Raw genomic sequence first — 56732 nt, forward strand, 5'->3', positions numbered from 1 at the left:
GACCGCTCACGAAGGGCCGACCGCTCACGAAGGGCCGACCGCTCACGAAGGGCCGACCGCTCACGAAGGGCCGACCGCTCACGAAGGGCCGACCGCTCACGAAGGGCCGACCGCCCCCGGGCGGGCCGGTGCCGCGTCGACCCGGATCGCCCGCATCGGGCACACCCGTGCCGCCGCGCGCACCTGCGGCGCCTGGTCGGCGTCCGGGTTGCGGGCGTAGCGCAGCCGCCCGTCGTCCAGCACCCGGAACACCTTGGGCGCCTGGGCCTGGCACAGCGCGTAGTGCCGGCACCGCTCGTGGTCCACGGCGACCCGGACACCCGTCGGACCCTCCGGCGCCGGCGGCGGGTCGGCCTCGATCACGCCCATCCGCACGAGCACGCGCGGCGGCAGGAACCGGAGCACGGTCAACGTGATCGCGGGCATCAGCACGGTGATGCCACCCATCCACACCACGGCGACGTGTCCGCTCGCGGAGGCGCCCAGCCAGGCGTGCATCGCGCCCAGCCACACGCCCACGTACGCGAGCCGGTGCAGGCGCAACCAGTTGCGGTAGAACACCGTGTTCTGCAACGCGGCCGTCACCGCGGCGGCGAGCATGAGCTCCAGGCCGACCACGCCGAGCGCGTGCCGCACCTCGCCACCGCCCACCAGCGGCAGCACGAGCTGGTAGGCGGCCAGGGAACCGTTGTCCAGCAACAGGAACGCCACCGCGTGCACCACGGCCGCGGCCATGGCGAACGTACCCAGGGCCTGGTGGGTGGTGCGCAGCGCCGACCGCCCGGTGATCTTGCGGACCCAGCCGGTCGCGGTGAGCACCCCCCAACACGCGGCCAGGCACATCGCCACGTACGCCATCCGCCCGGACAGCGTGGCGACGTCCCACACCCCGGCGTCGTGTTCCGAGACCGCGACCACCACGTGCGCACCCCCTGTTAAAGACCTGATCCACCCTCTGATGAGGAACTACGAACGTCGTGTGCGGCGGTTCGACAGAAGGTTCAATTAAGATATGTGATCTACATCACAGGTGAAGTCGAGAACCGTCCGGACGGCCAACACGATGTGTCCCCTAGAACGCACAGTAATGACGTCCGCGGCTGTCCGATAGTGGTGGATCGTGGCCTTGTGTTGTAGTACGTTCGCGACAGTCGCATTCGCCCCGCCGCGCGCGAACTCCAGGAGGTCGGTTACTCCATGAATTCACTGGGCGGTGTCCGGGTGACCGGCGGGCGGTCCGGGGAAGAACTCGTGACCACGCTGTACGAGCAGTTCAAGGGCGCGTTGCACGCCCATGTGCTCGGCTTGACCAACTATGACCGGCAGTGGACCGAGGACGTGGTCCAGGAAACTTTGATCCGTGCGTGGCAGAACGCCGAGACGCTGGTCCGCGACCCGCGGATGCTGCGCGGCTGGCTGCTCACCGTGGCCAGGAGGATCGTCATCGACGGGTGGCGCACGAGGCGAGCCAGGCCTCAGGAAGTAGAGCTGACCAGCCCGGACGCGGCGCAGGTCCCGGACGACACCGAACAGCGGCTGTCCATCATGGTGATCAACGACGTGATCGGCAGGCTCGGCGAGGAGCACCGCGCCGTGATTTACGAGACCTACGTGCGCGGTCGCACCGTGCGCGAGGCGGCGCTGGTGCTCGGCATTCCGGAGGGCACCGTCAAGTCCCGCGTCTACAACGCGATGAAGATCTTGCGCCGCGCCTTGCGCGAGTGGAATTGAGAAAGCACGGGCCTGGGCGACGCGGAGAAATTGCCGATCGACCACGCGTATTTTCCCGCAAGTCCGGCGAATCAGGTCGCGGCAGTGAGGCCTCGATTCTGGCCGAAGACCGGCGAGGCGTCTCTACGGTGGGTACCGAAGGAAATCCGACCGCCGCGATGGCGATCCTTCGGTACCCGGGGGACTGGACAGGTGTCCTACCGTGGTGGTTCCGATCCACCGCCCGGGCTGCGCCGCAGCAGATCGGAGCTTTCCGGTGACCGCACCGAACCCGACATTGTCCGGCCGGGACGGCGAACTGCGCGCCGCCCGTGCGCTGCTGCACGGCGTGCTGGCGGGCCGGGCCACCACCCTGCTGGTCACCGGCGAGATCGGGATCGGCAAGTCGACCCTGCTGGCGGCGATCGCGCGGGACGCGCGCGGTCTGGGCTTCACGGTGGCGGCCGCGGCCGGGGCGCGACTGGAGAGCGACCTGCGCGGCGGCGTGATCGGCAGGCTCGCCGAAGGGCTGGACGGCGGGTCGGCCGAGTCGCTGGACTGGTTCTACCGCGTGGTCCGGGCGGCGCTGGGCCGCGGACCGCTGCTGCTGGCCGTGGACGACGTGGACCTGTCCGACAGCTGGTCCCTGCGCTGCCTGGCCTACGTGCTGCGCCGGGTGACCGACCGGCCCCTGGCGGTCGTGCTGGCCGCCACCACCGGTCAGGCGCCGGTCGGCGAGGTGACGCTGCCGGAACTGGTGGGCGCGCACCACGAGCACGTGGAACTGGCCGGGTTGGACGTGGCGGCGGTGGCCGAGCTGGTCGGCGACGCGCCCGCGGCGGCCTGCCGCGAGGTGACCAGGGGCAACCCCAAGCTCCTGGCCGCGTTGGCGGACCAGCTGCGCGACCGCCCGGACGTGAACGCGGCCGACGTGCACGCGCTCGCCTCGCCCGACATCGGCGCGGCGCTGCGGGCGCGGCTGCGCCGGCACGAAGGCGCGGCGGAGCTGGTCCGCGCCGCTGCGGTGCTGGGGGAGGACGCGACCGTGGACCGCCTGGCCGCGATGGCCGACGTCGAACCCCGGCGCGCGCTGCGGCTCATCGACGGCCTCGTGCGGCTGCACGTGTTCCGCGACGACTACCCCCTCGGCTTCAGCCACACCTACCTGCGCAACGCCGTGCTGGCCGACCTCCCCGTCGCCACCAGGGCAGCCGACCACACGCGCGCCGCCGTGCTGCTGCGGGCCGCGGGCGCGCCCGACGACCGGATCGCCGAACACCTCCGTGAGGCGCGCGGCGTCCCTCTCGCCTGGGGCGTGGAAGTCCTGCGCCGCGCCGCCCGCAAAGCGACCCACGACGACCGGCTGGACGCCGCACAGGACTACCTGGAGCGCGCGCTGGAGGAACGCCTGTCGTCCGACGACCGGCTGGCCGTGCAGCTCGAACTCGTGCACATCACGTTCCTGGTCGACCAGGCCGCGGGCATGGACCGGCTCCGGGACGCGCTCGCCCACGCCGACGACGCGCGTTCCGCCGCCGGGCAGGCGGTCACGATGCTGCTGCGGCTGTGCAGCGGCCCGGAGGCCCGCCTCGCGGTGTCCATCGGCCTGCAACTGGTGTCCCGCCTCACCTCCCAGGAGCACGACGAGTCGTGGGAGCTGCGGGTGATGTCGTACCTGGCCAGCGCGGGCAACGACGTGGCCCTGGCGTTGCGCGCCAGCATGTTCACCGACGAGCTGGAGTCGGAGGTGCCGCACCCGCCTCGGCTGCGGCAGGTCCACTCCGCCTTGCTGTCACTCGGGCACGCGTTGCGCGGCGAGTCGGCCGAGGACGCCCTGCGCCACGCCGCCGAGGCGTTGGAGGGCGAGCGGGTCGACGTGTTCGTGCAACCGTTCGTGTTCACCGTCAGCACGTGCTTCATGGCCGACGCGCCCGACTTGTCCGAGCGGTTCCGCCGCATGATCGGCAGCGAGGCCGAGCCGCACGACTACCACCTGCGCAAGGGCACCGTCGTCTCGATGGCGCACGGCATGGACTTCCTGGCCCGCGGCGACCTGGTGCGCGCCAAGACGTTCCTGAAGTGGCAGCTGCGGCTGTTCGACGAACTGGACGCGGTCGCGGTGTGCCCCATGGCGATCCTGTGCGCGGCCCGGTTGGCGGAGGTGCTGGTCGACCTCGGCCGGTTCGAGGAGGCGCGGGAGCTGCTGGCGCGCCACGGTTTCGCAGGCGAGCTGCCGGAGCTGTTCCAGCACAACGTGACGCTGTTCGCGCGGGGCAAGCTCAAGCTCGCCACCGACGACCCGGTCGGCGCGCTGGCGGACCTGCTCGAATGCGGGCGAAGACTCACCGCGTCCAAAGTGGACAGCCCGGCGATCCTGCCGTGGCGGTCGCTGGCGGTGCGGGCGCACCTCGCGCTGGGACGCCGTGAGGCCGCCGCCGGACTGGCCGTCGAAGACCTCGCCCGCGCCAAGCGCTGGGGCACCCCGCGGGCCATGGGCACCGCGTTGATCTCCGTCGGCCTCACCACCGACGACGAAGCCGCGACCCGGGCGTTGCTCAAGGCGGTCGAGTACGTGACCGACTCCGTCGCACGCCTCCTGCACGCCGAGGCCCTGCTGGAACTGGGCGCGCGACTGCGCCGCCGCGGTCAGGCGGAACGCGCCATCCCGCACCTGAGGCAGGCCGTCGAGATCAGCGCCCGGTGCGAGTCCAAGCCGCTGATCCGCCGTGCCGCCGAGGAACTGCGCGCGTGCGAGCCGGTCACCGCGCACGGCACCGTGCACGGGTTGACCAAGCAGGAGACCCGCGTGGCGGGCATGGCCGCGCAGGGCCTGACCAACCGGCAGATCGCCGAAGCCCTGTTCCTCACCCGCCGCACGGTCGAGCTGCACCTGTCCGGCGCGTACCGCAAGCTCGGCATCACCGGCCGCGCGGACCTGGCCGGGGCGCTGCGCCGCCACCAGGACCAGTACTCGGCCTGACTACTCCCGAACCGCGGCCAGGGCGTCGACCAAGCCGTGCCCGTAGAAGCCGTTGTACTCGGAGTACCCCGTGCAGTACGCGTCCTGCACACCCGTGCCGTTGAGGTCGTAGTCCGCCGGGCACGGCACCGTCTCGGCCCGCGCGTTGAGCATCCGGGTCAGGTCGTCCGCGGAGGCCCCCGGGTGCCTGGACGCCAGCAGCGCCGCCACCCCCGTCACGTGCGGCGTGGCCATCGACGTGCCGCACGAGTAGTCGTAGCCGGCGGCGGGCACCGTCGACAGCACGCACCCGCTCCGCCCGTCGTCGGGCACCTGCCTGCGGTCACCGCCCGGCGCGGTCACGTCCACCGCGCCCAGCCCGTAGGAGCTGTACCCGGCCTTGACCTTGTCCGCCCCCACCGACGACACCGCCACCACGTTGCGCAGCTGCGCGGGCAGCACCAGGCACGTGTTGTCCACCGCGCGCGGCTGGACGTCCTCCGGCGAGGCGTTGGTCGGGCTCAGCACGTCCCGGCCCGGCTTGGTCAGGTCGGCCGCCGCGTTGCCCGCCGCCGCCACCGCCAGCACGCCGCGCCCGGAGGCGTGCTCGACCGCCCGCCGCACCGCCTCGAAGACCACGGACTGGCCCTGCTTGTTCTGGCAGGTGAAGACCCACGGGTCGATGAAGTAGCTGTTGTTGGTGATGGTCATGCCCTGCTCGGCGGCCCACATGAACCCGCACACCGCGTACTCGGGGTAGATGAACCCGGCGTCGTCCACGACCTTCACCGACGCGATCCGCACGCCCGGCGCCACACCCGTCGTGCCCAGGCCGTCGTCGGCCGCCGCGATCGTGCCGGCCACGTGCGTGCCGTGGCCGGACGTGGTGGGCGTCCACGCGGCGGGCGACGGGTCCGCCACACCGGTCGTGCAGCCCGCCGAGAGCGCCGGGTCGAGCGCGCCGACCAGGTCGGGGTGCGCGGGGTCGATGCCCGAGTCGAGCACGCCCACCACCACGTCCCGGCTGCCGGTGCTCACCGCGTGCGCCTCGGCCGCCCGGATCAGGTCCATGTCCCACTGCTCGGCCGTGCGGTCGGTCGTGCCCGCCCAAGCGCGCGCTCCGGTGGCCTCGTCGTCCTTCTTCTTCTGCCGGGCGGGCGCGCCGGTGCGCTTGGACAGGCCGTCGAGCTGGGCGCTGTAGGCCCGGTGGACGCCGATCCGCTGCCCGAACCGGGGGTCCGGCGACACGGCCACCGCCACGGCGATCTGCGGGTAGTAGCGGGCGGTGCCGCCGCACGCGGCCGCGATCTCCGCCTCGGCCAGCGGCGCGCTGGTGCCGGGGGCGAACACGACCAGGTAGCGCAGCGTCGGACCGGGCTGGACGCAGTCCACCGCGGCCACCGGCTCCTCGGGCTCGGCCGCGGCCGCCGGGATCACCGAGAGGCAGCCGGTCGCGAGCAGCGCCGCGCTGACCGCGACCGCTTGGACGCGGCGGTGCAGAGGCACGGGGGACCTCCAGGGCTGGACCGGGTCGGGGCGTTGCCGGACGGTAGCCAGACGGCGCGGACCAGACAAGCGCAACGGTGCCGAACAGGTCCAAGGTACCGTCCTGGTGCAGTAGGAGCGTGGACCGTCGGGGGTGCTCACCCCTTCGCGGGCCCACCCGGCACCCAAGGGGAGTAGCACTGAGCCGCCAGCAGCAGCCCAACCCGTCGGCCGCACCTGTGCAGAAGCTCCGGCTGCGCTACGCGAAGCGCGGTCGACTGCGGTTCACGTCACACCGTGACATCGCACGCACGTTCGAGCGTGCGCTGCGTCGGGCGGGTGTCCCCATGGCCTACTCCCAGGGTTTCAGCCCTCACCCGAAGGTGTCATGGGTCGGGGCGGCGCCCACCGGGGTGGCCAGCGAGGCCGAGTACGTCGAGGTCCAGGTCGTCGACCGGGTCGATCCCGAGGCGCTGCGGACCGCGTTGGACGCCGTGCTGCCACCCGGTCTGGACGTGCTGGAAGTCGTCCAGTCGGCGGGCGGCACGCTGCCCGAGCGGATCGAGGCCAGTGCCTGGCAGGTCGAACTGCCCGGCGTGTCGCCCGAAGTTCTGACCGAAGCCGTGACCAGGTTGATGGCCGCGGCATCGGTCGAGGTCGAGCGCCTGACCAAGGACGGGAAGAAGATCGTGGACGTCCGGCCGGCGATCGTGTCGGCCTCGGTGCGGCCCCGGGTAGGGGTGCATTCGAGCGACGCGGGACACGATGGACGAGATTTGTCACAGCCGTGTGGGATACTCATGACGGTCGTACGGCAGACAACCCCTACCGTGAGACCCGACGACGTGCTGAGTGCGCTCCGAGTCGTCGCCGACCTGGTTCCGCCGGTCCCCGCGAAGGCGACCCGGATGGCGCAGGGGCGGCTGGACGATGAAGGCGGCCTGGTCGACCCGCTTGCCCTGGACAGGGCAGCGGAGGTCTGACCGGGCTGTGATCGGAGCGGCGCTGACGGCGTCGTCGAACAGTGTTATGGGACCTGCTGTGCCGCGTGCCCCCACGGGTGTGCGCGCCACGGCGCAAGGCAAGGATTCCCGCCGCCAGCCGCGGCGGTGAGTGGACACGGAGAGGCCCCTGCGCGGCCGCGTCGGTTGGGACGCGCCCGGGGGCGGAGGAGCTGCATTGTCGAACAAGGAAAAGCCCGCCGGCGCCGCCGGCGGGGGTAGCACCACATCCGCACACCCGGAACTGGCGGATCTGCCCGCCAAGCTGCGGGTGCACGCGCTGGCCAAGCTGCTCGGCGCGAGCAGCAAGGACGTGGTGGCCGCCCTCGCCGACCTCGGTGAGACGGTGAAGGGCGTGCAGTCGAGCGTGAGCCGCGATGTCGCGCTCAAGGTCGCCGAGAGCCTGCTGAACTGGGACGACATCGTCACCGGCGAAGTGGACGAGCAGACCGAGGAACCGGTGGCGGTGGCCCGTGAGGTCGCGCCGCTGGTGCCGCTGTTCGCCCCGCCGTCGGCGGTGTTCCTGCCGCCGACTCCGGTGGCCAAGCAAGCGCCGCCGGTGAGCCGGGACGACGACCTCGACGACACCGAGGACGACTCCGACGACCACGCGGCCGCCGACGACGCCGGTGACGAGGGCGAAGGCCGCCGCCGCCGTCGTCGTGGCCGGCGTGGCCGCGGTCGCGGCAAGGGCGTCGAGGACAACGGCGACGACGAGCACGGCGAAGAGCAGGCCGAGGTCGCCGAGGCCGAGACCGAGGCGGAGACCGCCGACGAGACCTCGGCCGACGAGGACGGCGCGGGCAGCCGCCGCCGTCGGCGTCGCCGCCGCCGCAAGACCGGCGCCGAGGAAGAGGCCGCGCCGAGCGAGGACGACCCGCCGAACACGGTCGTCCACGTCCGCGAGCCCAGCCGCGACGCGCGTGACGACAAGGCCGACTCCGAGGCCGCGCAGAGCGAGGTGCGCAGCGTCCGCGGGTCGACCCGGCTGGAGGCCAAGCGCCAGCGCCGCCGTGACGGCCGCGAGGCCGGTCGCCGCCGTGCCCCCGTGCTGTCCGAGTCCGAGTTCCTGGCCCGTCGCGAGGCCGTCGAGCGCACGATGGTGGTGCGCGAGCGAGGCGACCGCACGCAGATCGGCGTGCTGGAGGACGGCGTCCTGGTGGAGCACTTCGTGACCTCGTCGGGCAGCGGTTCGCTGGTCGGCAACGTCTACCTCGGCCGGGTGCAGAACGTGCTGCCCTCGATGGAGGCGGCGTTCATCGACATCGGCCGCGGCCGCAACGCGGTGCTCTACGCGGGCGAGGTCGACTGGGACGCGGCAGGTCTTGAGGGCAAGGCCCGCAAGATCGAGCAGGCCCTGTCCTCCGGCGACAGCGTGCTGGTCCAGGTCACCAAGGACCCGGTCGGCCACAAGGGCGCCCGGTTGACCACCCAGATCAGCCTGCCCGGCCGCTTCCTGGTCTACGTGCCCGGTGGCGGCGCGACCGGCATCAGCCGCAAGCTGCCCGACAACGAGCGCAAGCGCCTCAAGGACATCCTCAAGCGCGTCGTCCCCGAGGACGCGGGCGTCATCATCCGCACCGCCTCGGAGGGCATCGCCGAGGAGGAGCTGGCCCGCGACGTCACCCGCCTGCAGGCCCAGTGGCAGGTCATCAAGGACAAGGCCGACACGCCGAAGGCCCAGTCGCCGCAGCTGCTGTACGAAGAGCCGGACCTGCTGGTGAAGGTCGTGCGCGACCTGTTCACCGAGGACTTCGCCGCGCTCGTCGTCCAGGGCGCGGACGCGTGGGAGACCATCGACGGCTACGTCCGGCACGTCGCGCCCGACCTGCAGGAACGGCTGCGCAAGCACATCGGCAACAGCGACGCGTTCACCGAGTACCGCATCGACGAGCAGCTGCTCAAGGCGCTGGACCGCAAGGTCTGGCTGCCGTCGGGCGGCTACCTGGTCATCGACCGCACCGAAGCGATGACGGTCATCGACGTCAACACCGGCAAGTTCACCGGATCGGGTGGAAACCTCGAAGAGACGGTGACCCGGAACAACCTGGAGGCGGCCGAGGAGATCGTCCGCCAGCTCAGGTTGCGCGACATCGGCGGCATCATCGTGATCGACTTCATCGACATGGTGCTGGAGTCGAACCGCGACCTGGTGCTGCGCCGGCTGACCGAGTGCCTCGGCCGCGACCGCACCCGCCACCAGGTGGCGGAGGTGACGTCGCTGGGTCTGGTGCAGATGACGCGCAAGCGGGTCGGCACCGGGTTGCTGGAGGCGTTCTCGACGACCTGCGAGCACTGCCGCGGGCGTGGCCTGGTCGTGACGACCGAGGTCGCGCACGCGCACGGCAACGGCAACGGCGGTGGCCAGCCCCAGCAGCAGCAACCGCAGCAGCAGGGCGGTGGCCGCAAGTCGCGTCGCGCCAAGCAGGCGGACGCCCCGGAGCCGGTGGCCGAGCTGACCGTGGAGCCGACCGAGGAGCCCGAGGCGATCGCCGAGCAGTCCACGTCGGACGAGCCGTTGGCCGCTTTGGTCGAGGAGGAGGCCGCGCCGGAGACCCCGAAGCGCGACCGCCGCCAACGCCGCCGGGCCCGCCGCGAGGCAGGCGCCGTCATCAAGCACGGCGACGAGGAAGCCGTGCCGTCGGCGGCGCCCACCGAGCAGTCCGTGCCCGAGGAGCCCGAGCAGCCCGCTGCCCGGCAGCCCGCTGTCCGGCAACCCGTTGCCCGGCAGGCCGCTGCCGAGCAGCCCGTCGCCGAGCAGCCCGTCGCCGAGCAGCCGGTCGCCGAGCAGGCCGCGCACGCGCCGGCCGGCCCTGTCGCAGCCGCGGACACGGCCGAGCAGCCCGTCGAGACCCCGTCGGCGCCCGTCGCCGAGCCCGTCAAGACCGGGCGGACCCGCCGGCGGGTGACCAAGCCCGCCATGGTGCCCGAGCCCGTCACCCCGCCCGTCGCGGTGGCGCCGGTGGAGGTCCCGCCCGTCACCCGGACGAGTGTCTCGCCCCCGGCTCAGGTCGCCGAGCAGCCGCTCAACGGCCACGCCGAGCCGAACGCGCCCGCGGTGACCACGCGTCGCCGTCCGGCCCGCCGTGCCGCGTCCCGGCCCGCCGGGCCGCCGCTGGACGGGGTCAAGGAGAGCTGATCCACGTACCGCCGGAACCGCTGCCCAGCCCGTCTGAGCAGCGGTTCCGGCGTGTCGGGACCGGTACGCCCACCCCGGTTTGACCACGCCGTCCACCGCCACGTAACCTGATACGCGGCCCGCCGTCCGGTGGGCCCTGTCGCGTGAAGCCCAGCTTGCTCTTTACCAGTGCAGCCGTGGCGCGCGCGATCCCGTCCCGTCGAGCAGCAGGAGACTTCCGTCCCGATGTACGCGATCGTCAAGACCGGCGGCAAGCAGTACAAGGTGGCTGTCGGCGACGTCATCGAGGTCGAGAAGCTCGAAGGCGAGCCGGACACCGAGATCACCTTCGCGGCGCCGCTCCTCGTTGTGGACGGCGATGACGTCACCTCCGCGGCGGACGCCCTGGCGAAGTTCTCGGTGACCGGCAAGGTCGTCGAGCAGACCAAGGGCCCCAAGATCCGCATCCACAAGTTCAAGAACAAGACCGGCTACCACAAGCGCCAGGGTCATCGCCAGAAGTTGACCCGCGTCGAGGTCACCGGCATCACCGGTAAGTGAGGATCTGACTAGCCATGGCACACAAGAAGGGTGCATCCAGCTCCCGCAACGGCCGTGACTCGAACCCCCAGTACCTCGGGGTCAAGCGGTTCGGCGGTCAGGTCGTCAAGGCCGGCGAGATCCTGATCCGCCAGCGCGGCACCAAGTTCCACCCCGGCGTCAACGTCGGCCGCGGCAAGGACGACACGCTGTTCGCGTTGGCTCCGGGTGCGGTCGAGTTCGGCAGCAAGCGCGGTCGCAAGACCGTGAACATCGTCCCGGTCGAGGCTGCTGCCTAAGCAGCTCGGCGAGACGGAACGACCTCAAGACGAGGGGCGGGACCGGTGAAATCCGGCTCCCGCCCCTCGTCGCTTCTGCTAGAGAGGAAATCCCCGTGTCCCGCTTTGTCGACCGGGTCGTCATCCACGTCGCCGCAGGTGACGGGGGCAACGGGGTCGCCTCCGTGCACCGCGAGAAGTTCAAGCCGCTCGGCGGCCCCGACGGTGGCAACGGCGGCAAGGGCGGCGATGTCGTGCTCGTGGTCGACTCGCAGGTCCACACGCTCCTCGACTTCCACTTCCGCCCCAACGCCAGCGCCGGCAGCGGCAAGGGCGGCCAGGGCGGCAACCGCGACGGTGCGCACGGAGCGGACCTCGAACTGCGCGTGCCCGACGGCACGGTGGTGATGACGCCCGACGGCGAGGTGGTCGCGGACCTCGTCGGCGAGGGCACCCGCCTGATCGCCGCCCAGGGCGGCCGCGGCGGCCTCGGCAACGCCTCGCTGGCGTCCAAGGCCCGCAAGGCCCCCGGGTTCGCCCTGCTGGGTGAACCGGGCGAGGAGCACGACCTGGTGCTGGAGCTGAAGTCCGTCGCGGACGTCGGCCTGCTGGGCTTCCCGTCGGCGGGCAAGTCGTCGCTGATCTCGGTGCTGTCCGCGGCCAAGCCGAAGATCGCCGACTACCCCTTCACCACGCTGGTGCCGAACCTGGGCGTGATCACCGGCGGCGAGACGATCTTCACCATGGCCGACGTGCCCGGCCTGATCCCCGGTGCGTCCGAGGGCAAGGGCCTCGGGCTGGACTTCCTGCGGCACATCGAGCGCTGCGCGGTGCTGGTGCACGTGGTGGACTGCGCGACCTACGAGCAGGACCGCGACCCGCTGTCGGACATCGACGCGCTGGAGGAGGAGTTGGCGAAGTACACCCCCTCCCTGGCCGACGACCTGGCCGAACGGCCGCGCGTCGTGGTGCTGAACAAGATCGACATTCCGGAGGCCCGGGACCTGGCGGAGATGGTGCGCCCGGACATCGAGGCGCGCGGCCTGCCGGTGTTCGAGGTGTCCACGGCCAGCCGCGAGGGCCTGCGCGAGCTGACGTTCGCGTTGGCGCGCGTGGTGGAGGAGTACCGGGCGTCGCGGCCGAAGCAGGAGTCGACCCGGATCGTGCTGCGGCCCAGGGCCGTGGACGACCAGGGCTTCACCGTGGTGGAGGACTCGCAGACCGAGGGCGGCTTCATCGTGCGCGGCGAGCGGCCCGAGCGGTGGATCCGGCAGACCGACTTCAGCAACGACGAGGCCGTCGGCTACCTGGCCGACCGGCTCGCCCGCCTCGGGGTCGAGGACGCGCTGGTAAAGATGGGTGCCGAGCCGGGCTGCCAGGTCACCATCGGCGACCTGGTGTTCGACTGGGAGCCGACGACGCCCTCGGGCATCGCGATGACCATGAGCGGTCGCGGCACGGACGCGCGGCTGGAGGTCGGCAACCGGATCGGCGCCTCCGAGCGGCTGGCGGCCAAGAAGGCCCGCCGCATCCCCGGCCAGTTCGACGAGGCCGACGACTCCGAGGACCGGTTCGAAGAGGACGACGACGAGTGATCGGTTCGGTGGCGGCGTCGCAGGCCCGGCAATCGGTGTCCGCGGCGTCCCGGGTCGTGGTGAAGGTCGGGTCGTCGTCGTTGACCACCGCCGAGGGCGGCCTGGACCGGTCGCGGCTGGACGCGCTGGTGGACGCGGTCGCGGCGCGGTGCGCGGCGGGCAGCCAGGTGGTGCTGGTGTCGTCGGGTGCGATCGCGGCCGGTCTCGCGCCGCTGGGCGTGACGCGCCGGCCCCGTGACCTGGCCACGCAGCAGGCGGCGGCGAGCGTGGGGCAGCTGGCGCTGGCGCACGCGTACGCGAACTCGTTCGGGCGGTTCTCGTTGACGGTCGGGCAGGTGCTGCTCACCGCCGACGACGTGGTGCGGCGGTCGCACTACCGCAACGCGCAGCGCACGTTCTCCCGGCTGCTGGCGTTGGGCGCGGTGCCGGTGGTGAACGAGAACGACACGGTGGCGACCGAGGAGATCCGGTTCGGCGACAACGACCGGTTGGCCGCGCTGGTGGCCCACCTGGTCGGCGCGGACGCGTTGGTGCTGCTCTCCGACGTCGACGCGCTCTACGACGGTGATCCCCGCCGGCCGGGTGCTCGGCGCATCACCGAGGTGGCCGGCGCGTCCGACGTGGACGGTGTGCGGGCGGGTTCGGTCGGCGCGTCGGGGCTGGGCACGGGCGGCATGGCGTCGAAGCTGGCCGCGGCACGGCTGGCCGCGTCGGCGGGCATCCCCGTGCTGCTGGCGGGCGCGGCGGACGCGGCGCGGGCGTTGAGCGCGGCCGACGTCGGCACGGCGTTCGCGGTGACCGGCACCAGGCTGTCCGCCCGCCGCTTCTGGCTCGGGCACGCGGCCGACGCGACCGGCAGGCTGGTGCTGGACGACGGCGCGGTGGCCGCGGTCGTAGGCCGCAGGCGTTCGCTGCTGGCGGCGGGCATCACCGGCGTCGAGGGCGCGTTCGAGGCCGGTGACGTGGTGGAGCTGGTCGACCTGTCGGGGCACGTGGTGGCCCGTGGCGTGGTCGGTTTCGACGCCGCCGAACTGCCCGCGTTGATCGGCCGGTCGAGCCACGACCTCCCGGCCGAGCAGCGCCGCGAGGTCGTGCACGCCGACGACCTGGTGCCGTTGCGGCCCTAGCCGCGGTCGCGCAGCCAACGCCCGGCCGTCCGCCAGACGACGTGCGGGTCGACGTCCTCGGCCTGCCACGTGGTGGCGCGCGTGACGCCGAGCTCCCGGCACTTCCGCATGATCGCGACGTGCGCGGGCAGGCCGACGAAGCGGAGGGGCGCAAGCGGTTGCGTGCCGCCCGTGCCGCGATCCGGTGCAGGGAGGACGACTTCCTGGCCGAGCTGCCGTCGGCCCGGCGCGCCACCCTGCTGACGGCCCTGCGCAACCTGTCCGCGGAGCCGTTGGCCCGGTTGACCGCCGCACCCTGAGCGCTACCGCAGTTCACTGCCCTTCGTCTCGGGCATCGTGAGGACCACGGAGAACGCGATGGCGGCGCCGACCGCGACGTAGACGAAGAACGTCGTGCCCGGCAACGCCTGGATCACCAGCGGCGCGGTGCCGCCGAACAGCGCCACGGTCAGGTTGTACCAGGAGCCGATGCCCGTGGCGCGCAGCTCGGTCGGGAACAGCTCGCTCATCACCGCGGGCGCGATCGACGTCATGGCCGTGTAGAGGCCGAGGCCGACGCAGAACACCACGAGCAGGTTGCCCACGCCCGGTCCGATGAGCGTGGACAGCGGCACCACCAGCACCGCCGTCGCGGCCGACCAGGCCAGCAGCTGCGGCTTGCGGCCGAACCGGTCCGACAGGGCGCCCATCGGGTACTGGAGGGCGACGAACAGGGCAGTGGCGATCGACAGGGCGAGGAACACGTCCACCGCGTCGGCGCCGCGCTTGGACACCGCGAACGGGGTCAACGCGCTGAAGAACGTGTAGTAGCAGAGCGTCGAGAGCATGGTGAAGCCGACGAGCCGCCCGACCGCCCCGGGGTGCTCGCGCAGGGTCGTCAGCAGCGGGCGCTTGAGCTGTTGCGCCTTCGCCTTGTTGTGCTCGAACTGCTCGGTCTCCTCCAGGTTGCGCCGCAACCACAGGCCGACCAGGCCGAGCACACCGCCGATCAGGAACGGGATCCGCCAGCCGTAGGACGCGAGCTGGGCGGCGTCGAGCGTGCGGGCCAGGGTGAACCCGAGCAGTGACGCGATGAGCACCGCGGCGCCGGTGGAGATGTAGAAGAACGCCGAGTACCGCCCCCGGCGTTCCGGCGGCGCGATCTCCGCCAGGTACGCCGAGGCGTTGGACACCTCGCCGCCCAGCGACAGGCCCTGTGCGACGCGGGCCAGCAGGAGCAGGACCGGCGCCAGCCATCCGACCTGCGCGTAGGTGGGCAGGATGCCGATGGCCAACGACCCGCCCGCCATCAGGACGATGGTCAGCAACATCGCCGTCCGCCGCCCGCGCAGGTCGGCGAACCGCCCGAGCAGGTACCCGCCCAGCGGGCGGAAGAAGAACGCGATCGCGTACGTCGCGAGCGTGTTGATTAGCGCGAGCCGCGGGTTGTCCTTGGGGAAGACCTGGGTGGCGAAGTAGATGCTGAAGGTGACGAAAATGGTCCAGTCGTACCACTCTATGGCGTTTCCCAGAGACGCGGCGACCAGCTTCTTGACGGGGAGCCTGTGTCGTTGCTGATTGATAGTTGTATCGGACATCAACCGACCTCTTCTGTTCTTACGGCGACTCGACCGCCGCATCTATCTGCTACAGTGGTGTCGAGAGAGCGAGGTCCCTCAGACGCTTGAGAGTCGGTGTGGTAAGCCGCCCCTTGTAGGGGATCGCAGCACTGCTCAAGGTCACGACGGCCGGTCCTCCGTGTGCCAACGACTGTCGCTGCAACGGCGGTCATCCGAAGGTTGGCGCACCTGGTTTTGATCTTCGCGAGACGTGCTGCCTCATACTGCACTGTCACCACCTGCCAAGGTGGCTAGGCACTTCGGGACTGGTTGCCGGACAGGTGAGTTGCGGTGTCGTCCCAGTTCGTTGAGCTGATCATCAAAGATGGCCCTTGGGTCGCGCTAGCAGCGCTCGCTTTGTGCCTTCTCTGGGTCTTGTACCTTGTCCATTTGGTGCTTATGAAGGCTGGTGCGCCTTCTGGGCGGGACGTGTCGGTAAAGATTCGCCCATTCCCTTGGCCGCGAGTAGAGATCGATGTGAGGTCGACACCTCGGGATGGGATCGGGCAAGAGGCTGCGATCGGAGTTGAAGCTACGGTCGATGATGCGGGCCAAGTGTGATCACGGTGGCGATCATGTAGCCAAAGCGTCCAGTCGTACCACTCGATGGCGTTGCCGAGGTTCGCCGCGACGAGCTTGCGGACCGGTAGGCGGTGTCGGGTGTCGGTCTCCACGGCAGCCATGCGTTGGACAAAACCACAAAGTCGCCGAAGTCGGTAGATCCTTCACCGATCCATGTCGGGCTCACCCCGGCGAGCCCGTCGCGGCGCGCCACTCCTCGGCCAGCAGGCCGAACAGCAGGTCGTCGGTCCACTCGCCCTTGATCCAGGTGGCCTGCACCCGGTGACCCTCCTGCCGGAACCCGAGGCGGGCCAGCAGGCGCGCGGACCGCGTGTTGCGGGCGTCGCACTCGGCGGACACCCGGTGCACACCGCGCACCTCGAACAGGTACGCCAGCACCCGCCGCACGGCTTCCGCCGCGTAACCGCGCCCCTGGTGCGCGGTCGCCAGCGTGTAGCCGATCTCAGCCTGCATCCGGTTCTCGTGCAGACCCACCCCGACGTCACCGACGAGCACCCCGTCCGCCTCGACCGCGAACTGGTACCAGCCCGGCGCGGTCGGGTCCGCCGCCGCGACGTCCCGCACGAACTCCTCGGCCTGCGCCAAGGAGAACGGCGCCTGCCATCCCTGGTACCTGGCCACCTCCGGGTCCGACCGGTACGCGGCGAACGCCGTCGCGTCGGCCGCCCCGAAAGGCCGCAGCACCAACCGTTCAGTCGTCAGCCTCACCCTGTCACCCCCACCTCCTCGTCGTCACGCCGTCACCGCCAACGCGAACGGCAGCACCGCCGACGCGCCCGCCCGCCGCAGCAGTCGCGCGGCGACCGTCATCGTCCACCCGGTGTCGACCTGGTCGTCCACCAGCAGCACCGGACCGTCCACACCGGACAGGTCCGGCACGTCGGTCTCCCGCACCAGTCCCGCCAACCGCTGCGCGCTGTTGGCCCGGCGCACCGACTCGCCCAACCACACCTGCCCGAGCTGCGGCAGCCGGCCCACCGCCGAGATCCGCTGCCCGAAGCTGCCCACCAGCGCGGGCCTGGTCCGCGACCCGACCGTCACCACGCCCACCGGCCGCTCCGCCCAACCCCACGCGGACAGCACCTTCACGCACGCGGCGAACACGTCCTCGGGCATCTCCTGGTCGTCCGCGGCGAACAGCGACCGCAACCGGTTGCCCCAGCCGATGTCGGTCAACCGTCCCAGCGCCCGCCCCGTCGCGGCCACCTCGCCCGGCGGGATCTTCCCGGACAACGACACCCCGGCCGACGCCATCCCGGTCGGCCACATCTTGCGCGGCTCCACGTCGACGCCGGGCCGCAGCAGCCGTTCCCGCGCCGCCGACGCCGCCGCGTCCGAGACCTCCGCCGACGGCCGCTGACCCGTGCAGTTGTCGCACCGCCCGCACGGCGCCGCGTGCGGGTCGTCCAACTGCCGCAACAGGAACTCCATCCGGCAGCCGTCGGTGGCCAGGTAGTCCAGCACCGCCTGCCGCTCCACCCGCCGCGCCGCCTCGATCCGCTCGTACCGCTCGGCGTCGTAGGACCACGGCTGCCCGGTCGAGACCCACCCGCCGCGCACCCGCCGCACGGCGCCGTCCACGTCGAGCACCTTCAACACGACTTCCAGCCGGGTGCGCGACAGCTCCACCACCGGCTCCAACGCCGCCGTCGACATCGGCCGGTCCGCGGGCAACGCGTCGAGCACCTGGCGCACCAGGTGTTCCGGCGGGAACGCCAGCGACGCGAAGTACGCCCAGATGTCCTTGTCCTCCGGACCGGGCAGCAGCAGCACCTCGGCCCGCTCCACCCCGCGCCCCGCACGGCCGATCTGCTGGTAGTAGGCGATGGGGGAGGGCGGCGCGCCCAGGTGCACCACGAACCCCAGGTCCGGCTTGTCGAACCCCATGCCCAGCGCGGAGGTGGCCACCAGCGCCTTGACCCGGTTGGCCAGCAGGTCCTCCTCGGCCCGTTGGCGCTCGGCCGGGTCGGTCCGCCCCGAGTAGGCCGTCACCTGGTAGCCGCGGTCGCGCAGGAACGCCGCCACGTCGTCGGCCGAGGCGACCGTGAGCGTGTAGATGATCCCCGAGCCGGGCAGCCGCTCCAGCCGCTCGGCCAGCCACCCCAGCCTGGCCTCGGCGGTCGGCAGCCGCACGGCCGACAGCCGCAGGCTCTCCCGGTCCAACGGCCCCCGCAGCACCAACGTGTCGGTGCCCGCGCCCAGCCCCAACTGGTCGGCCACGTCCCGCACCACCCGGTCGTTGGCCGTGGCCGTGGTGGCGAGCACCGGCACACCGGCCGGCAGCTCGGTCAGCAACGTCCGCAGCCGCCGGTAGTCCGGCCGGAAGTCGTGGCCCCAGTCGGAGATGCAGTGCGCCTCGTCCACCACCAGCAGCCCCGCCGACGCGGTCAACGACGGCAGCACCGCGTCCCGGAAGTCCGGGTTGTTCAGCCGCTCCGGCGACACCAGCAGCACGTCCACGTCACCGGACGCCACTTGGTCCCGCACGTCCTGCCACTCCTCGGTGTTGGCCGAGTTGATCGTCGCCGCGTGCACGCCCGCCCGCGCGGCCGCGTCGACCTGGTTGCGCATCAGCGCCAGCAACGGCGACACGATCACCGTCGGCCCCTCGCCCAGGGACCGCAGCAACGCCGTGGCGATGAAGTAGACGGCGGACTTGCCCCACCCCGTGCGCTGCACCACCAGCGCCCGCCGCCGCCCGGACACCAGCGCGTGGATGGCCGTCCACTGGTCCTCCCGCAGCACGGCCTGGGGGCCCGCCAAAGCCCTCAGCCGTTCCTCGGCCAGTTCGCGGAGTGCGCTGTCGTCCATGTCTGTGGTCCTCGTTCGCTCGGACGATGCGGTCGCCGGGAAGCCGCGACCTCATGGCCACACAGTGGCAGACGGCTCCGACAAGACGGACACCTGTGCGACGGTCCGCGGCGCAGCTTCACCCGATCGAGGACGGATGTCCGATCCTCGGGAACCTTGGCGACAGCCACGACCGGGTGACCGTAGGCTGGATGACGTGACTGATGACCTGCGCGAACAGGTGCACGCCGCGGCCAGGCGCGCCCGTGTCGCCGCCCACGAGCTCGTCCTCGCCACCCGCCAGGGCAAGGACGCCGCACTGCACGAGATGGCCGCCGCGCTGCGCACCCGCGCCACCGAGGTGCTGGAGGCCAACGCCAAGGACCTCGAAGCCGGCCAGGCCGCGGGCCTCACCCGTGGCCTGCTGGACCGCCTCACGCTCACCGAGGCGCGCATCGACGGCGTGGCCCGGGGCCTGGAGACGGTCGCCGGCCTCGCGGACCCGATCGGCGAGGTGCTGCGCGGCTCGATCCTGCCCAACGGCCTGGAGCTGAAGCAGGTCCGCGTGCCGATGGGCGTGGTGGGCATGGTCTACGAGGCCCGCCCGAACGTCACCGTCGACGCGGCCGGCCTGGCGCTGAAGTCCGGCAACGCGGCCCTGCTGCGCGGCTCGTCCACCGCCGAGCACTCGAACACCGCGCTGGTCGCGATCCTGCGCGACGCGCTGGAGACCGCCGGCCTGCCCGCCGACGCCGTGCAGCTGCTGCCGTGCCACGACCGCGCCTCGGTCACCCACCTGATCACCGCGCGCGGCCTGGTCGACCTGGTGATCCCGCGCGGCGGCGCCGGTCTGATCAACGCCGTCGTGCAGCAGGCCACCGTGCCGACCATCGAGACCGGTGTCGGCAACGTGCACGTCTACGTGGACGCGAGCGCCGACCTCGACATGGCGCAGCGCATCGTCCTGAACTCCAAGACCCGCCGCACGAGCGTGTGCAACGCGGCCGAGTCGCTGCTGGTGCACGCCGCGATCGCGGACGAGTTCGTGCCCCGCATCACCGACGCCCTGAACGCGCAGAACGTCACCATCCACGGCGACGAGCGGTTCGCGAGCGACCCCAGGGTGCAGGCCGCCACCGACGAGGACTGGGACACCGAGTACCTGTCGCTGGACATCGCCGCCCGCGTGGTCGGTTCGCTCGACGAGGCCATCGAGCACATCGCCGAGCACGGCTCCGGGCACACCGAGGCCATCGTGACCAGCGACCTCGGCGCGGCCCGCCGGTTCACCGCGCGGGTCGACGCGGCGGCGGTCATGGTCAACGCCTCCACCGCGTTCACCGACGGCGCGGAGTTCGGCATGGGCGCGGAGATCGGCATCTCCACCCAGAAGCTGCACGCCCGCGGCCCGATGGGGCTGACGGAGCTGACCTCGTCCAAGTGGGTGGTCTGGGGCGAGGGGCACGTCCGGTCGACATCGTGAGCAGGCCCCGGGACGCCGACGCGACCAAGGCGGCGTTGCTGGACGCCGCCACGAAGCTGTTCGGCGAGCGCGGGTACGACCGCACGACGGTGCGCGACATCGCGAGCCTGGCGGGCGTGAACCAGGCCCTGCTGTTCCGCTACTACGGCAGCAAGGACGCCCTGTTCGCGACCGTGCTGGCCACGCAGAGCCGTGAGCTGCTGGAGGACTCGCCGGCCGAGCACCTCCTGCGCAACGTGCTGCTGCGGATGATGGAGAAGACGCCGAGGCGCGAGGACCACCCGTTGTACGCGGTGCTGCGGTCCTCGCACCACGACTCGGCGGCGGAGGTCGTGCGCCGGCAACTGGGGGAGGAGTATGCGCGCGCTCTGTCGTCCCTCACCGACGCGGAGGACGCGGAGCTGCGTGCGGACCTCGTGCTGGCGTGGATCGTGGGCATCGGTGTGCTGCGCAGCGTGTTCGGCAAGCAGCCGCTCGCGGACGCGGACGCCGCGGCGGTGGCGGCCCTGGTGACCGAGGCCGCCTCGGTGTTGTTGGAGCACACCGAATCCGGTTGACGGTCCGTAGTGAGCTGCCTACTGTCGGATGTAAGCGACTGCTTACATGGGGGTTCCGATGGAGACCAGGTCCTATCCGTTCGCCGAACTCGACCACTTGGAGATCAATCCCGTCTACTTCGAGCTGCAACGGGACGAGCCGGTGGCCAGGGTGCGGCTGCCCTACGGCGGCGAGGGGTGGTTAGCCACCCGCTACGAGGACGTCAAGACCGTGCTGGCGGACCCGAGGTTCAGCCGCGCGGCGGTGATGGAGCCGGGCGCCGACGTGCCGCGCACGCTGCCGACCATGCCCAGCGAGACGAACATCCTGAGCATGGACCCGCCGGACCACACCCGGCTGCGCAAGCTGGTCGCGAAGGCGTTCACCGCGCGGCGCACCGAGCAGCTGCGCGAGCGCGCCCAGCAGATCGTGGACGGCCTGCTGGACGAGATGCAGGCGCAGGGCCCGCCCGCGGACCTGGTCGAGGCGCTGGCCATGCCGCTGCCGATCACGATCATCTGCGAGATGCTCGGCGTGCCGTTCGGGGACCGGGGCAACTTCCGGGCCTGGTCGGAGGCGGCGGTGGCGATCACCGCGTTCACCCACGAGGAGATCCTGGCGGCCAACCAGTCGCTGCGGGAGTACATCGGCGGGCTGGTCGAGCGCAAGCGCGCCGAGCCCACCGACGACATGCTGTCCGTGCTGATCGCCGCGCGCGACAACGACGACCGGCTCAGCGAGGAGGAGCTGGTCTCGTTCGGGGTGACGCTGCTGGTCGCCGGGCACGAGACCACCGCGAACCAGATCGGCAACTTCGTCTTCCAGCTGCTGCGCAGGCCCGACCGGCTGGCCGAGCTGCACGCCGACCCGTCGCTGATGCCCGCCGCCATCGAGGAGCTGCTGCGGTTCACCGCGCTGGGCGGCTCCGCGGGCTTCCCCCGGATCGCGACCGCCGAGGTCGAGCTGTCCGGTGTGACGATCAAGCCGGGAGAGGCGGTGTTCGTCAACAACGTCACGGCCAACCGCGACCCGTCGGTGTTCGAGAACCCGCACGAGGTGGACTTCCACCGCGCCCACAACCCGCACATCATGTTCGGCCACGGCGCGCACCACTGCATCGGCGCGCCGCTGGCGCGGATGGAGCTGCAGGTCGCCATCGCGAGCCTGCTCAAGCGGTTCCCGACGCTCCAGCTGGACGGTGACGTGACGTTCAAGCGGGGCCGGCTGATCCGCGGCCCGCAGGCCCTGCCGGTGAGGTGGTGAGCGGAGTGGGCGACTGGACGATCGAGGTCGACCGCGGCACGTGCATCGGCACCGGGATGTGCACGTCGACCGCACCGGACCACTTCCGCCTGGAGGGCGGCACGTCGACGCCGGTCAAGGCGGACGTGGAGCCGGACGACGCGGTGATCGACGCCGCCGAGTCGTGCCCGATGGAGGCGATCCTGGTGCGTTCGGCCGACGGCACGGTGCTCGCGCCGCAGCCCTAGCGCGCCAGGGCAAGCAGGGAGTTGCCGGCCACTGTCGCGACCTTGCTCAATGGGTTCCCGCACCCGCAGATGGCCGGCAACGCGGCGTTCGAGACGGGCAGACTGGTGCAAGGCCCCGGACGCCTACTGGTGAGGTGGTAGATCGATGAGCGAGTGGACGATCGAGGTCGACCGGGGCATGTGCCTCGGCACCGGCATGTGCACGGCGACCGCGCCGGAGCACTTCCGACTCGACGGCGGCACGGCCACGCCGGTCAAGGCGGACGTGGAGCCGGACGACGCGGTGATCGACGCCGCGGAGTCGTGCCCGATGGAGGCGATCCTCGTGCGTTCGGCCGACGGTTCCGTGCTCGCTCCACAGGTCTAGTCGAAAGAAGTTCAGCGGATCGCGTCATGACGGCGTGACGTGCGCGTTCCTCTGTCGCGCGGCCTTGCTCGGGGCGGGGCGCGCGATCCGCGGAGGCGGCCTACTCCCCCAGGGCCGCGGCCGGGATTCGGGTGCGCGGGCGGCCTCTCTGGGAGCGACGGGCCGCCCGCGCACCACCCGAACTAGGCTCATGTGCCATGGCGAAACGGCGGATCGGGGTCATGGGCGGCACCTTCGACCCGGTGCACCACGGCCACCTGGTCGCGGCCAGCGAGGTCCAGGCCCGCTTCGACCTCGACGAAGTCGTCTTCGTGCCCACGGGCCAGCCCTGGCAGAAGAGCGAGCGCGAGGTCAGCGCCGCCGAGGACCGGTACCTGATGACGGTCATCGCCACGGCGTCCAACCCGCGGTTCTCGGTCAGCCGGGTGGACATCGACCGGCCCGGTCCGACGTACACCATCGACACCCTCACCGACCTGCGGGGCAGGCACCCGGACGCGGACCTGTTCTTCATCACCGGCGCGGACGCGTTGGAGCAGATCGTGTCGTGGCGGCGGGCCGACGACGTGTTCGACCTCGCCCACTTCATCGGTGTCACCCGACCGGGTTATGAACTGGTCGACACGCACCTGCCGCCGGGCGCGGTGTCGCTGGTCGAGGTGCCCGCGATGGCCATCTCGTCGACCGCCGTGCGTGCCCGGACGGCCGCCGGACTACCCGTCTGGTACCTCGTACCGGATGGTGTCGTTCAGTACATAAGCAAGCGCCGGCTTTACTCGATGCCGGACTGAGCGCGGACGCCGGTACCCTCATTGACTCGTGCGGGCGTAACGGCGTCCGCCGGTGTGATGAGGAGTGACGTGGCAGCCACCGACGAGGCACGACGGTTGGCGCTGGTCGCCGCTAACGCGGCAGCCGACAAGAAAGCGCACGACGTGATCGTGCTCGACGTGTCCGACCAACTGGTGATCACGGACTGCTTCGTGATCGCCTCCGCCGCCAACGAGCGGCAGGTCGGCGCGATCGTGGACAGCGTCGAGGAGAAGTTGCGCGAGACCGGCCGCAAGGCGGTCCGCCGTGAGGGCGCGCGCGAGGGTCGTTGGGTCCTGCTGGACTTCGTGGACGTGGTGGTGCACGTCCAGCACGTCGAGGAGCGCACCTTCTACGGCCTGGAGCGGCTGTGGAAGGACTGCCCGCGCATCGAGTTCGACGCCGGGCCGCCGACCGACGAGGTCGCCGAGGCATGACCCTGAACCGGCTCGTGCTGTGGCGGCACGGTGAGACCGACCACAACGCGACCGGCCGCATGCAGGGCCACCTGGACTCGTCGCTGACCGAGACCGGGTGGAACCAGGCGCGGTTCGCGGTGCCGGTGCTCACCGGCTTCTCGCCCGAGCTGGTGGTCGCCTCCGACCTGCACCGCGCCCGGGACACCGCCACGGTGTTCACCGACGCGACCGGTGTCGACCTGCGCATCGACCAACGGCTGCGCGAGACGCACCTGGGCAAGTGGCAGGGGCTGACCTCGGCCGAGATCGAGGTGGAGTGGCCGGGCGCGCTGGACCGCTGGCGCGCCGACGGCACCCTGGCGCCGCCAGACGGCGAGACGCGCGTGGAGGTCGCCGAGCGCGCCCTGGCCGTGGTGGCCGAAGTGGACGCGGAGTTCTCCGGGACGGTCATGCTGTGCGCGCACGGCGGCCTGATCAGCGCGTTGACCGGGCGCCTGCTGGAGCTGCCGGTCGACCGCTGGGCGTTGCTGGGCGGTATCGGCAACTGCCACTGGACGGTGTTCACCCGCCGTCCGCACGGCGACGGCAGGTGGCGGCTCTCGTCGTACAACGCCGGTATCACCCGGTGAGACTGCTCGTCCTCGGCGATTCGCTGTCGTTCCACGGTCCCCAAGGGCCGTTGCCCGCCGATCACCCCCGGTTGTGGCCGAACGTCGCAGCGTCGGCGTTGGGCGGGCACGCGGAGCTGGCGGCGGGGTTCGGCTGGACGGCCAGGGACGCCTGGTGGGCGTTGACCGGGGATCCGCGGGTGTGGTCGTTGTTGCCGCGCACGGACGTGCTGGTGCTGGCCGTGGGTCACATGGACACGTTGCCGTCGCCGTTGCCGACCTACCTGCGGCAGGGGTTGCGCTACCTGCGACCGGAAGGGCTGCGACGTCGGGCGCGGGCCGGGTACCTGACCCTGCAACCGGTGCTGTCGCGGGCGTTGTCGGGGTTCCCGGTGGCGCTGCCGCCGCGCCTGACCGTGCGGTACCTGAACGACTCCGTGTGCGCGGTGCGTTCGCTCGCGCCGGGTATCAGGGTGGTCGGGATGACGCCTTCGGTGCACTGCTCGTCCGCTTACGCCGGTGTGCACAGTGGACGTGCGGCGGCGGAGCGCGCTCTGCGCGCGTGGGCGGAAGGGGTGGGCGTGCCGCTGCTGGACGTGCCGCCGCTGGTGGCCGAGCACGTTCGGTCACGGTGCGGCAACCCGGACGGCATGCACTGGGGCTGGGAAGGGCACGCGCTGGTCGGGAACGCCATGGCCGAACTGATCCGGTCCGTGGCGGTCGGCCACTCGGGTGCGGCGGAGCCGTAGTCTCGGCACTCGTGTCCACCACGATCGTCACCGACTCCACGGCGTACCTGCCGGAGGGGTTCGCCGAGCGGCACGGCATCCGGGTCGTGCCGCTGCACGTGGCCGTGGACGGTCGCAGCAGGCTGGACGGGGTGGACTTCGGTCCGGCGGAGCTGGCCGCGGCGTTGGGTGACCACCGGCGGGTGACCACGTCCCGGCCGACGCCGGGCGAGCTGGCCGAGGTGTACCGGTCCGTGCTGGCCGGGGGTGCCGAGGCGATCGTGTCCGTGCACCTGTCCCGTGACCTCTCCGGCACGTGGGAGGCCGCCCGGTTGGCCGCTGAGGAGGTCGACCCGGCCCGGATCAGGGTGGTCGACTCGCGGGCCACGGGCATGGGCTTGGGGTTCGCCGCGCTGGCCGCGTGCGCGGCCGGTGGTGACGCGGAGTGCGCGGAGGAGTCCGCCGTGGCCGCGGCTGCCCGGGTCAAGATGTTCTTCTGCGTCGAGACGCTCGACCACCTGCGTCGGGGCGGGCGGATCGGCGCGGCCGCGGCGTTCGTGGGCACCGCGCTGGCGGTGAAGCCGCTGCTGCACGTCGACGACGGTCGGATCGTGCCGTTGGAGAAGGTGCGCACGATGGGCCGGGCGATCGGCCGGCTGGTCGACCTGGCGGCGTCGGCGGCGGGTTCCGGGCCGGTGGGGCTGGCTGTCCACCACTTGGCGGCGCCGGAGCGCGCGGCGGAACTCGCGACGTTGCTGGACGAGCGGGTCGCCGGGTCGACCGGTTGCCTGATCTCCGAGGTGGGAGCCGTGATCGGCGCCCACACGGGCCCTGGTGTGCTGGGTGTCGTGGTGCTGCCCGGAGGAGTGTCGTAACCGCTTTATCCATCGTTCAGCGAGTTATCCACAGATCCGGAACAAGCCCGACGGCGACTGCTCCATCCGGCCTAGCGTCGACCGCATGTTCGACAGGAACCCGGAAACCACGACCGCCCGCTTGAAGGCCCTCGTCTCCCAAGAGCGGGGCAAGCACCGCGCGGCGGACGCCGAGACGCTGGTCTTCGTCTCGTCGGACGGCGGCTCCGACCCGCCCCGCCCTCTCGGTCCGCCCGATCCGCTCGGTCGGCTGCGCCGCCTGCTGCGGCGCTGGCTGCCCGAGTCCGCCGTCCCGCACCGCCGCAGGTTCCTGCTGGCGGGTGCCATGGCCGGAGTGGCGCTGGCGGTGGCGCTGGCCCTGTGGTGGCAGCGCCCGGCGCCGGAGAGCCCGCCCGACCTCCCGGTGGCCGAGGCCGCCGCCGTCACCCGCGCCGAGGAACAGCTGGTCGTCAACGTGGTGGGCCTGGTGCCGAGCCCCGGCCTGGTGACCGTGCCGAACGGCGCCAGGGTCGCCGACGCGCTCCACGCGGCGGGTGGCCCCGACCCGGCCGCCGACCTGACCCCGCTCAACCTCGCCCGCAAGGTCACCGACGGCGAGCAGATCGCCGTGGGCATCCCCGTGCCGCAACCGGCCGGCGCGGTGACCGGACCGCTCGACCTCAACACCGCGACCAAGGACCAACTCGACACCCTGCCGGGCGTGGGCCCGGTGACGGCACAGCGAATCGTCGACCGAAGGCAGAAGCGCGGCCCCTTCACGTCCCTGGAGCAACTGGGCGAGATCGAGGGCATCGGCGACGCGAAGCTGGCCAAACTCCGCGACCTGGTCCGCCTGTAGCCCCCTGGAGACCCGTCATGCGCCCGAACCGAGCCTGCCGAGACCTGCGCGCCCCAACCCAAACCGCCACCCCCACCGCCTGCCCGACCCGAGCCACCCGCCCAAGCCCAGAACCACCCCGACGGCCCCACGACCCACCGCACGTCCCAGCCCAGCGACCCGAAGCTCCCGCGCACCTGCCTACCTCGCCATCGGGCTCGCTCGACCGCGCCCCCTTCGCCCACCCACCGCGCGTTCCAGCCCAGCGAACCGAAGTCCCCGCTCGCCTCTTGCCGACTTCGCCGCCCGGTGCACTCGATCGCGCCTCTTCCGATCACCGACCGCGCGTCCCAGCCCAGCGAACCGAAGCTCCCGCACACCTGCCTACCTCGCCATCGGGCTCGCTCGACCGCGCCTCTTTCGATCACTCACCGCGCGTTCCAGCGCAGCGGACCGAAGCTCCCGCCCGGCTCTTGCCGACTTCGCCACCCGGCCTGCTCCACTGCGTCTCTTTCGATCACTCACCGCGCGTTCCAGCCCAGGGAACCGAAGCTCCCGCCCGCCTCTTGCCCACTTCGTCGTCCGGTCCGCTTCACCGCGTCTCTTTCGATCAGACACCGCGCGTTCCAGCCCAGCGGACCGAAGTCCCCGCCCGACTCCTGCCCACTTCGCCATCCGGCCTACTCCACCGCGCCTCCTTCGCCCACCCACCGCGCAACCCGTCCTCTGTGGTCGACCGCGAGCCGGACAGCGGCGCACCGGCCATCCCCTCCGCCGCGGGCGCCTATGGGCCGGACGTCGGCGAGGCAGCCGTACCACCTGCTGACGTGGCCGCTTTCGGATCGGCTTGCCCGCAGGTGGGCGACCTGCCCGACGCGCCCGGCGGCCGGTCCAGCGGGCACGCGGTCGGCACCGTGCCCGACGTGCCCCGCCGCGGATCGGGCAGCCGCCGGGTGCGAGTCCGACCCGATCCCGACCGGGTGACGCCCAACCTCGTCCACAGCGATCGCCACCGCACCGGGCTGGTGCTGGACCGCGTCCATCGCGTGATCCGCAGCGTCCGCGCCGCCTGCATCCGCCTCGTCACCCTGTCCAGGTTCCGTTGGGTGGGGTCGTGAATCCCCGCGCGCACCTCGTCCCGGCGGCACTGGCGGTGTGGGCGACGGCGCTCGCCGGGCTGCTCTGGACGTGGTGGGCGGCGCTCGGGGTGGGCTTGGTCGCCGCGATCGTGGGCGGCTCGGCGTTGCGGCGCTGGCGACCGGCGGCCGTCGCGGTGGCAGTCGCCGCTCCGGTGGCGGCGTGCTGGATAGGCGCGCAGGTCCACGCGGCCGACCGACACCCGGTGCGGGCCGCGGCGGAACGCGGCACGCCGATCACCGTCCACTTCGAACTCGACAACCGGCCGCACGGCCTGCGCAGCAGCGGGTTCGGGTCTCGGGCGGGCGGGATCGACCTGGTGCTGGTTCGAGGCACGCTGGACGGCGGTGGGCGGCTCGCGGTGTTGGCGCCCGCCGCCCAGTGGGGGGATCTCCTGCCCGGCCAGCGGGTCACCGCGCGTGGCACGCTAGCTCCTCCTCGCGGTGGCGGGCTGACGGTCGCGGTGCTGCGGGTTCGCGGGCCTCCACAAGGGGTGACCGAAGCGCCGGTGTGGCAGCGGGTCGCCGAAGACCTGCGTGCCGGGCTGCGCAGGGCGAGCACGGCGCTCGATCCCGAACCGGCCGGGTTGCTGCCCGCGCTTGTCGTCGGCGACACCTCAGGTCTGCCGCCCAGGGTGGTGGAGGAGTTCCGCACAGCGGGCCTCGCGCACGTGCTGGCCGTCAGTGGTGCCAACCTGGCGATCCTCTGCGGCGCGGTCCTGTTGCTGCTCAGGCTGCTGCGGGTCGGTCCACGTGGCTGCGCGGCGGGTGCGATGGCGGCACTGGTCGGGTTCGTGGTGCTGGCCGGGCCGGAGCCGAGCGTGCTGCGGGCGGCCGTGATGGGCGCGGTGGCGTTGCTCGCGTTGGTGCTGGGTCGGGAGCGGTCGGCGTTGCCCGCGCTCGCGGCCGCGGTGGTGGTCCTGGTCCTCTACGACCCGGAGTTGGCCACCGAACCGGGGTTCGGCCTGTCTGTGGTGGCCACGGCGGCGCTGGTGCTGCTCGCGCCGAGGTGGGCCGCCGCCATGAAAGAGCGTGGCGTCCCGGTGGGCTTCGCCGAGGCGCTGGCGGTGCCGGTGGCCGCGAACCTGGCCACCGCGCCGCTGGTGGCGGGGTTCTCCGGCCAGGTGAGCCTGGTCGCGGTGCTGGCGAACCTGCTGGTCGCGCCGGTCGTGGCGCCGGCGACGGTGCTCGGTGTGCTGGCCGCGGTGCTGGCACAGGTGCACGAGCCCACGGCACGGCTGGTCGTCGAGGTGGCCGGTCCGGCGGCGGGCTGGCTGATCACCGTCGGGCGGCACGCGGCGGCCGTGCCCGGCTCGGCGGTCGGGTGGCCCAGCGGCTGGGTGGGCGGGTTGTCGCTGGTCGGGGTCCTGCTGCTCGGCTACGCGGTCACCAGGCTCCGCCGGTTGCGGACGCTGGTGGTGGCGGCCGTGGTCGGCGCGGTGGTGGTGCTCGTGCCGCTGAACGTCGTCTCGCCCGGGTGGCCCGCGCCCGGCTGGTCGGTCGTGGCGTGCGACGTGGGGCAGGGCGACGCAGTGGTCCTCGCCACCGCCGAGCGCGACCGGGCGGTGCTGGTCGACACGGGGCCCGACCCGGTGCCGGTGCTGTCGTGCCTGCGTCGGCTGGGCGTGCGGCGGATCCCGCTGGTGGTGCTCAGCCACCTGCACGCCGACCACGTGGGCGGGTTGGCCGCGGTGATGGCGGAGCGGGGTGTGGGCGCGGTGGCGGTGGGGCCGTCGAGGCAGCCGGAGTGGGCTTGGGAGGAGGTGAGGGAACGGGCGCGGACGGCCGGGGTCCGCGTGGTCGAGATGGGCGTCGGGCAGCGGCTGAGCTGGCCGGGTCTGCAACTCGACGTGCTGGGTCCGCGCGCGGGCCCGGTGGGTGAGGCGAACACGGCGGTCAACGACGCGTCGCTGGTGCTGCGGGCCACCACCGCAGCCGGGCGGGTGCTGCTGACCGGCGACATCGAGCTGGCCGGGCAGGCGGACCTGCTCGGCGGGCACGTGGACCTGCGGGCCGACGTGCTCAAGGTGCCGCACCACGGCTCGCGGTACTCGTCACCGGCGTTCCTCGCGGCGGTCCAGCCGCGGATCGCCCTGGTGAGCGTCGGCGCGGGCAACCGCTACGGCCACCCCAGCGGGGTGCTGGTCGACGAGTTGACGAGCCGAGGCGCGCTGGTGCTGCGCACGGACCGGGACGGCGACACCGCCGTGCTGGCAGGCCCGGACGGGCCGCGGGTCGCCCGCAGGGGTGGCGACCCACCCGACAACGGACAAGGGGAGGACGACCATGAGGAACGACGTCTGGATCCGATTGCACTCGGGCTGGTCGCCGCGCGGCGGCAACCGCGCGGTGGCGTGGGCGTTGTGGCAACCCGGCTACACCGCCGAACCGTGGCCGCGCGACGAACTCCGGCCCGCTTTCACCTACTACGTGTGCGAGGACCTGCCCGGTGGCGACCGGGGCATCGTCGCCAGGGCCACCGCCACCGGTGTGATCCGCATGGCTCAGGTCCCCTCCGCGAACACCGCCTACCGGCTGGTCGCGGACGCGCTGTTCGACGCCGACCTGACCATCCCGCCGGAGGAGTGGCACGCCGAGCGCTACAACCAGGAGAAGGAGAAACGCCCCTGGCCCCAGATGCTCACCGCTTGGCGCGTGGTGACCGAACCGGTGGGGCCGCACGTGCTGCCCGAACTGGCCGCCTTCCCCCGGACCGGCTGGCTCCGCTCGTCCGGGATCGCGCTGTGATCGAGACCGCGCGGCGGCCCCGACCGCCACCTCGACGGCCGGGCCCGGTGACCGGGGTCCGCCGGGCGACGACTGACCGGTCGCCGCCCGGCGGGCGGGTCAGTCCTGGAGGGCCTTGAGCACGGCCTCGGTCGACGGCGGGACGTTGGCGCGGGGGCCGACCCGGTCACCCAGGGCGTCCAGGGTCTTGAGGCCGTCGCCGGTGATCAGGAGCACCGTCTCGCCGTCCGGGTCCAGTTGGCCGGTCTCGATGAGCTTCTTCGCGGTCGCGACGGTGACGCCGCCCGCGGTCTCGGCGAAGATGCCCTCGGTCTGGGCCAGCAGGCGGATGCCCTCCACGACCTCGTCGTCGGTGACGTCCTCGATCGCGCCGTTGGTGCGGCGGACGGCGTCCAGCACGTAGGGGCCGTCGGCGGGGGCGCCGATCGCCAGCGACCGGGCGATGGTGTCCGGGCGGACGGGGCTGACCACGTCGTGGCCCGCCTTGAAGGCGGCCGAGACGGGGGAGCAGCCGGTGGCCTGCGCGCCGAACACGCGGTACGGGGTCTGCTCGACCAGGCCCAGGGTGCCGAACTCGCGGAAGGCCTTGTCGACCTTGGTCAACTGGGAGCCGGACGCGATGGGCACGACGATCTGGTCGGGCAGACGCCAGCCGAGCTGTTCGGCGACCTCGTACCCGAGCGTCTTGGAGCCCTCGGCGTAGTAGGGGCGGACGTTGACGTTGACGAACGCCCAGTCCTCGTGCTCGGCGGCCAACTCCTGCGCCAGCCGGTTCACGTCGTCGTAGTTGCCGTCGACGGTGATCAGGTTGCCGCCGTAGACGGCGGTCATGAGGATCTTCGCCTGCTCCAGGGAGGAGGGCACCAGGACCACCGACTGCCAGCCCGCGCGGGCCGCCGCGGCGGCCACGGCGTTGGCCAGGTTGCCGGTGGAGGGGCAGGCCAGGACCTTGAAGCCCAGCTCGCGGGCGGCGGCGAGGGCGACGCCGACCACGCGGTCCTTGAACGAGTGGGTCGGGTTGCCGGTGTCGTCCTTCACCCAGACCTTGCGCACGCCCAAGGCCTTGGCGAGGCGGTCGGCCTCGACCAGGCGGGTGCCGCCGGGGTCGGTGTTGGGGTGCGACTGGACGGTGGTCGGCACGGGGAGCAGGCCGCGGTAGCGCCAGATCGACCGGGGGCCCGCCTCGATGTCCTCGCGGCGGATCGGGCCGAAGTCGTAGGCCACTTCCAGCGGCCCGAAACACTCCAGGCAGGCGTATTCGGCGGCGAGCGGCGTCTCGTGACCGCACTCGCGACACGACAGCGCGCGGGCGGGACCGAGGTCGAAGGAGGTGGTGGCCGAGGGCACACTGACAGCAGTCATCGCGAGGTATCTCCTCATCTTTCCCGCGCGTCGCGGGTCGGAATTGGCACCGTGATCGCCAGCGGACGCTGTGCGACGGGTTGCCGGGGCTTCTTCGGGCCGATCCCTCTGCCCCTCTGGATGAGCGGTATTCAGTTGTGCGGCCAACTTACGTCACGATCCCGACCCGCAGCCAGAGACGTCCACCATCCGGACGTCCGACGGGCGTGGGAGGATCGCGCCGTGAGTTCGCCCGCAGACGCGCCCGACGCCGTGCACCTGATCGTCGGCGAGGAGGAGTTGCTGGTCGAGCGCGCGGTGCGCGGTGCGCTGGCGACGGCGCGGAAAGCCGATCCGCAGGCCGACCTGACGCGCGTCCGCGTGACCGATCTCACGCCACCTGAGCTGGCCGAACTGGTGAGCCCGTCGCTGTTCGCGGAGGGCCGCGTGGTCGCGCTGGAAGCCGCGCAGGAGTGCGGCAAGGAGATCGCCGACGCGGTGATCGCCTACGCCAAGGCCCCGGCGGACGGGGTCACGGTGGTGGTCGTCCACAGCGGCGGCGGGCGCAGCAAGGTGGCCAAGGACCTGCCCGCGGCGCTGCGCAAGGCGGGTGCCCGGGTCACCGAGTGCCCCAAGATCACCAAGGCGGCGGACCGGGAAGCGTTCGTGCGCAACGAGATCCGCTCGGCCGGCGGCGGCAAGGCCGACCCGGAGGCGGTGGCCGCGCTGATCGAGGCGGTGGGGTCGGACCTGCGCGAGTTGGCGGCGGCGGCCTCGCAGCTCGTCGCCGACACCGGCGGCAAGGTCGACGCCGAGGCGGTCCGCCGCTACCACCGCGGTCGGGCCGAGGTGACCGGGTTCGCGGTCGCCGAGAAGGCCGTGATGGGCGACCGGGCCGGTGCGCTGGAGGCGTTGCGGTGGGCGATCCAGCTCGGGGTGCCGCACGTGCTGGTCGCCGACGCGCTGGCCGACGCGGTGCGCACGATCGCGCGGGTGTCCGCGGTGGGCCGGGGCGACCCGTTCAAGCTGGCGGGCGAGCTGGGCATGCCGCCGTGGAAGGTCAAGAAGGCCCAGGGCCAGTCGCGCGGCTGGGAGGACCGGGGGCTCGCGGCGGCGATGACGGTGGCCGCCGACCTGAACGCCGACGTCAAGGGCGTCGCGGCGGACTCCGGCTACGCCCTGGAACGCGCGGTGCTCAAGATCGTCGCCGCCCACGGTCGACGCTGACCGACCGCCGGAAGCCGAGCTGGCGACCGAGTGCCGGAAGCCGACCGACTGCCGGGTTGCTTGACCTGCCGCCGGAGGTCGAGCCGACTGGCGGAGGCGGAGTCGACCGACCGGCCGCCGGAGGCCGAGCCGGCTGCCGAGTCGCTCGATCGGCCAGCGGAGGCCGAGTCGGCGGCTGGCGGCCGGAAGTGCCCGGGAAAGCAAAAGCGCCGCCCACCCCGCGTGGGGTGGGCGGCGCCTCGGCGTGAGGACCAGATCAGATCTGGTTGGCGCGCCGCGCCAGCGCCGACTTCTTGTTGGCGGCCTGGTTGGCGTGGATCACGCCCTTGGTGACGGCCTTGTCGAGCTTGCGGGAAGCCTCCCGCGCCAGCACGGTGGCCTTCTCCTTGTCACCGGCCTCGGCGGCCTCACGGAACTTGCGGATGGCGGTCTTGAGCGACGACTTGACGGCCTTGTTGCGCAGGCGCGCCTTCTCGTTCGTCTTGATCCGCTTCATCTGGGACTTGATGTTCGCCACGCGAAAGCCACCTTTTCCTCGGTCTCGGAGTCGCACCGCGCTTGTCACCGGCTCCGCCCACGAGGGGCGGTTTTCCTCCACAGCGGAATGCCGCGCGGGTACGGCCGAGAAGGATATCAGGGCAGCTCACCGCACCGTGAATCGAGCCCTCCCGTCGCCGACCACGACCTCGTAGGCGCCCTTGGCCACCTCCGGCCTGTCCGCGCCGTCCACGTCACCGGGGGTCACCGCGAGGCGCTTGACGTCGAACGAGACCTCGACCGTCCGCTGCTCGCCCGCCTTCAACGCCACCCGGGTGAAACCGACCAGGCGCTGCGGCGGCGTCAGGACCTTGCTCACCGGCTGGTGCACGTACACCGGCACGACGAGCGTGCCGTCCCGCGCGCCGGTGTTGGCCACGGTCACCGACACCTTCACCCGCTCGTCCCGCCGCACCTCGGCCGACGCGACCTTCGGCGCGGACGTGGTGAACGTCGTGTACGACAGGCCGTGCCCGAACGCGAACGCCGGGTCGTAAGCCGAGCTGGGCGACGTGTTCGCGCCGCGCACCTGGTCGTAGGAGAACGGCTGGTCACCGACCGTCTTGGGCCACGACACGGGCAGCTTCCCGCTCGGGTTCACCGCGCCGAACAGCACGTCGGCGATCGCGGAGCCGCCCTCGGAGCCGGGCAGCCAGCCCGCGACCAGCGCCGGGGCCTCCGCCACCGTGCCCAGCACCTGCGGCCGACCGGTCAGCAGCACCACCACGACCGGCTTGCCGGTCGCCCGCACCGCGTCGACCAGGCCCTGCTGCTCGGCGGTCAGCACGGGCTCCTCGGTGTCCGCCTCACCCTCGGCGCCCGGGTCCTCACCGAGCACCACGACCACCGCGTCCGCGTCGCCGGCCTGCGCCACCGCGTCGGCCTGGGTCGGCGCGCTCACCACGTTCGTCGCCGGCGCGGCCGCCCGGATGCCCTGCAGCACCGTCACCGTCGGCGGCATCGGGGAACCGCCGGGCACGCCCTGCCAGCCGACCGTCCAGCCGCCGAGCTGCCGGGGCACGGAGTCGGCCGCGTCACCGGTCACCACGACCTTGCCCGCACCGGTCGACAGGGGCAGCACGCCCTCGTTGCGCAGCAGCACCGTGCTCTCCGCCGCCGCCTGGCGAGCCAGCGCCCGATCCGCCCCGTTCACGATCGCGTCGGCCTTCTCGACGTCCACGAACGGCTTCTCGAACAGCCCGAGGTCGAACTTGAGCTTCAGGATGCGCCGCACGGCCTCGTCGATCCGCTTGCCGGGGATCGCGCCGCCGCGCACGCCCGCGAGCACGCCCGCGGTGAACTCCGCCGCGTTGGAGGGCTCCATCGCCATGTCGACGCCCGCGTTGACGGCCATCGCGATGGCCTCCGGGTAGTCGGCCGCCACGTGGTAGCGGTCCACCAGGAACCGGATGTCCTCCCAGTCGGTGATCGCCACGCCCCGGAAGCCCATCCGGTCGCGCAACTGCGTGGTCAGCAGGTACTTCGACGCGTGGGCGGGCACGCCGTTCACCGCGCCGGAGTTGATCATCACGCTGCCGACGCCCGCGTCGAACTGCGGCTGGAACGCGGGCAGCACGGTGTCCTGGAGGTACCGGATCGGCAGGTGGGCGGGCGCGCGGTCGTGGCCGTTGAACGGCTCGGAGTAGCCCGCGAAGTGCTTGGCGGTCGCGGTGAGCTTCGCGGTGCCGTCGGTCGGGTCGCCCTGCTGCCCGCGCACGTTGGCCGCCGCCAGGGCGCCTGCCAGCACCGGGTCCTCGCTGTAGGTCTCGTAGTAGCGGCCCCAGCGGGTGTCCCGCGCGATGTCGGACACCGGCGCGAAGTTCCAGAACACGCCGGTGGCGCGCATGGCCCGCCCGGTGGACGCCCCGAGCCGCTCCTGCAGCTCCGCGTTCCACGTCGCGCCGAGGCCGATCTGGTGCGGGAACATGGTGGCGGTGACCACGTTCGAGTGGCCGTGCACGCCGTCCGCGCCGTAGATCAGCGGGATGCGCAGCCTGCTGTGGTCCAGCGCGTACTTCTGGATGGCGTTGGTCATCTCCGCCCACGCCCGCGGCGTGTTCGGGTTGGGCGCGTCGCCGCCGCCGGACAGGATCGAGCCGACCTTCGCGTCCTCCAGCACGGCCTTCATGCAGTCCTCGCGCAGCGGACCGGGGTTCCACTCGCAGTTGCCGCGCAGCTTGCCCAGCCTGATCTGGGTCATCTGGCCGACCTTCTCCTCCAGCGTCATGCGCTTGAGGAGGTTCTCGACGCGTCGGTCGACCGGCGCCCGCGAGTCCTGGTAATCGTGTCCGGCCGGCTCGATGATGCCGCTGGCCTGCGCGCCGGTGACGAGCAGCGCCATCGTGACCAGCGCGGCCACCGTGGTCCGCTTGCGGGATCTCAACACCCGAGAACCTCCTGCGTCGATCGGGAGAACACCCGTCCACACCCTTACTCCGTGACCTGGCGCACAACAGGGCTGAACGGCGGATTCTGGGAGCGCTCCCACTAAGTAAGGGGTGAAATGCAGTACGCTCGTCTTGTTTGATGTCCGGCGTGACCGCCGCACTCGACTGGCCCGGCTTCGGGCACATCTCCCTCGCCGCGCTGCTGTTCCTCTGCCTCGCCGCCGCCCTCGCGGGCGCTGTCGACGCGGTGGTGGGCGGCGGCGGGCTGATCCAGGTACCCGCGCTGCTGCTGGTCGCGCCCGGCGGCGAGCCGCTGTTCGCGCTGGCCACCAACAAGATCGCGTCCGTGGTCGGCACGTCCGCCGCGATGCGCACCTACGCCCGGCAGACCACGATCGACTGGTCGGCGGCGTTGCCGATGGCGGTGGCGGCGTTCGCCGGCGCGGTGGGCGGTGCGGCGGTCGCGGGCGCGTTGGCACCCGGTGTGCTCAACGGTGTGGTGCTCGTCGCGTTGGTCGGCGTCGGCCTGTACACGTGGCGCAAGCCGGAGTTGGGCGCGGTCGAGACGCCCAGGCTCACGCGGGCCGCGCAGGTCGCCGCGATGGTCTCGGGCGGCGCGCTGATCGGCTTCTACGACGGGCTGGCCGGACCGGGCGCGGGCACGTTCCTGGTGTTCCTGCTCGTCGGCGTGGTCGGGTTCGCGTTCCTGCGCGCCTCGGCCACGGCCAAGGTCGTCAACGTGGCCACCAACCTGGGCGCGCTGCTCTACTTCATCCCGGCCGGGAAGGTGTTGTGGGGCCTGGGTCTGGTGCTCGCGCTGTGCAACGTGACCGGCGCGGTGTTCGGCGCGCGGCTGGCCGTGCGTCGCGGATCGGCGTTCGTGCGCCGGGTGTTCCTCACCGTCGTGGTGGCGCTGGTGGTCAGTCTGGGGTGGAAGGCGGCGATTGGATGAGCCGGAACGTCGCGCCCATCGGGTCGCCGACCGTGGTGAACCGGCCGAACCGTGACTCGACCACGTCGCCGACCGTGACGCCTCCCAGTTCCCGCACCCGGGCGGCCGCCGCGTCGGCGTCGGTCACCGCGAAGTAGGTCATCCAGTGCGGCGGGATCTCGGCGGGGATCTCGTTGGCCATCCCGAACACGCCGGCCACCGCGCGGCCGTCCACCCGGAACTGGGTGTACGGGAAGTCGGGCAACGGGTCCAGCCCCACGTCGAACACCTGCTGGTAGAACTCCGCCGCGCCGAACGGGTCACGGGTGGCCAACTCGTTCCACACCACCGAGCCGGGCTCGTTCACCACGTACGCCCCGATGTGCGTGCCGGCCTCCCACAACCCGAACGCCGCGCCGTACGGGTCCACCGCGATCGCGCCGCGACCGGGTCCGCCGGTGTCGAACTCCGGCACGAGCACCTTGCCGCCGTTGGAGTTCAGCTTGTCCAGCGACTCGTCCAGGTCGTCGGTGGCCAGGTAGGTCGTCCACACCACGGGGAACATCACGTCCGGTGGCATCTCACCGAACCCGGCCACGGGCAGCCCGCGCACCAGCGCCATCGTGTAGTGCCCGGTCTCCGGTCCGCCGATCTCGAAGTCCCAGCCGAACAGGCCGCCGTAGAACTCCATGGTGGCCTGGCGGTCGGTGGTCATCATGTCGACCCACGCGGGTGTGCCTGGCGAGTACGGGGAGTTCAGGTCGCTCATCTGCCCCACCGTCGCACCCGCCGCCCGGCTCCGCGAGTTGATCAACGCCGGGCCGGGCGTGATCGCGGCCGGCGCGGGTGGTCCGCGCCGACCGCGCCCGGCTACTCGTCCCGGTCCTCCGCGTCGTCCTTGCGGGGTCGGCCGCGCTTGGGCTGGGCGGCGGCCCCGGTGGGCTGGCGGCCCGCCTCGGCGAGCGCACGGCGGAGCAGGAACTCGATCTGGGCGTTCGTGCTGCGCAACTCGTCGTTCGCCCACCTCGTCAGCGCGTCGTGCACCGCCGGGTCGAGGCGCAGCAGGACGCTCTTGCGCTCGGCCACGTCAGGTGTACAACGACCCGGCGTTGACCACGGGTTGGGTGGATCGGTCGCCGCAGAGCACGACCAGCAGGTTCGACACCATCGCGGCCTTGCGCTCCTCGTCCAGTTCCACCACGTCCTCCTCGGCGAGCTTGGCCAGCGCGAGCTGGACCATGCCGACGGCACCCTCCACGATCCGCGACCGCGCCGCGACCACCGCGCCCGCCTGCTGGCGTTGCAGCATCGCGTGCGCGATCTCCGGAGCGTAGGCCAGGTGCGTGAGGCGGGACTCGATCACCTTCACCCCGGCGGACTGGACGCGTGCCGCGATCTCCACCGACAGCGTCTCGGTGATCTCGTCCGCGTTCTCCCGCAACGACAACCCGGCCTCCTCGTGGTTGTCGTACGGGTAGCTGGTCGCGATGTGCCGCACCGCGGTCTCGGTCTGGATGCCGACGAACCGCACGAAGTCGTCCACCTCGAACATCGCCCGCGCGGTGTCCTCGACCTGCCACACCACCACGGCGGCGATCTCGATCGGGTTGCCGTCGGCGTCGTTGACCTTGAGCGTCGCGGTCTCGTGGTTGCGGATGCGGGTCGACACCTTCACCTTCGTGGTGAACGGGTTCGCCCAGCGCAGGCCGTCCTGGCGGACGGTGCCGGTGTAGCGGCCGGCGAACTGCAGCACCCGCGACTCGCCCGGCGCGACGGTGAACAGCCCGACGGACACGACGCTGGTGCCGGCGACCAGCAGCGCGCCCGCGACGATCGCCGGGATGTTGGGCCCGTCGTCGCCCGGGATCGAGCCGAGGGTGATCAGCGCGGCGCTCGCCAGCGCCCCGACCACCACGCCCGCGAGCACGCCCCACCCGGATGGTGCCCGTGCTTCCTTCTCCCGCACCACCGGGACCGGCATCTGCACCGCAACGTCGGTGACGTCCATGTTCCACCCCTCGATCTCATATCGCCTGCTTAGCAAAGTGATATCACTTTTTCGGGTTGCCGGGCAAGTCGCGGCGGAACGAGGACCGAAGCTGACCGCAATGGCTCCTACTCTGGGCGCATGACCCCGGTACTGAGCCGGCGCGCGCTCGGCCGCGCCACCCTGGCCCGCCAGTTCCTGCTGGCCCGCACCGAGGCGACCGTGCCGGAGGTCGTGTCGCACCTGGTCGGCCTGCAGGCCCAGACACCGCACACCTGGTACACCGGCCTGTGGTCGCGCGTCGCCGGCTTCACCCCGGACCAGGCCGCCGACCTGCTCGTGCGGCGCGAGCTCGTGCGCATCGCGGTGATGCGGTCCACGATCCACCTGGTGACCGCCTCCGATGCGCTGCACCTGCGCCCGGTGGTCCAGCCCGCGCTCGACCGGGACCTGTTCCGCAACTTCACCCACGGCCGGGACATGCGCGGTCTGGACGTGGACGCCGTGGTGGCCGCCGGGCGCGCGTTGCTGGCCGAGAAGCCGCGCACCAACAAGGAGTTGGGCGCCCTGCTGCACGAGCGGTGGTCCGACCGGGCGCCCGCCGCGCTGGCCTACGCGATCCGGTGCCTGGTGCCGTTGGTGCAGGTGCCGCCGCGCGGGGTGTGGGGTCGCAGCGGCTCGATCGCGCACACGAGCGTGGAGACGTGGCTGGGCGAGTCGGTGGTGGACAAGCCGTCGGTGGACGGGGTGGTGCTGCGCTACCTGGCCGCGTTCGGGCCCGCGACGGTGAAGGACGTGCAGACCTGGTCCGGCCTGACCAGGTTGCGGGAGGTGGTCGAGGGGCTCCCGCTGCTGCGGCTGCGCGACGAGGACGGCCAGGAGCTGTTCGACCTGCCGGACGCGCCCAGGCCGGCGGAGGACGTGCCCGCGCCGGTGCGGTTCCTCTACGACTTCGACAACGTCCTGCTCTCGCACGCGGACCGGCGTCGGGTCGTCACGGACGACGTGCGTGCGCAGAACTACGAGCCGCACGGCCCCGTGCCGCAGTTCTTCCTGGTCGACGGTGTCACGGCGGGCGACTGGAAGCTGGACCGCACCAAGGACCTCGCCACGCTGGAGCTGCGGCCGTTCCACCGGCTGTCCGGGACGGACGAGCAGGAGCTGGAGCGGGAGGGCGAGCGGTTGCTGGCGTTCCTCGCGCCGGACGTGCCCCGGCACGAGGTCCGGACAACCGTGGCGGCCCTCACGCGTCCCTGACCGCATGGGGACGATCACCGTGCGTTCGCCGCGGGCGGAGGACAAGTGGCCGCTCGTCGACGTCCACGTCAAGGCCCGGCGCAGCTACTACGAGGGCCACCTGCCCGAGGCGGAGCTCGCGGAGTGGGAGCGGTCGGCGCGGGCGCGCGGCTACACCTTCGACCAGCCCGACCGGGTGTGGCTGTGCGCCGAGCTGGACGGCGCGCTCGTCGGGTTCGCGCTGGTCACGTCGAGCGGTGAGCTGGTGCAGCTCCAGGTCGACCCGGCGTCGTGGGGCAACGGCGTCGGCCGCGCGCTGCACGACGCGGCGGTGGGCTCGCTGCGGGACCTGGGCGTCGTCACGGCGCACCTCGACGTGTTCGCGGAGAACCACCGCGCGCTGCGCTTCTACCGCGACCGCGGCTGGCGCGAGGTCGGCCGGACCGACGAGGCGCCGGCCCACGTGCGGATGGCGTTGCGGCTGCCCGTGTGATGACCTTGGCGTCGTGGAGATCCTGAGCAGCCGCGTCCTCGTCCGCTCGACCGATCCCGAGCGCGCCACCGCGTTCTACCGGGACGTGCTCGGCCTGGCCGTGTCCCGCGAGTTCCCCGGCGGCACGGTGTTCTTCCTCGGCCAGGGGTTGCTGGAGGTCTCCGGCAGCTCCACCGAGGAGCCCACCGGAGCCACCGAGCTGTGGTTGCAGGTGCGTGACCTCGGACGAGCCGCCGCCGAACTCGCCGAGTACGTCGTCCGGCCGGCCCGGCGCGAGCCGTGGGGCATGGACGAGATGTGGATCACCGACCCGGACGGCCGGCGGATCGTGCTGGTCGAGGTGCCGGCCGACCACCCGCTACGCCGGGACACCCGCCAGTAGCTGCACCGCGGGGCCCACCACGCCGCCGTACTGGTGCAACGACGTGCGCACCCCGGTGAACCCGGCCGCCTCGGCCTGCTGGATCAGGTCGTACTCGGAGGTGTCCAGCACCCGCCGGTGCACCGAGACGACAAGCCGGCCACCGGGCCGCAGCACCCGGAACAGCTCGTGGAACGCGGCCGGCCGGTTGCCCCACAGCTGGAGGTTGTTCACCGAGACCACCACGTCCACCGAGTCCTCGGGCTGGCCGGTCCGCGTGGCCGCGCCCTCGCGCAGCTCGACCCGACCGGCCACGATCAGCTCGGCGCACCGGGTGCGGGCCTCGTCCAGCATGACCTGCGAGGGGTCCACGCCGATGGCCTTGAGCGCGCGTTCGCCGGCGAGCTTGAGCCCCACTCCCGGACCGGGGCCGAGCACCAGCACGACCTCCTCGGGCGTCGGCGCGGCCACCTCCGTGACGTGCTCCTCCACCTTCGCGTTCAGCACGGCCATCACCCGGCCGCCCAGCTCGCCGACCTTGCCGCGCGGGTGCCCGAACGCCGCGTCGAACGCCTTCATCAGGTTGTTCGCCATGCCACCAGGGTCGTCAGGCCGCGTTCCGACCGCATCCGGGATCGCCCCGAGGAGGTCCGGAGATGCGTCCCGGGATGTTTCCGGGGTGTCGTCACGGGGCGCTCAGCCACGCGTCGGAGAACGAGACGGCACGGCCCACCGGCCCGAGCCGGTGGATCAGCGCCAGCCCATCCGCCGCAGCGCGTCCACGACCAGCGAGAACCGCTCCGGCTCCAGCACCGAGCCCTCACGGCGGATGTCGACCTCGTCCAGCTCGAACACCCGGTCCAGCCGCAGGTAGGAGCGCCGGCCGTCGCGGTCCCAGCGACCGGTGCCCAGGTCGAGGCAGTCGTCCACCTCGTGCCGGTCGGGGGTCTTGCTGGTGAGCATCAGGCCGAGCAGCGCCCGGCGGTGCCTGCCGACGACCAGCAGCGGCCGGTCCTTGCCGCGGTCGGGGTCCTCCTCGAAGGGGACCCAGGCCCACACCACCTCGCCCGGGTCGGCCAGGCCGTCCAGGTCGGGGGAGTACTCCAGGGTGGCCGCCACCGCGGCCGTGTGTACCTCTCGGACCGCGCCCCTGACCGGGCGGGCGTCCTCACCGTTCGCGTGCACGGCGGGCAGCTTATGGCCTCGGTCACGCCCACGGGGAACGCCACGACGGCGTGACGTGAGATGCTGTGTCCAGTTGGGCACCCGTCCGTGCCCGATCGAATCAGGCCCCAGTTGAACTAGGCCCCCGTCCTTCCTGTGCGAGGAACCTGAGTGAGCACGTTCGCCGACCAGACGTTCACGCCTCCGGAGCTGATCCGGAACTTCTGCATCATCGCGCACATCGACCACGGCAAGTCGACCCTGGCCGATCGCATGTTGCAGCTCACCGGCGTGGTCGACGCCAGGGCGATGCGCGCGCAGTACCTCGACCGGATGGACATCGAGCGCGAACGCGGCATCACGATCAAGGCGCAGAACGTGCGGCTGCCGTGGCAGGTCGACGGCCGGGACCACGTACTGCACATGATCGACACGCCGGGTCACGTCGACTTCACCTACGAGGTGTCGCGCGCCCTGGAGGCGTGCGAGGGCACCGTGCTGCTGGTCGACGCCGCGCAGGGCATCGAGGCCCAGACGCTGGCCAACCTGTACCTGGCGATGGAGAACGACCTCACCATCATCCCGGTGCTGAACAAGATCGACCTGCCCGCGGCGGACCCGGACAAGTACGCCAAGGAGCTCGCGCACATCGTCGGCTGCGAGCCCGAGGAGGTGCTGCGCGTCTCGGCCAAGACCGGCCTCGGCGTCGGCGCGCTGCTGGACGAGGTCGTCAAGCGGGTGCCCGCCCCGGTCGGCGACGCCGACGCCCCGCCCCGCGCGATGATCTTCGACTCGGTGTACGACACCTACCGCGGCGTGGTCACCTACATCCGCGTGGTCGACGGCAAGATCACCCCGCGCCAGCGGATCCGGATGATGTCCACCAACGCGACCCACGAGCTGCTGGAAGTGGGCATCATCTCGCCCGAGCCGAAGGTCAGCGTCGGCCTCGGCGTCGGCGAGGTGGGCTACCTCATCACGGGCGTGAAGGACGTGCGCCAGTCGAAGGTCGGCGACACCGTGACGGCGGAGAAGAACGGCGCCACCCAGCCGCTGGCCGGCTACCGCGAGCCGCGCCCGATGGTCTACTCCGGCCTGTACCCGGTGGACGGCTCGGACTACCCGATCCTGCGCGAGGCGCTGGAGAAGCTGCAGCTCAACGACGCCGCGCTGACGTTCGAGCCGGAGACCTCGGCCGCGCTGGGCTTCGGCTTCCGCTGCGGCTTCCTCGGCCTGCTGCACCTGGAGATCACCCGCGACCGGTTGGAACGCGAGTTCGGCCTCGACCTGATCTCGACCGCGCCCAACGTGGTCTACCGCGTGGTCATGGACGACGGCACCGAGCACGTGGTGACCAACCCGTCCGACTGGCCCGACGGCAAGCGCGCCGAGGTGTACGAGCCGATCACCAAGTGCACGATCATCGCGCCCAGCGAGTACATCGGCGCGATCATGGAGCTGTGCCAGGCCAAGCGCGGCCAGCTGGGCGGCATGGACTACCTGTCCGAGGACCGCGTCGAGCTGCGCTACACCATGCCGCTCGGCGAGATCATCTTCGACTTCTTCGACGCCCTGAAGTCGCGCACGCGCGGTTACGCGTCGTTGGACTACGAGGAGTCGGGCGAGCAGGACGCCGAGCTGGTCAAGGTGGACATCCTGCTCCAGGGCGAGCCGGTCGACGCGTTCAGCGCGATCGTGCACAAGGACTACGCCTACGCCTACGGCACCAGGATGGCCTCGAAGCTGCGCGAGCTGATCCCGCGGCAGCAGTTCGAGGTGCCGATCCAGGCGGCCGTCGGCGCCCGGGTGATCGCCCGCGAGACGATCCGCGCCATCCGCAAGGACGTGCTCGCGAAGTGCTACGGCGGCGACATCACGCGCAAGCGCAAGCTGCTGGAGAAGCAGAAGGAAGGCAAGAAGCGGATGAAGATGGTGGGCCGCGTCGAGGTCCCCCAGGAAGCCTTCGTCGCCGCTCTGTCCACCGACGACTCCGGCGGCAAGGACAAGGGCAAGAAGTAGTACCACCGGCCAAATCCGCGCCGACCGGCACATCTTCGGGTGATCCGGTCGGCGCGGAGGGGTTTTGTGGCCCTTTTCTCCTGCCATGGTTGGCGCACCAACCGGGAGGAGGGGACCATGACCGTCATGGTCGGACAAGAAGGCAGCTCCTACACGGTCGAGGACCTGGAGGGCATGCCTGATGACGGACGCCGTTACGAACTCATCGACGGGCAGCTCTACGTGAGCCCGGCACCGGGCTACCGGCACCAGGAGATCGTGGCGGAGCTTTGTGGGCGTTTGCGAGCGGCGTGCCCGAAGGACTTGACTGCGCTGCCGGCTCCGTTCACCGTGCAGGTGTCCTCGAAGACCGAGGTGCAGCCTGATGTCCTCGTCGGCCGTCGAGCCGACTTCACCGACAAGTTGTTGCCCGTCGCGCCATTGCTGGCGGTGGAAGTGCTCTCACCGAGCACGGGTATCCGCGACCTCACGATCAAGAAGAACGCCTACGAGCGCATGGGCGTGATCAGCTACTGGGTGATCGACCCGCTGGAGCCCGTGCTGGCGGTGTTCGAACTCGACGCCGAGGGCTGCTACCAGCAGGTGGCCGAGGTTCAGGGGGAGAAGCCGTTCGACGCGACGCTGCCGTTCCCGGTGCGGATCGTGCCCGCCGAGCTGCTCGGCACCTTGTGGGAAGACGGGGAAGAATGACAGAAGGGCCCTCAGGACGCCCCTGTCCTGAAGGCCCTCGAAGGGGTGCGGCGGCTCAGCTGTGGTTGCGGAGCATCCCGCTGAGCGCGTGGCGGCGGAGGATCGCTTCGATCTCACGCGCCTCGTGGCCGGAGTGCCGGGCGAGGATGGCTTCCATGTCCATCCGGGCGCTCGGGGTGTCGTAGGCGGCCAACTCGCGGTTCAGCTGCGCTTCACGCTTGCGGAGCTGCCGCCGGGTGGCGAGGTACGTGCGAACGGTCTTCAGAGCGTTGGTCATGTCGCCTTTCGGTCGTCTTCTCTGTATCGGTTCACCTACTATGATGCCGCACGTCAGGGGCTTGTGCTGCCACTTCGGGCGTGATCTCTGCCGCAACTGTCACGGGCACGTGAAGAGGGCCTCACCGCCCGAGGATGTCGAGCGCCCGCGCGTACTTCGCCCGCAGCCGGTCCTGGGTGGCGGTGTCGAGCAGGGCCAGCCGCGGCGGTGACGTGTTGTCGGCGATGTCGGCCCGCTTGACCTGCACCGCGACCGGGTCGGTCCGCACCCGCGCCAGGTAGTCCTCCTGGGTCTCGCCGTCGCGGTGGCTCAACGCGAGGACAGTCGCCACCACCTCCGGCGGGCACCCGGCGGCGAGCAGGTCGTCGGCGGTGACGGCGGTGTCCTCGACCACGTCGTGCAGCACGGCCGCCATGCGCGCGTGCTCGCCGGACACCCGGCCCATCACGCGCAGCGGGTGGCCGATGTAGGGCTGGCCGGACTTGTCGACCTGCCCGTCGTGGGCGGCCCGGGCGATCCGGATCGCGTCATCAACGGTGAACGTCATCGGATCATTGTTCACACCCTTGACAAGCCCTAGTGGTCTAGTCCATTTTTCGGGTGGCCCACGTCACCTGTGCTGGGCCTTGGCCGCCGACGAGAACGTGGAGGTGGACGTGGTTCCGAGGACGAGACGCGCACTGGGCGCGGTGCTGGCGGGTCTGCTGGCCATCGCGGGCCTGACCCTGGTGGTCGTGGGCAGCGCGTCGGCCGCCAACCTGGTCGCCAACCCCGGCTTCGAGAGCGGGACGAGCGGGTGGACGTGCAGTGCGGCGGCGACGGCGGTGGCCACGACCAAGCGCAGCGGCACGCAGGCGATGGCGGGCACCCCCGCCGGTCAGGACAACGCGCGCTGCTCGCAGACGATCTCCGTGCAGGCCAACACCGCCTACAAGCTGTCCGCGTGGGTGCAGGGCAGCTACGTGTACCTCGGCGTGACCGGCACCGGCAGCGGTGACAAGAGCACCTGGACGCCCGGTTCGGCGGGCTTCGGCCAGCTCTCGATCGACTTCACCACCGGCGCGACCGGCAGCGTCACGATCTACGTGCACGGCTGGTACGGCCAGCCGACGTTCTACGCCGACGACGTGAGCCTCGACGGCCCCGGCACCCCGCCGACGAGCACCACGACCAGTACGACCACGACAACGACGACCACCACGACAACCACCACGACCACGGGCAACCCGGACCCGTCCCTGCCCAAGCACGTGCTCACCGGCTACTGGCACAACTTCGACAACGGCTCGCGGCTGCTCAAGCTCGCCGACGTGCCCACCACCTACGACATCGTGGCCATCGCCTTCGCCGACGCCACCACCACGCCCGGCGCGGTCTCGTTCACCCTCGACCCGACGCTGTCGAGCAAGCTCGGCGGCTACACCGACGCCCAGTTCAAGGCCGACATCCGCACGCTCAAGGCGCGCGGCCAGAAGGTGATCATCTCGGTCGGCGGCGAGAAGGGCACCATCAGCGTCGGCAACTCGACCGCCGCGACCAACTTCGCCAACAGCGTCAAGGCGTTGATCGCGAACTACGGGTTCGACGGCGTGGACATCGACCTGGAGAACGGCGTCAACGCCACCTACATGGCGCAGGCGTTGCGGGCGATCCACGCGGGCGGCGGCAAGGTCATCGCGATGGCGCCGCAGACCATCGACATGCAGTCCACCGGCCAGGAGTACTTCAAGCTGGCGCTGGCGGTGAAGGACATCCTCACCGTGGTCAACCTGCAGTACTACAACTCCGGCAGCATGTTGGGCTGCGACCAGAAGGTCTACGCCCAGGGCACGGTGGACTTCCTGGTCGCGCTGGCCTGCATCCAGCTGCAGAACGGCCTGCGCCCCGACCAGGTCGGTCTCGGCCTGCCCGCCTCGCCGTCCGGTGCGGGCGGCGGGTACCAGTCGCCCGCCAACGTCAACGCGGCGTTGAACTGCCTGGCCAAGGGCACGAACTGCGGTTCGTTCAAGCCCTCTCAGACCTGGCCCGGCATCCGCGGCGCGATGACGTGGTCGATCAACTGGGACGCCTCGAACAACTGGCAGTTCGCCAACGTGGTGGCACCCCACCTCGACACGTTGCCCTGACCCGGACGCCGCCCTGCCCTGAACGGAGAACACACCGCTCCTGGACGTAGGACTCTCGTGGCTCGGGCGTAGGACTCTCGCGAGAGTCCTACGCCCAGCACGCGCGAGTCCCGCGTTCGCGACACCCGAGTTCAACGCTCGGACCCCGCCGTTTTGCGCACGAACGCCGTGGACCTGCCACTACGTGACCACGGCTGTGGCGCGGGTTAGGGTCGGCGCCATGTTGGACCGACTCGAAGTGCCCGTCATCGCCGCACCGATGGCCGGCGGGGCGTCCACGCCCGCGCTCGTGGCCGAGGTCGGTCGCGCGGGTGGTCTCGGGTTCCTGGCCGCCGGCTACCTGTCGGTCGAGGCGGTCGCCGAGCAGGTCACCGCCACCACCGCGCTGACCGACCGGCCGTTCGGGGTCAACCTGTTCGTCCCCGGCCCCCGGTCCACCACCGACCTGTCCGGCTACCGCGACCGCGTCACGGCGCAGTCGCCCACCGAGCCGGGCGAACCCCGGTGGGACGACGACTCCTACGCCGCCAAGCTGGAACTCCTGATGGCGCTGCGCGTCCCGGTGGTCTCGTTCACGTTCGGCCTGCCCAACCCCGAGGACGTGCACCGACTGCACGCCGCCGGCTCCACGGTCGTCGTCACGGTCACCACCCCGCAGGAGGCCGCGCAGGCGGCCCAGGTCGGCGCGGACGCGCTGTGCGTGCAGGGCAGCGAGGCGGGCGGGCACCGCGGCACGTTCGCCGACGACGGCGTCTCACCCGGCGGCGGCGAGCTGTTCGGCGTGCTGGCGGCGCTGCGCCTGGTCCGCGCCAAGGTGGACCTGCCGCTGATCGCGACCGGTGGCCTGGTGCACGGCGCGGACGTCGCCGCCGTGATCACCGCGGGCGCGGTCGCGGCGCAGCTGGGCACCGCGTTCCTGGCCACGCCGGAGGCCGGTACGTCCGCCGCGCACCGCCAGGCCCTCGCCGAAGGCACCCGCCGCACCGCGTTGACCAGGGCGTTCAGCGGGCGTCCGGCACGGGGTCTGGTGAACCGGTTCCTGGTGGAGAACCAGGAGCAGGCGCCCGCCGCGTACCCGGAGGTGCACCACCTGACCAAACCGGTGCGCGCGACCGGCGACCCGGAGCTGATGTCGTTGTGGGCCGGGCAGACCTACGCGCTGGTCCGACCGGCCCCGGCCGCCGAGGTCGTGGCCCGGCTGGTCGCCGAGGCGCGCCAAGCCCTTTCCGTCGCGATCACGCGCTTTTCCCCGGTCTAGCACCACAGAATGGCGACGTGACCACCGCGCGCGAGCTCGCCGACGAGATGCTGACCCTGGTGCTGGACGCCGATCCCGTCATGGCGACGCTGCTGGGCATACCGGGCTGGGACAACCGGCTGCCGGACCCGAGCGTCGACGGCGGGCGTGTGCTGCGCGCACGCGCCGAGGACATCGCGCGGCGGGCGCGGGCCGAGGACGACGACCCGGTGACGCGTGCGGTGGTCGTGCAACAGGCGTGGACCCTGGTGCACCGCCTCGACTCGCACCTGGTCGAGCACACCCACGCCGAGGGCCTCAGCGCGCCGCTGGCAGTGCTGCTCGCCGCGTTGCCGCTGGTCCGCCCCGTCGACGACCAGGCGCGGCAGGCCTACCTGACCCGGCTGTCGTCGCTGCCCGCGTACCTGGACGCCCTCACCCGACGGCAACGCGACTCCGTCCGAAGACCGCTCAGGCACCTCGTGGAGGCCGCCGCCCACCGGATCGACCGCTACCTGGCCGACGACGACGACCCGTTGGGCACGCCGTTGCACGACACGCCGTTCGTCGCGGTGTGCGCCCGGCTGTTGCACGAGACGGTGCGCCCCGCCATCGCCCGCTACCGCGACTTCCTGCGCGCCGAGCTGGTCGACCGCGGCCGCGGCGAGGACCAGCCCGGCCTGTGCTGGCTGCCCGACGGCGACCTGATCTACGGGGACCTGGTCGGCATGTACACCACCACCGGCCACACGCCGGAGGAGCTGCACCGGATCGGCCTGGACCTGGTCGAGGAGCTGGACCGGGAGTACGAGGAGATCGGCTGCCGGGTGTTCGGCCCGATCACGGCCGCGGGCGTGCGCGCCCGCCTGCTCGCCGACCCGCGGCTGCGCTGGCGCGGCGCCGACGACATGGTGTCGCTGGCCGAGGCCACGATCGCGCGCGCCGAGGAGGTCGCGGACGACTGGTTCGGCACGGTGCCGGCGGCGCGGTGCGCGGTCGAGGTGGTGCCGGCGGCGGAGGCGCCGACCGCGCCGCTGGCCTACTACGTGGACCCGGCGATGGACGGCTCCCGCCCGGGCACCTACTTCGTCAACACCCACCAGGCCGAGCTGCGCGAGCGGTTCAGCGCCGAGTCCACCGCGTTCCACGAGGGCGTGCCGGGCCACCACTTCCAGATCGCGCTCGCCCAGCAGCTGCCCGACCTGCCGCTGCTGCGCCGGTTCGCCTCCATCGAGGCCTACCTGGAGGGCTGGGCGCTCTACGCCGAGCGGTTGGCCGACGAGATGGGCCTCTACAGCGACGACGTGGCGCGGCTGGGCATGCTGTCGGGCGACTCGCTGCGCGCCGCCCGCCTGGTGGTCGACACCGGTCTGCACGCGATGCGCTGGACGCGCCGGCAGGCCGTGGACTACCTGCGCGCCAACGCCGTCATGCCCGACGTCGACATCTTCTCCGAGGTCGACCGGTACATCGAGAACCCCGCGCAGGCGCTGTCCTACATGGTGGGGCGGCTGGAGATCCAGCGCCTGCGCGGTGTGGCGGAGCGGAGGCTGGGCGACCGCTTCGACATCAAGGCGTTCCACGACCTCGTGCTGCGCGGCGGGCCGCTGCCGATGGCCGTGCTCGCGGACGTGGTCGACGACTGGTGCGACTCAGTCCTCGGTGTCAGCCGAGGGGTTGTTGACGGCCGAGGGGTTGTTGAGGACTGACCGGCGCCTGCTGTAGGCGAAGTACACGACCAGTCCGAGGCCGAACCAGACGGCGAAGCGCAGCCAGGTCTCCGGCGCCAGGAACGTGATCAGCCACAGCGAGAACACCACGCCGATGATCGGCACGACCGGCATGCCCGGCGTCTTGAACGTGCGCGGCAGGTCCGGCTGCTTGTACCGCAGCACGATCACCGCGATGCAGACCACCACGAACGCCAGCAGGATGCCGATGTTGGTCAGCTCGGCGGCCTCGGCGATGGGCAGGAAACCCGCGATGACCGCGGACGCGATGCCGAGCACCCACGTGGTGCGCGTCGGCACGTGCTTGACCGGGTGCGTCTTGGCGAACCACTTCGGCAGCAGGCCGTCGCGCGACATCGAGTAGCCGACGCGCGCGGCGCCCATGAGGAACGTGAACAGCACCGTCGTGATGCCCAGCACGGCGCCGACCGAGATGATGATGCCCAGCGCCGGCAGGCCGATGTCGGAGAACGCCGAGGCGAACGCGCTCTCCGCGTCCACGTCCTTGTAGTTGACCATGCCGGTGAGCACGAGGCAGGCCAGCACGTAGAGCACCATCGAGATGGCCAGCGAGTAGATGATCGCCTTCGGCATGTGCCGCTGCGAGTCCTTGGACTCCTCGGCGGCCGTGCTCATCGCGTCGTAGCCGAACACCGCGAAGAACACCGTGGCCGCGCCGGTGAGCGCGCCGGACAGGCCGAACGGGAAGAACGGGTCGTAGTTGCCGGTGTTGATGTGGAACGCGCCGACCACGATCACCAGCAGCACCACGGCGACCTTCAGGTACACCAGGGTCGTCTCGAAGCGGGCCGCGTTCTTCATGCCCGTGTTGAGCACGAACGCGATCAGCAGGCACAGCAGCACGGCGAACAGGTTGACCTTGTAGCTGCCCGCCGCGACGTCACTGCCCTCCGTGCCGGGCGCGCCGAGCATCCACACGGGCAGGTCGATGCCCAGCAGGTTCAGCAACTCGTTGAAGTAGCCGCTGATGCCGATCGCGACCACGGCCACGATCGCGGTGTACTCCAGCAGCAGGTCCCACCCGATGAACCAGCCGACGATCTCGCCGAGCACGGCGTAGCCGTAGGTGTAGGCGGAGCCGGCCCTGGGGATCAGGCCCGCGAACTCCGCGTAGGAGAACGCGGCGGCGGCGCTGGCGATGCCCGCCACCAGGAACGAGATCAGCACGGCGGGGCCCGCGGTCTTGTTGGCCACGGCGCCCGCCAGCGAGAAGATGCCCGCGCCGATGATGCCGCCGATGCCGATAGCGGTGAGCTGCCACAGCCCCAGGGTCCGGGTCAGCGCCGTCTTCTCGTCACTGATCTGCTCGATCGGCTTGCGGCGGAACACGCCGCTGCCCCGGCCGAATCCGTCCTGCACCGTCATTCGTCCGACTCCCTCGGTGGATTGGTGTGCGGCGAACCGTACGCCGGTCAACGGACACCGGGTTTGTTCGATCGCACCATTCGAGGGGGTGTTTTTGTCCGGACGGACGATTGTGGCTCAGTCGCGGGCGAACACGATCTTGCCCGCCGTCTCGCCGTCGAGCATCGCGCGCAAGCCCTCCTCGGCGCGGTCGAACGGCAGCTCCGCGCCGATCTGCGGGCGCAGGCCGTTGAGGTCGCAGAACGCCAGCAGGTCGCCCAGCTCCTCCCGCGTGCCCATGGTGGAGCCGACCACCCGCAGCTGCAGGAAGAACAGCCGCTGCAGCTCGGCCGCCGACGCGTCACCGCTGGTCGCGCCGGAGATCACCACGATCCCGCCCGGCTTGAGCGACTTCATCGAGTGCGACCAGGTGGCCTTGCCGACGGTCTCGAACACCGCGTCCACCCGTTCGGGCAGCCGCGCGCCGGACTCGAACGCCTGGTGCGCGCCCAGGCTCTCGGCCAACGCGCGCTTCTCCTCCGTGCGACCGGTCACCCACACCCGGAACCCCGCCGCCCGGCCCAGCTGCACCAACGCGGTCGAGACGCCACCGGACGCGCCCTGCACCAGCATCGTCTGACCCGGGCGCAGACCCGACTTCACGAACAGCATCCGGTAGGCGGTCAGCCACGCCGTGCCCATGCACGCCGCCTCGGCGAAGCTCAGCCCCGCCGGCTTGGGCAGCGCGTTGCGCGCCGGGACGACGACGTGGTCGGCGAACGTGCCCTGGTACTTCTCGGTGAGCAGCGTGCGGCGGGGGTCCAGCGTCTCGTCGCCGGTCCAGCCCGGGTCGCCGATCACCGAGTGCAGCACGACCTCCGTGCCGTCCTCCAGCACGCCCGCGCCGTCGCAGCCCAGGATCATCGGGAACCGCTCGGCCTTGATGCCCACGCCGCGCAGCGTCCACAGGTCGTGCATGTTCAGGCTCGCCGCTCGCACGGCCACCTTCACCCAGCCCGACGGGACCTCGGGATCCGGCCGTTCGCCCACGCGCAGGGCGGCGATCGGGTCTTGCGGGCTCGGCTCGGCTGCGTAGACGGCGAACATGCGGGCAACTTACCGAGTGGTAGTGATCCGCGTGCGGTGAAGCGCGTCACGCGACTAGGCTCGGCGGCGTGGTGGACGCGTTCGAGCAGTGGTGGGACGGGGTGGAGCTGTGGATGGCGCAGCTGGCCTTCCCGTTCCAGTTCGGGCTGCTCATGGTCGTGCTGCTACCGCTGTGCCTGGGTGTGGCGCGGTTGATCGACCGGGTCGTGGACAACGCCTCGACCAGGTTCAACCCGGTGCCCAAGGTCGACCCGGCCGGTGACCAGGCGCAGCCCGCGAAGGTGGACCCGAGCCGTCCTTCGTAGGCTCAACGACCGTGACCCCCGCCCGGCGGCTCTCCGTCGCACTGCTCGGCCTGATCGCCCTCGTCGTGGTCGGCTACTTCGCCAAGGACATCACCGGCACGTCGTCCGACCCCGCTCCACCCCCGGGCGCCGCCTCGACCGTGCCGGGCGCGGCCTCCGGGCTGCCGGTCGAGCCGCTGTCCGGCCTGCCCGCGCAGGTGAAGGCCACCTGGGAGCTGATCGGTGAGGGCGGGCCGTTCCCGTACCCGCGCAACGACGGCGTGACGTTCCAGAACCGCGAGAAGCGGCTGCCCGCGAAACCGTCCGACTACTACCGGGAGTACACCGTGCCGACACCGGGCAGCGACGACCGGGGCGCGCGGCGGCTGGTGACCGGGTCGTCCGACGAGGTGTACTACACGGCCGACCACTACGAGTCGTTCGTCGTCGTGGACGTGCGCAAATGACCTACCGACACGTGGTGCGCCGCGGCGCGCGCTCGAAGCGGGCAGCCATCGGGGCCATCGCGGAGGCGTTGAGCTTCCCCGACTGGTTCGGGGGCAACCTGGACGCGCTGCACGACTGTCTGACCGACCTGTCGTGGCTGCCGGAGGGCGAGCACGTGCTGGAGTGGGAGGGCGGGAACGCCGACGTGGAGGCCGTGCTGGCCGACGCGGTGACGCGCACCGCCGAACTCGGGGACCGCGTGCTGACCGTCGTGTACACCGACTGAGTCATCCCGGCCCGCTCGCGCTGCGGGGATCCCCCGACGGCGGCACAGTCCAGCCATGAACCACCCGGTACTGCGCCTGGTCGCCGCCACGGCGCTCACGCTGACCTTCGCCGTCCCCGCCCGCGCCGAGGAGCCGGGCTGCGACTACCTGGAACCGTTCACGCCGTTCGACGTCGTCGGCGGCGACAACCCGGTCGTCATGCAGAACGGCCGGACCGTCGAACTCCGCGCGTCCAACCGCACCCGCTGCGCCTGGGGGCGGTTGAGCGAGGCCAAGCCCGCCGAGGAGATCTGGACCGATCGCAAGAACCTCGACGGGTCCGGCTACGAGGGGTTCCTCGGTCACACCAGGGTCGCGTCCGGCACCGGCGCGCACACCGAGGCGTTCGGCAACGACCGCAAGCTGATGCGGGCGTGCGGGTCGTCCGAGGGCACGATCGAGTGCACCGGCTGGTTCTAGCCGTCCGCCCTCCGGGTGTCGCTCCCTTCCGGGCTTGCGTCTTCAGGGCCGGTGGGCACCCACGACGGCTTGCGCTTGCCCACGAACGCGGCGATGCCCTCCTGGCCCTCGGCGCCGCCGAAGTGCCGTGCGGACAGGGCCAGCATGTCGGCGAACACCTCGTCCAGGTCGCCGGACCGCGGTTCCCGGAGCATCCGCTTGGTGGCGGCCAAGGCGTTCGGCGCGCCCAGCGCGAGCATGTCGGTGTAACGGGTGACCTCGGCGTCGAGGTCGTCGGCGGGCACGGCCGAGTTGATCAGACCGATGGCCGCGGCCCTCGGCGCGGCGAACGTCTCGCCGGTCAGGAACAGTTCGTGCGCGGCGCGCGGCAGCAGGCGGGGCAGCACGGTCACCGAGATGACGGCGGGCACCACGCCGATGCGGACCTCGCTGAACGCGAACGTCGCCGTGTCCACCGCGACCGCGATGTCGCACGCCGCGACGAGGCCGACGCCACCCGCGCGTGCCGGGCCCGCCAGCCGTGCGACGACGGGCTTCGGGCTGGTCCACAGCTGCGCGAGGATCGCGGGGAACTCGTTGACCCCCTGCTCGCCGGCGCTCGCGCCGCCCGCCTCCTTGAGGTCCATGCCGGAGCAGAACACCGGTCCGGTGTGGCTCAGCACGACCACGCGCACGGCGTCGTCGGCCGCGGCGGTCTTCAGGTGCCCGGTCAGGTCGGCGCGCAGGCGTGCGGACAGGGCGTTGCGGTTGTGGGGGGAGTCCAGCGTGATCGTCGCGATGCCACGCCGCACCTCGTAGTGGACCAGCTCGTCTGCCATGGGCGCACTCTACGATCCCCGGTGGATTGACAGTGTGCTGTCAAAATGACAGGATACTGTCATGACAACGAAGACGGTCCACCTCGCCGTGTACGACACGCTGGCCGACTGGGAGTTCGGGTACGCGACGGCGCAGATCAACACGCCGCAGTTTCAGAAGGTGCCCGGTCTCTACCGGGTGCGGACCGTCGGCGCGACGCTGAACCCGGTGACGTCCATCGGTGGCCTGCGGATCACGCCGGACCTGGCGTTGGCCGACGTCGACCCGGCCGACAGCGCGATGCTGATCCTGCCCGGCGCGGACACCTGGGAGAGCGGTGACAACGCGGTGTTCGCCGCGGCGGCGCGGCGGTGGCTGGACGCGGGCGTGCCGGTGGCGGCGATCTGCGGCGCGACGATCGGGCTGGCGGCCGAAGGCCTGCTCAACGACCGCGCGCACGGCGGCAACGCGGTGGAGCAGCTGGCGTCCGTGCCCGGGTACACCGGTGCGTCGCTGTTCAGCGGTGAGCGCGCGGTGCGGGCGGACGGCGTGATCACGGCCGGTGCGGCGTCGGCGCTGGAGTTCGCGCGGGAGATCTTCGTGGAGCTGGACCTGTACGAGCCGGCCGTGCTGGAGGCGTGGTACGGCCTGTACCGCACGGGCGACCCGTCGTGGTTCGGCAAGCTCGTCGCCGCGGTGTCGTGAACGAGACCGTGAGCGAGACCGCGGGTGGTGCCGTGGACGAGGTCGAGCCGCGGACGGAGGCGGGGGACGTGCTGACGGAGGTCATCATGCGCACGTTCCGCCTCTACGGCGGGTTCCTGGAGGCGGCGGAGGTGATGACGAGGCCGGTCGGCCTCACCGCCGCGTGGTGGCAGGTGCTGGGCGCGGTCCTGCGCCGACCGCTGCCGGTGTCGGGCATCGCCCGGGAGATGAGCCTGACCAGGCAGAGCGTGCAGCGCATCGCCGACCTGCTGGTGTCGAAGGGCCTGGCCGAGTACCTGCCCAACCCGGCGCACAAGCGGGCCAAGCTGTTCCGCCCCACGGCCGCCGGCTACGAGGCCGTCTCCCGTCTGGCGCAGGCACAGCACGCGTTCACCAACCGCATCTCGGCCCAGGTGGACCTGGAGGAGCTGCGCACCACCCTCAAGGTGATGGAACGCCTGGTCACCGCCCTGGAATCGGACACCTGACCGCGAGAGTCCAACCCCCACCCCGCGCGAGTCCTACGTCCAGGTCTCGCGTGTCCTACGTTCGGAACCCCCGAGTTCAACGCTCAGAACACCGTCCGGCCGTCCTGAGCGTTGAACTCGGGGGTCCTGAACGTAGGACACGGGCGTTCTGAACGTAGGACACGCGCGACGCGAACGTAGGACACGCGCGTTCTGGAGGTAGGACACGCGCGGGGTTGGAGGTAGGACGCGCGGTTAGGCGGAGTGGG

At 71.7% G+C, this 56732-nt stretch carries 57 protein-coding genes and 1 riboswitch (1 of these 58 only partly in view); of the genes, 38 read left to right on the forward strand and 19 right to left on the reverse strand.

Annotation, left to right across the window (positions count from 1 at the left end):
* Positions 1-96: 96 nt before the first annotated feature.
* On the reverse strand, positions 97-921 hold the full coding sequence (locus tag AB0K14_RS11845; protein WP_360452952.1) for a ferredoxin: 825 nt from the start codon (positions 919-921) through the stop codon (positions 97-99).
* 276 nt (positions 922-1197) lie between these two features.
* Between AB0K14_RS11845 and AB0K14_RS11850 the strand changes: the two genes are divergently transcribed.
* Both AB0K14_RS11850 and AB0K14_RS11855 read left to right on the forward strand, forming a co-directional pair.
* Complete coding sequence (locus tag AB0K14_RS11850) at positions 1198-1731, forward strand: sigma-70 family RNA polymerase sigma factor (RefSeq protein ID WP_360452954.1); 534 nt, start codon at positions 1198-1200, stop codon at positions 1729-1731.
* Between the two features lie 256 nt (positions 1732-1987).
* Positions 1988-4690, forward strand: coding sequence for a LuxR C-terminal-related transcriptional regulator (locus AB0K14_RS11855; RefSeq protein WP_360452956.1), 2703 nt, complete (start codon positions 1988-1990; stop codon positions 4688-4690).
* Here the strand turns inward: AB0K14_RS11855 and AB0K14_RS11860 are convergent, their stop codons facing one another.
* Positions 4691-6175: a S8 family serine peptidase gene (locus AB0K14_RS11860; RefSeq protein ID WP_360452958.1), complete on the reverse strand. Its 1485-nt coding sequence runs from the start codon at positions 6173-6175 to the stop codon at positions 4691-4693.
* A gap of 218 nt (positions 6176-6393) precedes the next feature.
* Here AB0K14_RS11860 and AB0K14_RS11865 point away from each other — a divergent pair, with 218 nt between their 5' ends.
* From AB0K14_RS11865 to AB0K14_RS11895, 7 genes are all read left to right on the forward strand, one after another.
* Entirely contained in the window at positions 6394-7137 is a 744-nt protein-coding gene (locus AB0K14_RS11865; RefSeq protein ID WP_360452960.1) for a TIGR03936 family radical SAM-associated protein, read from the forward strand.
* Between the two features lie 196 nt (positions 7138-7333).
* On the forward strand, positions 7334-10294 hold the full coding sequence (locus AB0K14_RS11870) for a translation initiation factor IF-2 N-terminal domain-containing protein (RefSeq protein WP_360452962.1): 2961 nt from the start codon (positions 7334-7336) through the stop codon (positions 10292-10294).
* Positions 10295-10519: 225 nt separating this feature from the next.
* Positions 10520-10834 (forward strand): 50S ribosomal protein L21, encoded by a 315-nt coding sequence (gene rplU / locus AB0K14_RS11875; protein ID WP_053722830.1) that lies wholly within the window; start codon positions 10520-10522, stop codon positions 10832-10834.
* A 14-nt stretch (positions 10835-10848) separates the two neighbouring features.
* A complete protein-coding gene (gene rpmA, locus AB0K14_RS11880; RefSeq protein ID WP_360452964.1) occupies positions 10849-11112 on the forward strand; it encodes a 50S ribosomal protein L27 in 264 nt (87 codons plus the stop codon).
* 95 nt (positions 11113-11207) lie between these two features.
* The gene (gene obgE, locus AB0K14_RS11885; RefSeq protein ID WP_360452966.1) at positions 11208-12686 is read left to right on the forward strand and encodes a GTPase ObgE; all 1479 of its coding nucleotides are present in this window, start codon (positions 11208-11210) and stop codon (positions 12684-12686) included.
* The gene (gene proB, locus AB0K14_RS11890) at positions 12683-13813 is read left to right on the forward strand and encodes a glutamate 5-kinase (RefSeq protein ID WP_360452967.1); all 1131 of its coding nucleotides are present in this window, start codon (positions 12683-12685) and stop codon (positions 13811-13813) included. The genes obgE and proB overlap by 4 nt, the downstream gene beginning before the upstream one ends.
* Positions 13814-13932: 119 nt before the next feature.
* Positions 13933-14112 carry a hypothetical protein gene (locus tag AB0K14_RS11895; protein ID WP_360452969.1) on the forward strand — a complete coding sequence of 60 codons (180 nt, stop codon included), beginning with the start codon at positions 13933-13935 and terminating at the stop codon, positions 14110-14112.
* A gap of 3 nt (positions 14113-14115) precedes the next feature.
* On the opposite strand, the gene AB0K14_RS11900 is transcribed toward AB0K14_RS11895, so the two are convergent.
* The 3 genes from AB0K14_RS11900 to AB0K14_RS11910 form a co-directional block, all read right to left on the reverse strand.
* Positions 14116-15390, reverse strand: a complete 1275-nt coding sequence (locus AB0K14_RS11900) for an MFS transporter (RefSeq protein ID WP_360452971.1) — start codon at positions 15388-15390, stop codon at positions 14116-14118.
* 765 nt (positions 15391-16155) lie between these two features.
* Complete coding sequence (locus AB0K14_RS11905) at positions 16156-16701, reverse strand: GNAT family protein (protein WP_360452973.1); 546 nt, start codon at positions 16699-16701, stop codon at positions 16156-16158.
* Positions 16702-16725: 24 nt separating this feature from the next.
* Complete coding sequence (locus tag AB0K14_RS11910; protein WP_360452975.1) at positions 16726-18804, reverse strand: RecQ family ATP-dependent DNA helicase; 2079 nt, start codon at positions 18802-18804, stop codon at positions 16726-16728.
* Between the two features lie 196 nt (positions 18805-19000).
* On the opposite strand from AB0K14_RS11910, the gene AB0K14_RS11915 reads away from it, so the two are divergent.
* The 13 genes from AB0K14_RS11915 to AB0K14_RS11975 all read left to right on the forward strand — a co-directional run bounded on the left by AB0K14_RS11915 (position 19001) and on the right by AB0K14_RS11975 (position 30920).
* On the forward strand, positions 19001-20266 hold the full coding sequence (locus AB0K14_RS11915) for a glutamate-5-semialdehyde dehydrogenase (RefSeq protein WP_360452977.1): 1266 nt from the start codon (positions 19001-19003) through the stop codon (positions 20264-20266).
* Positions 20263-20823 carry a TetR family transcriptional regulator gene (locus tag AB0K14_RS11920; RefSeq protein ID WP_360452979.1) on the forward strand — a complete coding sequence of 187 codons (561 nt, stop codon included), beginning with the start codon at positions 20263-20265 and terminating at the stop codon, positions 20821-20823. The genes AB0K14_RS11915 and AB0K14_RS11920 overlap by 4 nt, the downstream gene beginning before the upstream one ends.
* A gap of 58 nt (positions 20824-20881) precedes the next feature.
* Positions 20882-22066 carry a cytochrome P450 gene (locus AB0K14_RS11925; RefSeq protein ID WP_360452981.1) on the forward strand — a complete coding sequence of 395 codons (1185 nt, stop codon included), beginning with the start codon at positions 20882-20884 and terminating at the stop codon, positions 22064-22066.
* A gap of 5 nt (positions 22067-22071) precedes the next feature.
* Positions 22072-22293 carry a ferredoxin gene (locus AB0K14_RS11930; RefSeq protein WP_360453270.1) on the forward strand — a complete coding sequence of 74 codons (222 nt, stop codon included), beginning with the start codon at positions 22072-22074 and terminating at the stop codon, positions 22291-22293.
* A 145-nt stretch (positions 22294-22438) separates the two neighbouring features.
* On the forward strand, positions 22439-22660 hold the full coding sequence (locus AB0K14_RS11935) for a ferredoxin (RefSeq protein ID WP_360452983.1): 222 nt from the start codon (positions 22439-22441) through the stop codon (positions 22658-22660).
* A 197-nt stretch (positions 22661-22857) separates the two neighbouring features.
* Complete coding sequence (gene nadD / locus AB0K14_RS11940; protein ID WP_360452985.1) at positions 22858-23451, forward strand: nicotinate-nucleotide adenylyltransferase; 594 nt, start codon at positions 22858-22860, stop codon at positions 23449-23451.
* Between the two features lie 69 nt (positions 23452-23520).
* On the forward strand, positions 23521-23907 hold the full coding sequence (gene rsfS, locus AB0K14_RS11945; RefSeq protein ID WP_360452987.1) for a ribosome silencing factor: 387 nt from the start codon (positions 23521-23523) through the stop codon (positions 23905-23907).
* Entirely contained in the window at positions 23904-24518 is a 615-nt protein-coding gene (locus AB0K14_RS11950) for a histidine phosphatase family protein (RefSeq protein WP_360452989.1), read from the forward strand. The genes rsfS and AB0K14_RS11950 overlap by 4 nt, the downstream gene beginning before the upstream one ends.
* Complete coding sequence (octT, locus tag AB0K14_RS11955) at positions 24515-25246, forward strand: diglucosylglycerate octanoyltransferase (RefSeq protein ID WP_360452991.1); 732 nt, start codon at positions 24515-24517, stop codon at positions 25244-25246. Before AB0K14_RS11950 ends, octT begins: the two co-directional genes overlap by 4 nt.
* 11 nt (positions 25247-25257) lie before the next feature.
* Entirely contained in the window at positions 25258-26100 is an 843-nt protein-coding gene (locus AB0K14_RS11960; RefSeq protein WP_360452993.1) for a DegV family protein, read from the forward strand.
* 85 nt (positions 26101-26185) lie between these two features.
* Positions 26186-26938 (forward strand): ComEA family DNA-binding protein, encoded by a 753-nt coding sequence (locus AB0K14_RS11965; protein ID WP_360452995.1) that lies wholly within the window; start codon positions 26186-26188, stop codon positions 26936-26938.
* A gap of 806 nt (positions 26939-27744) precedes the next feature.
* Positions 27745-28035 (forward strand): hypothetical protein, encoded by a 291-nt coding sequence (locus tag AB0K14_RS11970; protein ID WP_360452997.1) that lies wholly within the window; start codon positions 27745-27747, stop codon positions 28033-28035.
* Positions 28032-30920: a DNA internalization-related competence protein ComEC/Rec2 gene (locus AB0K14_RS11975; protein ID WP_360452999.1), complete on the forward strand. Its 2889-nt coding sequence runs from the start codon at positions 28032-28034 to the stop codon at positions 30918-30920. Before AB0K14_RS11970 ends, AB0K14_RS11975 begins: the two co-directional genes overlap by 4 nt.
* Here the strand turns inward: AB0K14_RS11975 and thrC are convergent.
* Positions 30901-32163, reverse strand: a complete 1263-nt coding sequence (thrC, locus tag AB0K14_RS11980; protein ID WP_360453001.1) for a threonine synthase — start codon at positions 32161-32163, stop codon at positions 30901-30903. The genes AB0K14_RS11975 and thrC overlap by 20 nt on opposite strands.
* A gap of 11 nt (positions 32164-32174) precedes the next feature.
* Positions 32175-32290, reverse strand: a riboswitch (SAM riboswitch).
* 95 nt (positions 32291-32385) lie between these two features.
* On the opposite strand from thrC, the gene holA reads away from it, so the two are divergent.
* Complete coding sequence (holA, locus tag AB0K14_RS11985; protein ID WP_360453003.1) at positions 32386-33369, forward strand: DNA polymerase III subunit delta; 984 nt, start codon at positions 32386-32388, stop codon at positions 33367-33369.
* Positions 33370-33625: 256 nt separating this feature from the next.
* Here the strand turns inward: holA and rpsT are convergent, their stop codons facing one another.
* Together rpsT and AB0K14_RS11995 are read right to left on the reverse strand one after the other, a co-directional pair.
* Positions 33626-33886, reverse strand: a complete 261-nt coding sequence (gene rpsT, locus AB0K14_RS11990) for a 30S ribosomal protein S20 (protein ID WP_073889602.1) — start codon at positions 33884-33886, stop codon at positions 33626-33628.
* 126 nt (positions 33887-34012) lie between these two features.
* Entirely contained in the window at positions 34013-36292 is a 2280-nt protein-coding gene (locus AB0K14_RS11995) for a glycoside hydrolase family 3 N-terminal domain-containing protein (protein WP_360453006.1), read from the reverse strand.
* A 140-nt stretch (positions 36293-36432) separates the two neighbouring features.
* Here AB0K14_RS11995 and AB0K14_RS12000 point away from each other — a divergent pair, with 140 nt between their 5' ends.
* The gene (locus AB0K14_RS12000; RefSeq protein WP_360453008.1) at positions 36433-37245 is read left to right on the forward strand and encodes a TSUP family transporter; all 813 of its coding nucleotides are present in this window, start codon (positions 36433-36435) and stop codon (positions 37243-37245) included.
* On the opposite strand, the gene AB0K14_RS12005 is transcribed toward AB0K14_RS12000, so the two are convergent.
* The 3 genes from AB0K14_RS12005 to AB0K14_RS12015 all read right to left on the reverse strand — a co-directional run bounded on the left by AB0K14_RS12005 (position 37214) and on the right by AB0K14_RS12015 (position 39232).
* A complete protein-coding gene (locus AB0K14_RS12005) occupies positions 37214-37993 on the reverse strand; it encodes a VOC family protein (protein ID WP_360453010.1) in 780 nt (259 codons plus the stop codon). The genes AB0K14_RS12000 and AB0K14_RS12005 overlap by 32 nt on opposite strands.
* 101 nt (positions 37994-38094) lie before the next feature.
* Positions 38095-38310 (reverse strand): hypothetical protein, encoded by a 216-nt coding sequence (locus AB0K14_RS12010; RefSeq protein ID WP_360453012.1) that lies wholly within the window; start codon positions 38308-38310, stop codon positions 38095-38097.
* Position 38311: 1 nt separating this feature from the next.
* Entirely contained in the window at positions 38312-39232 is a 921-nt protein-coding gene (locus AB0K14_RS12015; RefSeq protein WP_360453014.1) for an SPFH domain-containing protein, read from the reverse strand.
* Between the two features lie 120 nt (positions 39233-39352).
* Between AB0K14_RS12015 and AB0K14_RS12020 the strand changes: the two genes are divergently transcribed.
* Genes AB0K14_RS12020 through AB0K14_RS12030 form a run of 3 tightly spaced genes read left to right on the forward strand, consistent with a single transcriptional unit; the run spans position 39353 to position 41322 of the window.
* Entirely contained in the window at positions 39353-40468 is a 1116-nt protein-coding gene (locus tag AB0K14_RS12020) for a winged helix DNA-binding domain-containing protein (protein ID WP_360453016.1), read from the forward strand.
* A gap of 4 nt (positions 40469-40472) precedes the next feature.
* A complete protein-coding gene (locus tag AB0K14_RS12025) occupies positions 40473-40940 on the forward strand; it encodes a GNAT family N-acetyltransferase (protein ID WP_360453018.1) in 468 nt (155 codons plus the stop codon).
* Between the two features lie 13 nt (positions 40941-40953).
* Entirely contained in the window at positions 40954-41322 is a 369-nt protein-coding gene (locus AB0K14_RS12030) for a VOC family protein (RefSeq protein ID WP_360453020.1), read from the forward strand.
* Here AB0K14_RS12030 and AB0K14_RS12035 read toward each other — a convergent pair.
* Together AB0K14_RS12035 and AB0K14_RS12040 are read right to left on the reverse strand one after the other, a co-directional pair.
* Positions 41299-41895, reverse strand: coding sequence for a methyltransferase domain-containing protein (locus AB0K14_RS12035; RefSeq protein WP_360453022.1), 597 nt, complete (start codon positions 41893-41895; stop codon positions 41299-41301). The two genes, AB0K14_RS12030 and AB0K14_RS12035, sit on opposite strands and share 24 nt — an antisense overlap.
* Before the next feature lie 156 nt (positions 41896-42051).
* Complete coding sequence (locus AB0K14_RS12040) at positions 42052-42486, reverse strand: type II toxin-antitoxin system PemK/MazF family toxin (protein WP_360453024.1); 435 nt, start codon at positions 42484-42486, stop codon at positions 42052-42054.
* A 150-nt stretch (positions 42487-42636) separates the two neighbouring features.
* Between AB0K14_RS12040 and lepA the strand changes: the two genes are divergently transcribed.
* Together lepA and AB0K14_RS12050 are read left to right on the forward strand one after the other, a co-directional pair.
* Positions 42637-44484 (forward strand): translation elongation factor 4, encoded by a 1848-nt coding sequence (gene lepA, locus AB0K14_RS12045; RefSeq protein ID WP_360453027.1) that lies wholly within the window; start codon positions 42637-42639, stop codon positions 44482-44484.
* Positions 44485-44601: 117 nt separating this feature from the next.
* A complete protein-coding gene (locus tag AB0K14_RS12050) occupies positions 44602-45174 on the forward strand; it encodes a Uma2 family endonuclease (protein WP_360453029.1) in 573 nt (190 codons plus the stop codon).
* 55 nt (positions 45175-45229) lie between these two features.
* Here AB0K14_RS12050 and AB0K14_RS12055 read toward each other — a convergent pair whose 3' ends face one another.
* Both AB0K14_RS12055 and AB0K14_RS12060 read right to left on the reverse strand, forming a co-directional pair.
* Positions 45230-45451, reverse strand: coding sequence for a hypothetical protein (locus AB0K14_RS12055; protein ID WP_360453031.1), 222 nt, complete (start codon positions 45449-45451; stop codon positions 45230-45232).
* Between the two features lie 121 nt (positions 45452-45572).
* The gene (locus AB0K14_RS12060; protein ID WP_360453033.1) at positions 45573-45998 is read right to left on the reverse strand and encodes an HD domain-containing protein; all 426 of its coding nucleotides are present in this window, start codon (positions 45996-45998) and stop codon (positions 45573-45575) included.
* Between the two features lie 109 nt (positions 45999-46107).
* Here AB0K14_RS12060 and AB0K14_RS12065 point away from each other — a divergent pair, with 109 nt between their 5' ends.
* From AB0K14_RS12065 to AB0K14_RS12075, 3 genes are all read left to right on the forward strand, one after another.
* Positions 46108-47577 carry a glycosyl hydrolase family 18 protein gene (locus AB0K14_RS12065; protein WP_360453273.1) on the forward strand — a complete coding sequence of 490 codons (1470 nt, stop codon included), beginning with the start codon at positions 46108-46110 and terminating at the stop codon, positions 47575-47577.
* Between the two features lie 220 nt (positions 47578-47797).
* Positions 47798-48835, forward strand: a complete 1038-nt coding sequence (locus AB0K14_RS12070; protein ID WP_360453035.1) for a nitronate monooxygenase — start codon at positions 47798-47800, stop codon at positions 48833-48835.
* A 17-nt stretch (positions 48836-48852) separates the two neighbouring features.
* A complete protein-coding gene (locus tag AB0K14_RS12075) occupies positions 48853-50523 on the forward strand; it encodes a DUF885 domain-containing protein (protein ID WP_360453037.1) in 1671 nt (556 codons plus the stop codon).
* On the opposite strand, the gene AB0K14_RS12080 is transcribed toward AB0K14_RS12075, so the two are convergent.
* On the reverse strand, positions 50467-51930 hold the full coding sequence (locus AB0K14_RS12080) for an amino acid permease (protein WP_360453039.1): 1464 nt from the start codon (positions 51928-51930) through the stop codon (positions 50467-50469). The genes AB0K14_RS12075 and AB0K14_RS12080 overlap by 57 nt on opposite strands.
* A 117-nt stretch (positions 51931-52047) precedes the next feature.
* Entirely contained in the window at positions 52048-53016 is a 969-nt protein-coding gene (locus tag AB0K14_RS12085) for a zinc-binding dehydrogenase (RefSeq protein ID WP_360453041.1), read from the reverse strand.
* A 113-nt stretch (positions 53017-53129) separates the two neighbouring features.
* On the opposite strand from AB0K14_RS12085, the gene AB0K14_RS12090 reads away from it, so the two are divergent.
* Genes AB0K14_RS12090 through AB0K14_RS12105 form a run of 4 tightly spaced genes read left to right on the forward strand, consistent with a single transcriptional unit; the run spans position 53130 to position 54493 of the window.
* A complete protein-coding gene (locus tag AB0K14_RS12090; RefSeq protein ID WP_360453276.1) occupies positions 53130-53321 on the forward strand; it encodes a hypothetical protein in 192 nt (63 codons plus the stop codon).
* Between the two features lie 11 nt (positions 53322-53332).
* Positions 53333-53767: a ribonuclease domain-containing protein gene (locus AB0K14_RS12095; RefSeq protein WP_360453043.1), complete on the forward strand. Its 435-nt coding sequence runs from the start codon at positions 53333-53335 to the stop codon at positions 53765-53767.
* Entirely contained in the window at positions 53764-54033 is a 270-nt protein-coding gene (locus AB0K14_RS12100) for a barstar family protein (RefSeq protein ID WP_360453045.1), read from the forward strand. The genes AB0K14_RS12095 and AB0K14_RS12100 overlap by 4 nt, the downstream gene beginning before the upstream one ends.
* Positions 54034-54088: 55 nt before the next feature.
* Complete coding sequence (locus AB0K14_RS12105) at positions 54089-54493, forward strand: hypothetical protein (RefSeq protein ID WP_360453047.1); 405 nt, start codon at positions 54089-54091, stop codon at positions 54491-54493.
* Here AB0K14_RS12105 and AB0K14_RS12110 read toward each other — a convergent pair.
* Complete coding sequence (locus tag AB0K14_RS12110; protein ID WP_360453049.1) at positions 54490-55311, reverse strand: enoyl-CoA hydratase-related protein; 822 nt, start codon at positions 55309-55311, stop codon at positions 54490-54492. The two genes, AB0K14_RS12105 and AB0K14_RS12110, sit on opposite strands and share 4 nt — an antisense overlap.
* 61 nt (positions 55312-55372) lie before the next feature.
* Between AB0K14_RS12110 and AB0K14_RS12115 the strand changes: the two genes are divergently transcribed.
* Entirely contained in the window at positions 55373-55996 is a 624-nt protein-coding gene (locus AB0K14_RS12115; RefSeq protein WP_360453051.1) for a DJ-1/PfpI family protein, read from the forward strand.
* Complete coding sequence (locus tag AB0K14_RS12120) at positions 55993-56484, forward strand: MarR family transcriptional regulator (RefSeq protein ID WP_360453053.1); 492 nt, start codon at positions 55993-55995, stop codon at positions 56482-56484. The genes AB0K14_RS12115 and AB0K14_RS12120 overlap by 4 nt, the downstream gene beginning before the upstream one ends.
* Positions 56485-56718: 234 nt before the next feature.
* Here the strand turns inward: AB0K14_RS12120 and AB0K14_RS12125 are convergent, their stop codons facing one another.
* Positions 56719-56732, reverse strand: partial view of a sirohydrochlorin chelatase gene (locus tag AB0K14_RS12125; RefSeq protein ID WP_360453055.1) — the 3' portion only. Its footprint extends 718 nt past the window's final position; the window shows 14 of its 732 coding nt (coding positions 719-732); the start codon falls outside the window, past its right edge; it ends in the stop codon at positions 56719-56721.

It is taken from the genome of Actinosynnema sp. NPDC050801 (genome assembly GCF_040673975.1).
GTDB lineage: Bacteria > Actinomycetota > Actinomycetes > Mycobacteriales > Pseudonocardiaceae > Actinosynnema.

Bases quoted from the DNA above. Each gene is read 5' to 3' on its own strand.
- AB0K14_RS11850 (WP_360452954.1), top strand. From the start codon at position 1,198: ATGAATTCACTGGGCGGTGTCCGGGTGACCGGCGGGCGGTCCGGGGAA.
- rplU (WP_053722830.1), top strand. From the start codon at position 10,520: ATGTACGCGATCGTCAAGACCGGCGGCAAGCAGTACAAGGTGGCTGTC.
- rpmA (WP_360452964.1), top strand. From the start codon at position 10,849: ATGGCACACAAGAAGGGTGCATCCAGCTCCCGCAACGGCCGTGACTCG.
- AB0K14_RS11900 (WP_360452971.1), bottom strand. From the start codon at position 15,390: ATGTCCGATACAACTATCAATCAGCAACGACACAGGCTCCCCGTCAAG.
- AB0K14_RS11910 (WP_360452975.1), bottom strand. From the start codon at position 18,804: ATGGACGACAGCGCACTCCGCGAACTGGCCGAGGAACGGCTGAGGGCT.
- AB0K14_RS11925 (WP_360452981.1), top strand. From the start codon at position 20,882: ATGGAGACCAGGTCCTATCCGTTCGCCGAACTCGACCACTTGGAGATC.
- AB0K14_RS11935 (WP_360452983.1), top strand. From the start codon at position 22,439: ATGAGCGAGTGGACGATCGAGGTCGACCGGGGCATGTGCCTCGGCACC.
- nadD (WP_360452985.1), top strand. From the start codon at position 22,858: ATGGCGAAACGGCGGATCGGGGTCATGGGCGGCACCTTCGACCCGGTG.
- AB0K14_RS11950 (WP_360452989.1), top strand. From the start codon at position 23,904: ATGACCCTGAACCGGCTCGTGCTGTGGCGGCACGGTGAGACCGACCAC.
- AB0K14_RS11965 (WP_360452995.1), top strand. From the start codon at position 26,186: ATGTTCGACAGGAACCCGGAAACCACGACCGCCCGCTTGAAGGCCCTC.
- thrC (WP_360453001.1), bottom strand. From the start codon at position 32,163: ATGACTGCTGTCAGTGTGCCCTCGGCCACCACCTCCTTCGACCTCGGT.
- AB0K14_RS12000 (WP_360453008.1), top strand. From the start codon at position 36,433: ATGTCCGGCGTGACCGCCGCACTCGACTGGCCCGGCTTCGGGCACATC.
- AB0K14_RS12005 (WP_360453010.1), bottom strand. From the start codon at position 37,993: ATGAGCGACCTGAACTCCCCGTACTCGCCAGGCACACCCGCGTGGGTC.
- AB0K14_RS12015 (WP_360453014.1), bottom strand. From the start codon at position 39,232: ATGGACGTCACCGACGTTGCGGTGCAGATGCCGGTCCCGGTGGTGCGG.
- AB0K14_RS12020 (WP_360453016.1), top strand. From the start codon at position 39,353: ATGACCCCGGTACTGAGCCGGCGCGCGCTCGGCCGCGCCACCCTGGCC.
- AB0K14_RS12025 (WP_360453018.1), top strand. From the start codon at position 40,473: ATGGGGACGATCACCGTGCGTTCGCCGCGGGCGGAGGACAAGTGGCCG.
- AB0K14_RS12035 (WP_360453022.1), bottom strand. From the start codon at position 41,895: ATGGCGAACAACCTGATGAAGGCGTTCGACGCGGCGTTCGGGCACCCG.
- AB0K14_RS12050 (WP_360453029.1), top strand. From the start codon at position 44,602: ATGACCGTCATGGTCGGACAAGAAGGCAGCTCCTACACGGTCGAGGAC.
- AB0K14_RS12055 (WP_360453031.1), bottom strand. From the start codon at position 45,451: ATGACCAACGCTCTGAAGACCGTTCGCACGTACCTCGCCACCCGGCGG.
- AB0K14_RS12060 (WP_360453033.1), bottom strand. From the start codon at position 45,998: ATGACGTTCACCGTTGATGACGCGATCCGGATCGCCCGGGCCGCCCAC.
- AB0K14_RS12070 (WP_360453035.1), top strand. From the start codon at position 47,798: ATGTTGGACCGACTCGAAGTGCCCGTCATCGCCGCACCGATGGCCGGC.
- AB0K14_RS12080 (WP_360453039.1), bottom strand. From the start codon at position 51,930: ATGACGGTGCAGGACGGATTCGGCCGGGGCAGCGGCGTGTTCCGCCGC.
- AB0K14_RS12085 (WP_360453041.1), bottom strand. From the start codon at position 53,016: ATGTTCGCCGTCTACGCAGCCGAGCCGAGCCCGCAAGACCCGATCGCC.
- AB0K14_RS12090 (WP_360453276.1), top strand. From the start codon at position 53,130: ATGGCGCAGCTGGCCTTCCCGTTCCAGTTCGGGCTGCTCATGGTCGTG.
- AB0K14_RS12100 (WP_360453045.1), top strand. From the start codon at position 53,764: ATGACCTACCGACACGTGGTGCGCCGCGGCGCGCGCTCGAAGCGGGCA.
- AB0K14_RS12105 (WP_360453047.1), top strand. From the start codon at position 54,089: ATGAACCACCCGGTACTGCGCCTGGTCGCCGCCACGGCGCTCACGCTG.
- AB0K14_RS12110 (WP_360453049.1), bottom strand. From the start codon at position 55,311: ATGGCAGACGAGCTGGTCCACTACGAGGTGCGGCGTGGCATCGCGACG.
- AB0K14_RS12115 (WP_360453051.1), top strand. From the start codon at position 55,373: ATGACAACGAAGACGGTCCACCTCGCCGTGTACGACACGCTGGCCGAC.